General features: G+C 40.7%; 50 protein-coding genes, 4 tRNA genes and 1 riboswitch (1 of these 55 running past the window's edge). Of the genes, 29 read left to right on the top strand and 25 right to left on the bottom strand.

What is annotated here, in order from left to right:
* The 6 genes from F4W09_RS07835 to rfbC form a co-directional block, all read left to right on the top strand.
* Nucleotides 1-716, top strand: the 3' portion of a protein-coding gene (locus F4W09_RS07835) for a glycosyltransferase (RefSeq protein WP_016168205.1). The gene continues 268 nt to the left of window position 1, outside the view; the window shows 716 of its 984 coding nt (coding positions 269-984); the start codon falls outside the window, past its left edge; it ends in the stop codon at nt 714-716.
* Nucleotides 717-728: 12 nt separating this feature from the next.
* On the top strand, nt 729-1,766 hold the full coding sequence (locus F4W09_RS07830) for an ELM1/GtrOC1 family putative glycosyltransferase (RefSeq protein ID WP_151504506.1): 1,038 nt from the start codon (nt 729-731) through the stop codon (nt 1,764-1,766).
* Between the two features lie 131 nt (nt 1,767-1,897).
* Nucleotides 1,898-2,965, top strand: coding sequence for a dTDP-glucose 4,6-dehydratase (gene rfbB, locus F4W09_RS07825; protein WP_151504505.1), 1,068 nt, complete (start codon nt 1,898-1,900; stop codon nt 2,963-2,965).
* Between the two features lie 2 nt (nt 2,966-2,967).
* Nucleotides 2,968-3,861 carry a dTDP-4-dehydrorhamnose reductase gene (rfbD, locus tag F4W09_RS07820; RefSeq protein ID WP_244948557.1) on the top strand — a complete coding sequence of 298 codons (894 nt, stop codon included), beginning with the start codon at nt 2,968-2,970 and terminating at the stop codon, nt 3,859-3,861.
* Nucleotides 3,858-4,748 carry a glucose-1-phosphate thymidylyltransferase RfbA gene (gene rfbA / locus F4W09_RS07815; RefSeq protein ID WP_151504503.1) on the top strand — a complete coding sequence of 297 codons (891 nt, stop codon included), beginning with the start codon at nt 3,858-3,860 and terminating at the stop codon, nt 4,746-4,748. The genes rfbD and rfbA overlap by 4 nt, the downstream gene beginning before the upstream one ends.
* Nucleotides 4,738-5,286, top strand: a complete 549-nt coding sequence (rfbC, locus tag F4W09_RS07810) for a dTDP-4-dehydrorhamnose 3,5-epimerase (protein WP_044738711.1) — start codon at nt 4,738-4,740, stop codon at nt 5,284-5,286. The genes rfbA and rfbC overlap by 11 nt, the downstream gene beginning before the upstream one ends.
* A gap of 26 nt (nt 5,287-5,312) precedes the next feature.
* Here the strand turns inward: rfbC and F4W09_RS07805 are convergent, their stop codons facing one another.
* The 6 genes from F4W09_RS07805 to F4W09_RS07780 all read right to left on the bottom strand — a co-directional run bounded on the left by F4W09_RS07805 (nt 5,313) and on the right by F4W09_RS07780 (nt 11,594).
* Complete coding sequence (locus F4W09_RS07805; protein ID WP_151504502.1) at nt 5,313-6,332, bottom strand: glycosyltransferase; 1,020 nt, start codon at nt 6,330-6,332, stop codon at nt 5,313-5,315.
* Nucleotides 6,333-6,371: 39 nt separating this feature from the next.
* A complete protein-coding gene (locus F4W09_RS07800) occupies nt 6,372-7,307 on the bottom strand; it encodes a CgeB family protein (protein WP_151504501.1) in 936 nt (311 codons plus the stop codon).
* Nucleotides 7,307-7,525 (bottom strand): hypothetical protein, encoded by a 219-nt coding sequence (locus F4W09_RS07795; protein WP_044738714.1) that lies wholly within the window; start codon nt 7,523-7,525, stop codon nt 7,307-7,309. Before F4W09_RS07795 ends, F4W09_RS07800 begins: the two co-directional genes overlap by 1 nt.
* 153 nt (nt 7,526-7,678) lie before the next feature.
* A complete protein-coding gene (locus tag F4W09_RS07790; protein ID WP_151504500.1) occupies nt 7,679-8,563 on the bottom strand; it encodes a lysophospholipid acyltransferase family protein in 885 nt (294 codons plus the stop codon).
* Nucleotides 8,564-8,880: 317 nt separating this feature from the next.
* Nucleotides 8,881-10,668, bottom strand: coding sequence for an aspartate--tRNA ligase (gene aspS, locus F4W09_RS07785; RefSeq protein ID WP_044738716.1), 1,788 nt, complete (start codon nt 10,666-10,668; stop codon nt 8,881-8,883).
* Between the two features lie 161 nt (nt 10,669-10,829).
* Nucleotides 10,830-11,594: a DUF4184 family protein gene (locus F4W09_RS07780; RefSeq protein WP_151504499.1), complete on the bottom strand. Its 765-nt coding sequence runs from the start codon at nt 11,592-11,594 to the stop codon at nt 10,830-10,832.
* 160 nt (nt 11,595-11,754) lie between these two features.
* On the opposite strand from F4W09_RS07780, the gene znuD reads away from it, so the two are divergent.
* Nucleotides 11,755-13,818: a zinc piracy TonB-dependent receptor ZnuD gene (gene znuD / locus F4W09_RS07775; protein WP_151504498.1), complete on the top strand. Its 2,064-nt coding sequence runs from the start codon at nt 11,755-11,757 to the stop codon at nt 13,816-13,818.
* Between the two features lie 105 nt (nt 13,819-13,923).
* The gene (locus tag F4W09_RS07770) at nt 13,924-15,387 is read left to right on the top strand and encodes a phospholipase D family protein (RefSeq protein ID WP_151504497.1); all 1,464 of its coding nucleotides are present in this window, start codon (nt 13,924-13,926) and stop codon (nt 15,385-15,387) included.
* 82 nt (nt 15,388-15,469) lie between these two features.
* On the opposite strand, the gene F4W09_RS07765 is transcribed toward F4W09_RS07770, so the two are convergent.
* The gene (locus tag F4W09_RS07765; RefSeq protein ID WP_151504496.1) at nt 15,470-15,922 is read right to left on the bottom strand and encodes a hypothetical protein; all 453 of its coding nucleotides are present in this window, start codon (nt 15,920-15,922) and stop codon (nt 15,470-15,472) included.
* A 174-nt stretch (nt 15,923-16,096) separates the two neighbouring features.
* Here F4W09_RS07765 and F4W09_RS07760 point away from each other — a divergent pair, with 174 nt between their 5' ends.
* Nucleotides 16,097-16,525 (top strand): RcnB family protein, encoded by a 429-nt coding sequence (locus F4W09_RS07760; protein WP_151504495.1) that lies wholly within the window; start codon nt 16,097-16,099, stop codon nt 16,523-16,525.
* A gap of 80 nt (nt 16,526-16,605) precedes the next feature.
* Here F4W09_RS07760 and F4W09_RS07755 read toward each other — a convergent pair whose 3' ends face one another.
* From F4W09_RS07755 to F4W09_RS07740, 4 genes are all read right to left on the bottom strand, one after another.
* Nucleotides 16,606-17,103, bottom strand: coding sequence for a phosphate-starvation-inducible protein PsiE (locus F4W09_RS07755; RefSeq protein WP_151504494.1), 498 nt, complete (start codon nt 17,101-17,103; stop codon nt 16,606-16,608).
* A gap of 117 nt (nt 17,104-17,220) precedes the next feature.
* On the bottom strand, nt 17,221-19,002 hold the full coding sequence (locus tag F4W09_RS07750; protein WP_151504493.1) for an acyl-CoA dehydrogenase C-terminal domain-containing protein: 1,782 nt from the start codon (nt 19,000-19,002) through the stop codon (nt 17,221-17,223).
* Nucleotides 19,003-19,170: 168 nt separating this feature from the next.
* Nucleotides 19,171-20,973: an acyl-CoA dehydrogenase C-terminal domain-containing protein gene (locus tag F4W09_RS07745; RefSeq protein ID WP_044738723.1), complete on the bottom strand. Its 1,803-nt coding sequence runs from the start codon at nt 20,971-20,973 to the stop codon at nt 19,171-19,173.
* Between the two features lie 309 nt (nt 20,974-21,282).
* Nucleotides 21,283-21,903 carry a hypothetical protein gene (locus F4W09_RS07740; protein WP_104441111.1) on the bottom strand — a complete coding sequence of 207 codons (621 nt, stop codon included), beginning with the start codon at nt 21,901-21,903 and terminating at the stop codon, nt 21,283-21,285.
* Nucleotides 21,904-22,036: 133 nt separating this feature from the next.
* Here F4W09_RS07740 and baeS point away from each other — a divergent pair, with 133 nt between their 5' ends.
* From baeS to F4W09_RS07725, 3 genes are all read left to right on the top strand, one after another.
* Nucleotides 22,037-23,698, top strand: a complete 1,662-nt coding sequence (gene baeS, locus F4W09_RS07735; protein WP_151504492.1) for a sensor histidine kinase efflux regulator BaeS — start codon at nt 22,037-22,039, stop codon at nt 23,696-23,698.
* Between the two features lie 11 nt (nt 23,699-23,709).
* Complete coding sequence (locus F4W09_RS07730) at nt 23,710-24,396, top strand: response regulator (RefSeq protein WP_016168184.1); 687 nt, start codon at nt 23,710-23,712, stop codon at nt 24,394-24,396.
* A gap of 212 nt (nt 24,397-24,608) precedes the next feature.
* Nucleotides 24,609-25,964: an amino acid permease gene (locus F4W09_RS07725; protein ID WP_151504491.1), complete on the top strand. Its 1,356-nt coding sequence runs from the start codon at nt 24,609-24,611 to the stop codon at nt 25,962-25,964.
* Between the two features lie 889 nt (nt 25,965-26,853).
* On the opposite strand, the gene F4W09_RS07720 is transcribed toward F4W09_RS07725, so the two are convergent.
* From F4W09_RS07720 to F4W09_RS07695, 6 genes are all read right to left on the bottom strand, one after another.
* Nucleotides 26,854-27,225 (bottom strand): MmcQ/YjbR family DNA-binding protein, encoded by a 372-nt coding sequence (locus tag F4W09_RS07720; protein WP_151504490.1) that lies wholly within the window; start codon nt 27,223-27,225, stop codon nt 26,854-26,856.
* 70 nt (nt 27,226-27,295) lie between these two features.
* Nucleotides 27,296-28,741 carry a protein adenylyltransferase SelO gene (locus F4W09_RS07715; protein WP_151504489.1) on the bottom strand — a complete coding sequence of 482 codons (1,446 nt, stop codon included), beginning with the start codon at nt 28,739-28,741 and terminating at the stop codon, nt 27,296-27,298.
* Between the two features lie 109 nt (nt 28,742-28,850).
* The gene (locus tag F4W09_RS07710; RefSeq protein WP_151504488.1) at nt 28,851-30,017 is read right to left on the bottom strand and encodes an acyl-CoA desaturase; all 1,167 of its coding nucleotides are present in this window, start codon (nt 30,015-30,017) and stop codon (nt 28,851-28,853) included.
* Between the two features lie 292 nt (nt 30,018-30,309).
* Nucleotides 30,310-31,029 (bottom strand): glycerophosphodiester phosphodiesterase, encoded by a 720-nt coding sequence (locus tag F4W09_RS07705; RefSeq protein WP_151504487.1) that lies wholly within the window; start codon nt 31,027-31,029, stop codon nt 30,310-30,312.
* Nucleotides 31,030-31,247: 218 nt separating this feature from the next.
* Nucleotides 31,248-31,826 carry a cob(I)yrinic acid a,c-diamide adenosyltransferase gene (locus tag F4W09_RS07700; protein WP_044738732.1) on the bottom strand — a complete coding sequence of 193 codons (579 nt, stop codon included), beginning with the start codon at nt 31,824-31,826 and terminating at the stop codon, nt 31,248-31,250.
* A gap of 98 nt (nt 31,827-31,924) precedes the next feature.
* A complete protein-coding gene (locus F4W09_RS07695; RefSeq protein ID WP_151504486.1) occupies nt 31,925-33,784 on the bottom strand; it encodes a TonB-dependent receptor plug domain-containing protein in 1,860 nt (619 codons plus the stop codon).
* A gap of 35 nt (nt 33,785-33,819) precedes the next feature.
* A riboswitch (cobalamin riboswitch) is annotated at nt 33,820-34,026 on the bottom strand.
* Between the two features lie 142 nt (nt 34,027-34,168).
* On the opposite strand from F4W09_RS07695, the gene F4W09_RS07690 reads away from it, so the two are divergent.
* From F4W09_RS07690 to F4W09_RS07675, 4 genes are all read left to right on the top strand, one after another.
* Nucleotides 34,169-34,810: a phosphoribosylanthranilate isomerase gene (locus tag F4W09_RS07690; protein ID WP_151504485.1), complete on the top strand. Its 642-nt coding sequence runs from the start codon at nt 34,169-34,171 to the stop codon at nt 34,808-34,810.
* The gene (gene trpB / locus F4W09_RS07685; protein ID WP_151504484.1) at nt 34,794-36,023 is read left to right on the top strand and encodes a tryptophan synthase subunit beta; all 1,230 of its coding nucleotides are present in this window, start codon (nt 34,794-34,796) and stop codon (nt 36,021-36,023) included. Before F4W09_RS07690 ends, trpB begins: the two co-directional genes overlap by 17 nt.
* Before the next feature lie 516 nt (nt 36,024-36,539).
* Nucleotides 36,540-37,055 (top strand): DUF1543 domain-containing protein, encoded by a 516-nt coding sequence (locus F4W09_RS07680; protein WP_151504483.1) that lies wholly within the window; start codon nt 36,540-36,542, stop codon nt 37,053-37,055.
* A 169-nt stretch (nt 37,056-37,224) separates the two neighbouring features.
* The gene (locus F4W09_RS07675) at nt 37,225-38,217 is read left to right on the top strand and encodes a DUF2804 domain-containing protein (RefSeq protein WP_044738737.1); all 993 of its coding nucleotides are present in this window, start codon (nt 37,225-37,227) and stop codon (nt 38,215-38,217) included.
* Nucleotides 38,218-38,282: 65 nt separating this feature from the next.
* On the opposite strand, the gene F4W09_RS07670 is transcribed toward F4W09_RS07675, so the two are convergent.
* Nucleotides 38,283-39,167 carry a metal-dependent hydrolase gene (locus F4W09_RS07670; protein ID WP_151504482.1) on the bottom strand — a complete coding sequence of 295 codons (885 nt, stop codon included), beginning with the start codon at nt 39,165-39,167 and terminating at the stop codon, nt 38,283-38,285.
* 135 nt (nt 39,168-39,302) lie between these two features.
* Here F4W09_RS07670 and F4W09_RS07665 point away from each other — a divergent pair, with 135 nt between their 5' ends.
* Nucleotides 39,303-40,337 carry an AraC family transcriptional regulator gene (locus F4W09_RS07665; RefSeq protein WP_016168170.1) on the top strand — a complete coding sequence of 345 codons (1,035 nt, stop codon included), beginning with the start codon at nt 39,303-39,305 and terminating at the stop codon, nt 40,335-40,337.
* A gap of 45 nt (nt 40,338-40,382) precedes the next feature.
* Here the strand turns inward: F4W09_RS07665 and F4W09_RS07660 are convergent, their stop codons facing one another.
* Nucleotides 40,383-41,720, bottom strand: coding sequence for a Na+/H+ antiporter NhaC family protein (locus F4W09_RS07660; RefSeq protein WP_151504481.1), 1,338 nt, complete (start codon nt 41,718-41,720; stop codon nt 40,383-40,385).
* Between the two features lie 361 nt (nt 41,721-42,081).
* Between F4W09_RS07660 and trpA the strand changes: the two genes are divergently transcribed.
* Genes trpA through F4W09_RS07640 form a run of 4 tightly spaced genes read left to right on the top strand, consistent with a single transcriptional unit; the run spans nt 42,082 to nt 46,080 of the window.
* Nucleotides 42,082-42,885 carry a tryptophan synthase subunit alpha gene (gene trpA, locus F4W09_RS07655; RefSeq protein ID WP_016168168.1) on the top strand — a complete coding sequence of 268 codons (804 nt, stop codon included), beginning with the start codon at nt 42,082-42,084 and terminating at the stop codon, nt 42,883-42,885.
* Complete coding sequence (accD, locus tag F4W09_RS07650; protein WP_016168167.1) at nt 42,882-43,778, top strand: acetyl-CoA carboxylase, carboxyltransferase subunit beta; 897 nt, start codon at nt 42,882-42,884, stop codon at nt 43,776-43,778. Before trpA ends, accD begins: the two co-directional genes overlap by 4 nt.
* Nucleotides 43,775-45,061 (top strand): bifunctional tetrahydrofolate synthase/dihydrofolate synthase, encoded by a 1,287-nt coding sequence (folC, locus tag F4W09_RS07645; RefSeq protein ID WP_151504480.1) that lies wholly within the window; start codon nt 43,775-43,777, stop codon nt 45,059-45,061. Before accD ends, folC begins: the two co-directional genes overlap by 4 nt.
* Complete coding sequence (locus F4W09_RS07640) at nt 45,052-46,080, top strand: SPOR domain-containing protein (RefSeq protein WP_171492411.1); 1,029 nt, start codon at nt 45,052-45,054, stop codon at nt 46,078-46,080. Before folC ends, F4W09_RS07640 begins: the two co-directional genes overlap by 10 nt.
* A 17-nt stretch (nt 46,081-46,097) precedes the next feature.
* Here F4W09_RS07640 and F4W09_RS07635 read toward each other — a convergent pair whose 3' ends face one another.
* The 3 genes from F4W09_RS07635 to F4W09_RS07625 all read right to left on the bottom strand — a co-directional run bounded on the left by F4W09_RS07635 (nt 46,098) and on the right by F4W09_RS07625 (nt 48,281).
* Nucleotides 46,098-46,688 carry a dual specificity protein phosphatase family protein gene (locus tag F4W09_RS07635; RefSeq protein ID WP_151504478.1) on the bottom strand — a complete coding sequence of 197 codons (591 nt, stop codon included), beginning with the start codon at nt 46,686-46,688 and terminating at the stop codon, nt 46,098-46,100.
* On the bottom strand, nt 46,685-47,497 hold the full coding sequence (locus tag F4W09_RS07630) for an MBL fold metallo-hydrolase (protein WP_035301906.1): 813 nt from the start codon (nt 47,495-47,497) through the stop codon (nt 46,685-46,687). Before F4W09_RS07630 ends, F4W09_RS07635 begins: the two co-directional genes overlap by 4 nt.
* A gap of 142 nt (nt 47,498-47,639) precedes the next feature.
* Complete coding sequence (locus tag F4W09_RS07625) at nt 47,640-48,281, bottom strand: peroxiredoxin (protein WP_044738744.1); 642 nt, start codon at nt 48,279-48,281, stop codon at nt 47,640-47,642.
* Nucleotides 48,282-48,616: 335 nt separating this feature from the next.
* Here F4W09_RS07625 and secA point away from each other — a divergent pair, with 335 nt between their 5' ends.
* From secA to F4W09_RS07585, 8 genes are all read left to right on the top strand, one after another.
* Nucleotides 48,617-51,346 carry a preprotein translocase subunit SecA gene (secA, locus tag F4W09_RS07620; protein WP_151504477.1) on the top strand — a complete coding sequence of 910 codons (2,730 nt, stop codon included), beginning with the start codon at nt 48,617-48,619 and terminating at the stop codon, nt 51,344-51,346.
* A 175-nt stretch (nt 51,347-51,521) separates the two neighbouring features.
* On the top strand, nt 51,522-51,878 hold the full coding sequence (locus F4W09_RS07615) for a hypothetical protein (protein WP_044738746.1): 357 nt from the start codon (nt 51,522-51,524) through the stop codon (nt 51,876-51,878).
* Nucleotides 51,879-52,094: 216 nt separating this feature from the next.
* Complete coding sequence (gene argJ / locus F4W09_RS07610) at nt 52,095-53,315, top strand: bifunctional glutamate N-acetyltransferase/amino-acid acetyltransferase ArgJ (protein ID WP_151504476.1); 1,221 nt, start codon at nt 52,095-52,097, stop codon at nt 53,313-53,315.
* Nucleotides 53,316-53,463: 148 nt separating this feature from the next.
* The gene (nadA, locus tag F4W09_RS07605) at nt 53,464-54,531 is read left to right on the top strand and encodes a quinolinate synthase NadA (protein WP_016168158.1); all 1,068 of its coding nucleotides are present in this window, start codon (nt 53,464-53,466) and stop codon (nt 54,529-54,531) included.
* Nucleotides 54,532-54,685: 154 nt separating this feature from the next.
* Nucleotides 54,686-54,762, top strand: a tRNA-Pro gene (locus F4W09_RS07600).
* 45 nt (nt 54,763-54,807) lie between these two features.
* Nucleotides 54,808-54,884 (top strand) — tRNA-Arg (locus F4W09_RS07595).
* 33 nt (nt 54,885-54,917) lie between these two features.
* Nucleotides 54,918-54,993, top strand: a tRNA-His gene (locus tag F4W09_RS07590).
* 4 nt (nt 54,994-54,997) lie between these two features.
* A tRNA-Pro gene (locus F4W09_RS07585) sits at nt 54,998-55,074 on the top strand.
* A 244-nt stretch (nt 55,075-55,318) separates the two neighbouring features.
* Here the strand turns inward: F4W09_RS07585 and yfiB are convergent.
* Genes yfiB through yfiR form a run of 3 tightly spaced genes read right to left on the bottom strand, consistent with a single transcriptional unit; the run spans nt 55,319 to nt 57,481 of the window.
* Nucleotides 55,319-55,804 carry an outer membrane lipoprotein YfiB gene (yfiB, locus tag F4W09_RS07580; RefSeq protein WP_044737852.1) on the bottom strand — a complete coding sequence of 162 codons (486 nt, stop codon included), beginning with the start codon at nt 55,802-55,804 and terminating at the stop codon, nt 55,319-55,321.
* Between the two features lie 10 nt (nt 55,805-55,814).
* Complete coding sequence (dgcN, locus tag F4W09_RS07575; RefSeq protein ID WP_151504475.1) at nt 55,815-57,026, bottom strand: diguanylate cyclase DgcN/YfiN; 1,212 nt, start codon at nt 57,024-57,026, stop codon at nt 55,815-55,817.
* A gap of 2 nt (nt 57,027-57,028) precedes the next feature.
* The gene (yfiR, locus tag F4W09_RS07570) at nt 57,029-57,481 is read right to left on the bottom strand and encodes a regulatory sequestration protein YfiR (RefSeq protein ID WP_052662019.1); all 453 of its coding nucleotides are present in this window, start codon (nt 57,479-57,481) and stop codon (nt 57,029-57,031) included.
* Between the last annotated feature and the right edge of the window lie 190 nt (nt 57,482-57,671).

The raw sequence follows: 57,671 nt of genomic DNA, 5'->3' as shown, positions 1-57,671 counted from the left end.
TGTTACAAGGTATGCTCAAACAGTTTAGTTTTCCAAGCGTGGTGACTGTTCACGGCAAAAAGAAAAGTAATCAGGCATATTTTGCATTTGATCACATGATTGCCGTGAGTCGTTCGGTTGCAGAGACTTTAAACCAACCGAATAAAACTACAGTTATTTATAACGGAACTAAAATTACTGTATCGCCAACACCTTTTCAGAAAAACCGAAAGTTTATTGCGATTGGGCGTTTGAATTCGGTGAAAGGTTTTGATCTGTTATTAGAGGCTTGGAAATATATTCCACATTCACTTTCAATTGTTGGAGAAGGTGAGGAACGGAGCAAGCTTGAACAACTGATTCAGCAGTATCAATTGTCTAATCGGGTTTCTTTGCTAGGCTATCGTTCAGATATTCATACGTTGATCAATGAACATGAAGCATTAATTGTTTCTTCATTGCGTGAGGGTGGTCCTTATACTTTGGCAGAAAGCCTATTATTGAATCGACCTGTATTGGGTACTGATGTTGGAATGATGGCAGAATTTGTTCCAGCGGAATTCTTATGTGAGGCAGGGAGCAGTAATGCTTTAAATACCTTGCTTCAGCATTATTTACAAGTCGAAGCCCCTTTTATGGATTTCGCATCAGCGTATGCAATGGCGCAAGAACAGCTTACTTTTCAGAAAATGATTGAACATACCTTACAAATTTATCAATCTTTGCTTGTGTCATAAATGGGATTTAATATGAGCCAACAGCCGATTATTCTTGCACTTACCGATGGCAAAGCAGGTCATGAAACCCAGACACAGGGAATTGTACAGCTTTTAAATCAACAGCAAACTTATCAAGTAGAATGGCTCAAACTTGAATTGCCTAGTAAATGGCACTATCGAATACTGAAATGGTTGATGAAATTCAGTCCGAACACAGCATGGTTGACTGCGTTTTTGTCCCGTGAGCAACTGGTCAATATCAAACAGAAAAAAGTTGCCTATATTGTATCCGCTGGTGGAAATACACTTTTGGCCAATGCATTACTTCAACTGGAACTCTCCAAAACACAAGCTGTAAAAAATATCGTGGCAAGTTCTTTGCGTGGCATTAAAGATCACTATTTTGATGTTGTGTTTACCATACAAGCAGAACAAGAGAATTTAGCACATTATTTATATTACCCGATTGCCCCAAATAAAATGTGTGCTTTGTCTTCGACTCAAATGCAGGCAAGAACAAAATTAGGTATTTCATCATCTGCTCAAGTCATAACAGTGTTGATTGGTGCTGATACCAAGACTGTTAGTATTGGTTCTGTAGAGGAATGGGGGGCTGTTCTTCAAAAAGTCCGTAGTGAATATCCTGAGGCATGTTTTTTGTTGACGACTTCCCGAAGAACATCAGTTGAGTTTGAACAAAGTTTGGCAGAGTTGTGTTATGCACATGATATTTTGCAGGCCACTGATCAGATCACTTGGGTTGCACAAGGTCAACAATGTGATATTAAAGATTATATTTTGGCGGCAGATTGGGTTTTATCGAGTGCAGATTCAACTTCGATGATGGCTGAAGTTGTTATGTCAGGTCAGCCATTAATCGTGTTTTCTGATGCGACTAAAATGCATGATGCTGCGATTCAGCAACAATTACAATTTCTGGAACAGCAAAAATGGATCACTTGTTATGATCTATCGAATTCCTTTCAGTTTAAACAAGCGCTACAGTTCCTTGAACCTAAAAATCATTCCAAGGCGATGGCGAGTGAACTGGAAAAAAGATTGAACTAACTTTTGGGGAAACTGGTTTTCTTTTGTAATATGACTACGATATTGCTGCATATTTGCAAATGAATCAGTAAATTTAAGTTTAAATCAATGATAAAATTTCCCACTAAGAATGTGGAGTCAAAAAATTCATTATGAAATTCTTAGTTACTGGCGGTGCTGGTTTTATTGGGTCGGCAGTTGTTCGTCATATTATTCAAAATACTGAACATGAAGTATTAAATGTAGATAAATTAACTTATGCGGGAAATTTAGAATCTTTAATTTCTGTTGCTGATCATCCACGCTACCATTTTTCTCAAACTGATATTTGTGACCGAGCTGCATTAGACCAACTCTTTTCAGATTTTCAGCCTGATGTTGTAATGCATTTAGCAGCAGAATCGCATGTAGACCGTTCTATTTCTGGTCCTTTTGCTTTTATTGAAACCAATATTATTGGAACCTACCAGTTATTAGAGGCAAGTCGTTCTTATTGGGGTAGCCTAGCGGAAAAAGGTAAAGCGACATTTCGATTCCATCACATTTCGACAGATGAAGTTTATGGGGATTTGGAAGGTACGACAGACTTATTTACGGAAACAACGTCATACTCACCGAGTTCACCTTATTCTGCCAGTAAGGCAAGTTCTGACCATTTAGTGCGCGCATGGAATCGTACTTATGGACTGCCTGTAGTGGTGACGAATTGCTCGAATAATTATGGGCCATATCATTTCCCTGAAAAATTAATTCCATTAATGATTTTGAATGCACTACAAGGTAAAGCATTACCAGTTTATGGTAACGGTCAGCAAATTCGTGACTGGCTTTTTGTGGAAGACCATGCGCGTGCATTGTATGTTGTTGCGACGCAGGGTGTAGTTGGAGAGACTTATAATATTGGCGGACATAATGAAAAAGCCAACCTTGATGTTGTCCACGCCATTTGTCAATTGTTAGAAGAATTGGCACCGAATAAACCTGAAGGTATTCAGTCTTATCAGGACTTGATCACCTATGTAAAAGATCGCCCTGGTCATGATGTGCGTTATGCAATTGATGCTTCAAAAATAAAAGTTGAACTGGGCTGGGTGCCTGAAGAATCTTTTGAAACAGGCCTCAGAAAAACAGTTGAATGGTACTTAAGCAATACTGAATGGGTAAATCACGTGCAAAGTGGTGAATACCAATCATGGTTAAGCACACAGTATCAAGGCTAGTTATGAAAATATTATTACTCGGGAAAAATGGGCAAGTAGGTTGGGAACTGCAACGTGCACTTGCTCCATTGGCAGAGGTGACTGCATTAGACCGTCATGGATTGAATGGTTATTCTGGTGATATGTCACAGCCGCAAGCGATTCGCGAGGCAATCATAGCAATTAAACCTGACGTGGTTGTTAATGCATCTGCTTATACAGCGGTGGATTTAGCAGAGTCGGAACCAGAATTAGCAGATTTAATTAATCATCAAACTGTTCGAGTGATTGCAGAGCTTTGTCAGACTGAGCAGATTTTATTTGTGCATTATTCAACAGATTATGTTTTTTCAGGAGAAGGCAGCCAACCTTTTGATGAAGCAGATTCTGTTGCTCCATTGAATGTTTATGGCAAAACAAAAGCCTTGGGAGAGCAAGCGATTCTTGAAAGTGGTTGTGCCTATCTGATTTTTAGAACCTCTTGGGTTTACGCAACAAAAGGCAAGAATTTTTTGAAAACGATGCTCAATTTGGCTCAGCAAAGAGAAGAACTCTCAATTATTGATGATCAAATTGGTGCGCCGACTTCAGCCGAGTTAATTGCAGACATTACGGCACAAATTATTCCTAAAGTCTGGGTTGATAGGCAAAAGTCAGGAATTTATCACTTGGTTGCAAGCGGTGAAACGACTTGGTTTGGTTATGCCAATTTTATTTTTCAGCAAGCACATACTTTGGGAGAAGTATTGAAGGTGGAAAAAGTGAATCCGATTCCGACATCGGCCTATCCAACACCTGCAATCCGTCCTCATAATTCACGAATGCATAATGCAAAATTACAAAACACGTTTGGGCTTGTCCTACCTCAATGGCAAGAAGGCGTGAAACGAACTTTAGCGGAGCTACTAAGTCAATGAGCTTAAAACGTAAAGGTATTATTTTAGCGGGCGGATCTGGTACCCGTTTACATCCAATTACCAAAGGTGTGTCAAAGCAACTTTTACCGATTTATGATAAACCCATGGTTTATTATCCGCTTTCAGTGTTAATGCTAGCAGGTATCCGTGAAATTTTATTAATTTCTACACCTGAAGATTTGCCGCAATATCAGAAATTATTAGGTGATGGTGCGCAATTTGGTATTGAGCTGAGTTATAAAATCCAGCCATCTCCAGATGGCCTTGCTCAGGCATTTCTGATTGGTGAAGAATTTATTGGCAAAGATAATGTTTGCTTAATCTTGGGTGACAATATTTATTATGGTCAAAGTTTCGGTAAGCAATTAGAAGCTGCAGGCTCAAGAGAACAGGGCGCAACAGTTTTTGGTTATCATGTCACAGACCCAGAAAGATTTGGCGTGGTTGAGTTTGACCCAACGGGTAAAGTGCTAAGTATTGAAGAAAAACCGCTTAAGCCAAAATCTCCTTACGCAGTAACAGGACTTTATTTCTATGATAACCGTGTTATTGAGTTTGCTAAGCAAGTAAAACCTTCTGCCCGTGGTGAGCTTGAAATTACAGATATTAATAATGCTTATCTTAAAGATGGTTCACTGAATGTAGAGTTGTTGGGACGCGGTTTTGCATGGTTAGATACGGGGACGCATGAGTCGCTGCTTGAAGCGGGTCACTTCATTTATACCATCGAAAAGCGTCAGTCTTTGAAGGTTGCTTGTTTAGAGGAAATTGGTTTCCATCAAGGTTGGATCAGTTCTGAACAACTTTTAGAGAGTGCGACAGCATTACAAAAAACCGAATATGGTCAGTATCTGAAAAAGATTTGGGAAGAAGCAAATGCAGGTTGAAACCACGAAAATTGAAGGCTTATTGATTCTTCAGCCCAATGTTTTTGGAGATGATCGTGGTTGGTTTATGGAAAGCTTTAATCAACAACACTTTGCACAAGCCTTAGAACAATTGCAGCAAGCTGTACCGACTTTTGTGCAAGACAATCATTCGCTTTCACAAAAAGGGGTATTACGCGGTTTACACTATCAAAATGCACCCTATGGACAAGGGAAATTAGTCCGTGTAGTGCAAGGGCGAGCTTGGGATGTTGCAGTGGATATTCGTCCAGATTCAGCAACCTATGGACAATGGGTTGGAGTGGAGCTGAGTGCAGAAAATAAAACCATGTTTTGGATTCCTGAAGGCTTTGCACATGGTTTTTTAGCGTTGGAAGATAATACGCAGTTTTTGTACAAAACCACAAACTACTACAATAAAGAAAGTGAAGGCGCGATTATTTGGAATGATCCGACACTTGCAATTGAGTGGCCTTTATATGAAATTGAAAACGTGTTGGTGAGTGATAAAGATAATCAAGCCAACTTATTTAAATAAAGAAGAGGAGCAATAGCTCCTCTTCTTTATTTTGGCTTATTCAATATAGTTTTATAAGGTGCGACTAAGGCAACTGAAAGAATAAACTGCATACACAACTTTAGAATAAAAAAAGGTGCAACATAAAAAGGAAGGGTGCGTAAAGCAATCATGCTGGTTGGAATAATCCGATCATAATAGCGACGTCGAATAGCTAAAGAGGCATTTTTGCGTAGTTCTTTAGATAAGGCCTTTTTATTCTTTAAATAGATTTTATTTGCTCGTGGTTGTTGCTTTCTATGGTGATCAAAAAAGGCATTCATGCTTTCCCGAAATAGAATGACTTGCCGACGTACCTCAAAGTGATCTTTCTTTTTCTTAGCTTGGGCAATAACACTGGTATCGTGATAACGGAAATAATTTAAACATTCTGCCGTATAGAAAATATCACCTTGAGAGATGATTTTAGTCCAGATTTCCCAGTCGCCAATAAATCTTAAGCTTGGGTTGGCACCGCCAACATCAAGATAAGTTTGCTTTTTAAATAATACACCACTGGCATTCGGAACAGTATTTTGTGTATTTAGGAAATGATCAATATATTCAAGCCCAGACATTTCAAAATCATCTGCGAATAAGATTGGATCAACAGCATCCGTAAAGTCTTTCCAAGATCCAGTGACTTTACCTTGTGCATTCATTCGATGCGACTGACTATATGCTAGAACCAAATTGGGATTTTGAATGAAATGTGAAACGAGTTTTTCTAAAAAAGTCGCTTCGGCTACATCATCTGATTCTGCAATCCAAATTAACTCACCTTTGGCAAGGCTCATGCCTTTATTCCATTGGTGAAAGGTAGAACCAGAGTTTTTTTTATTAATAATACAGTGTGATACCTTTGGATGGTTCTTATATTTATTCAGGATTTCTGCACTATTATCAGGTGATAAATCATCTAAAAGAATAACTTCAAACGCTGTATAAGTTTGTTTGAGAATACTTTCGATTCTTTCTTCTAAATATTGTGCATGATTATAACTAGGGACAATAACGCTCACTAACACGGAGAGAAAAACCTTTTAATTTAATTTGGAAATCAATTGCTAGGATAATAATTCAATAATTGTAGCTAACCTATTTTTATAGGTATGGCTTTGTTGAACTTTATTCATCGCATCTAAAGGATTAATAACAGAATTATTCAGTTTATTTTGTAGTTCGGAAGGTTCTGTAAAACAAATGATTTCATTTTGGACATCGAATACAAATTCAAGATCCTTTACATACTCACTGACCAGAATACATCCGCAAGCAGGGGCTTCAAAACAGCGCATATTCATCCCTTGCCGGATGTTGGTTTTATTGATGACATTCAATACATAACGATGCTGTCGATATAAATCGGCAACTTCTAATAAACTAATATTCTGCGGGTGAATTGTACTATCTGCTTTATTTAGCTTATCCCAACCTTTACCATAAATCGTCATAGGTAAGGGAATTTGTTCCAAGAGATGTTGACGATCTGGAGACCACGCACCTACAAATAATAATCGGTCATTTTTTTCAGTTGTCGAATGAAAGAAAATATCAGGATTATAAGCCAAGGGTAAATACGTGGTTTGGGTGAGTCCAAGTTTCGCTGCATCATCTAGGAAACTTGAGTCCGTGAAGCAATATAGATCAATAATATCTTGAGAGCGGAGTAATCGATGATCGAAGAAATCACCAATCCAATGTGCGATTTTTCCTGAATATTCAGAAAAAACCTTTAATAAATAATCATTAAAATAAAATAAATCTGCAATTAGAATCAGGTCTGGCTGAAATTGCTGAATCTTTTTTTTCAATAAATTCGCAGTATAACGGTCTTTATTTGGCAGAACTTTCTTTAAAAATCGTTCCGTACTATTGTTGTGATTAAGTGCAAATCCTTGGATTTGAAAAGGGGAGTCTGGCTTTTGAACGGCTAATAGGTTTTCATACCATTGTAGAATTCCGCCACGTTTTCCAATAACAAGGATTTTATACTCAGACATCATTCGCGATCCGGATTGCCTTTAAGTACCATGTAAATCAAACCGACAAAAATCGCAAAGGCGCCACCTAAACTACTCACGCAGAAATATAAAATACGGTCAGAGGTGTCTAGGTTAAATAAACCATTGGCAAGAATATAGCGCATGAATAACCACTGGACGACTGCAAAAACAATTACCACAAGACCACGACGGCGGACTTCAGGACGCATAGCCATAAGCTTGCTCATCTATTAATATTAAAACTGCGGGCTATTATGCCACTGCTCAGAATTGATCTCAAATGAATAAAAACAATCAGCTCAATGCGATACAAATTCATATAAATTTGAGCTTTTATTTTTATAATCCAAACATATTCTTAAAGCATGTCAGATCGTGGGTTGTTTACAGTAAACATTGATATTGCCATAACAATTCCTGAAGCGTTTGTATGACCAGATATACTGTTCGGGCGCGAGCTGAATCATCTCTTGAATTGCCAGATTTAAGCTGTCTACAGACTGTTGTAAATCTTTTGAAAGAATGGTTTGAGGCAATTCGGTGCAATATACATCAAAACTGGATAATTCAGGATTACGAATACAGCTTAAGCCAATGACGTTGCATTGCGTCTTGGCCGCCATTTTCGAAACCAATGTTGCCGATAGTGTATTTTGCTGGAAAAAATGTGAATAAATTCCGCCAGAAGCTTTAGGTAAATGATCTGGTAAAACGACAGTCAAACCACCTTGCTTTAGATGTTTAAAAATTTGACGTATTCCTGTTTCATCTGTTGGTACCAAGGTGGCGTTAAATTTCTGTCGGGCATTTAAAATATACCGATTCACGCCTTTTATTTTGTCAGGTTTATACATGATCATGGGTTGCGTATAAATATTTAACCAAGCATTTAACAGTTCCCAACAACCAAAGTGAGGAACGACCACAATCACACCTTTTTGATTGGCCAAAGCCTTTTCTAAGAGCGCTGCACCATGAATATTCTTAAGTAAGTTGAAGTTGTATTGAGGTGACATTCCCCAGCATTTTACAAATTCGATATAGGTCATGCATTGGCTTTGAATGCTGAGACGAAGACGCTTTTGTAAGGTTTGTTCATTTAATTCAGGATATGCCAATCGGAGATTAATCGCTGTAATTCGTTTGATGGAGGAGTTTGTATGAAAGAGTAGATAGGCAACCCCAAGAGCGATTCTTTGTAAAAATGACAAAGGTAAAATTGCGATAAATTTAAGCAGGAAATAAATAGCCATATTTTGACTCAAGAATCTTTTTATCAGAAAGGATGAGAGAAAATTTTGCAAAGAGACTTAAAAATCTAAGATAGATAGAATCAAAAAAAGATGAGCATCTTAAGAACAAAATGAATTTTTGAATAGAATAATTAAGGCAAGAACTGTTGCAACAGAATATAGGCTATCGTTGCTTACTCTAAGCGGGATGAAAGAAAAGTTCAAAAGAAAATTTAAAGAATGATGGGTAAAGATGTAATTTTCAAAAATGTCATAGATTGGAACATTTGAGAATAAAAAACCCTGCATGAGTGCAGGGTTTTGGGTGAAGTTAAAGATTATGCTTCTTTCGCTTCAGCTTTTTGTTTTTCACGTAAACGAATACCTAAGTCACGCAATTGGTTTGCTTCAACTGGTGCAGGTGCTTGCGTCAATGGACATTCAGCAGTCTTGGTTTTCGGGAATGCAATCACATCACGAATAGATGATGCACCTGTCATCAACATGATCAAACGGTCAAGACCAAATGCTAAACCACCGTGTGGAGGCGCGCCATAACGTAATGCATTCAATAAGAAACTGAATTTCTCTTCTGCTTCTTCTTCACCAATACCTAATGCTTCAAAAATTGCTTTTTGCATTTCTAAAGTATAAATACGGAGTGAACCACCACCGATTTCAGTACCATTGAGTACCATGTCGTAAGCAACAGAAAGTGCAGCACCTGGATTGTTCTTCACTTCTTCAACACTAGATTTTGGTAGTGTGAATGGGTGATGCACAGAGGTCCATTTGCCATCATCAGTTTCTTCAAACATTGGGAAGTCAACCACCCAAAGTGGCGCCCACTCGCAAGTTGCAAGTTTCATGTCATGACCAATTTTCACACGAAGTGCGCCCATTGCATCATTTACAACTTTTGCTTTGTCTGCACCAAAGAACACGATGTCGCCATTTTCAGCACCAACACGTTTTAACAAATCAAGCACGATTGGCTCGATGAATTTAACGATTGGTGATTGAAGACCTTCGATGCCTTTTTCAAGTTCGTTGACTTTGATGTAAGCCAAACCTTTCGCACCGTAGATGCCAACGAATTTCGTGTATTCATCAATTGCACTACGTGGAAGAGAACCTGCACCTGGAACGCGTAAAGCTACAATACGACCTTTAGGATCTTTAGCAGGACCTGCGAATACTTTGAACTCAACGTCTTGCATTAAGTCTGCAACATCAACTAATTTCAATGGAATACGCATATCTGGTTTGTCAGATGCATAGTCACGCATTGCGTCTGCATAGGTCATACGTTCAAATTTATCGAATTTTACATTCAATAATTCGTTGAACATTTTAACCGTTAAGCCTTCCATTAAATCCATGATGTCATCGTCACTCATGAACGATGTTTCAACGTCGATTTGGGTAAATTCAGGCTGACGATCTGCACGTAAATCTTCGTCACGGAAACATTTCGCGATTTGGTAGTAACGATCAATACCACCTACCATCAACAACTGTTTGAACAATTGTGGGGATTGTGGAAGTGCATAGAAGCTACCATTTGAAACACGGCTTGGGACTAAATAGTCACGTGCACCTTCTGGGGTCGCACGGGTCAAGATTGGTGTTTCAACATCAAGGAAACCATGATCTTCAAAGTAATTACGAATTAAGTTTGTAACTTTAGAACGGAAACGTAAACGCTCTAACATTTCTGGACGACGGATGTCCAAGAAACGATATTTCAAACGAATTTCTTCTGAAATATTGGTATTTTCGTCATTTAATGGGAATGGCGGAGTTTCAGATTGAGCAAGAACTTCAATTTCTTTACCCAAAACTTCGATTTGACCGCTCACCATATTGGCATTTTCTGTGCCTTCATAACGGCGACGTACACGACCTGTAATTTTTAATACGAATTCTGAACGTGCTTTGTCAGCAGTTGCGAATGCTTCAGGAGTATCTGGATCAATAACGACTTGAACTAAACCATCACGGTCACGCATGTCGAGGAAGATAACACCACCGTGGTCACGGCGACGATGTACCCAACCGCAAAGGGTTACTGTTTCATCAATTTGGGCTTCGGTTAAAGAACCGCAGTAATGAGTTCGCATCATAGCGTATAAAATCCAACTATATGGGTTAAGGAAGCGTATACGTAAACAGCGTACCGCTCGTAAAGGAAGGATTATGCCTCGTTGAGGATTTTGTCACAAGGACTAGATCCAAATTCCTCTGTATTTCATGGCTTTTCGGCGCAAAATTTAGGGACAAGTTGTTATTCAAAATACTGTTTTTGATCTAAGAACATAAAAATAAGACAGCCTGTGCTGAAGATGACTAAAGCGGCTTGACTAAATTCATTGATGCTTCGTGCTGTAAAATAGTACAGATTGGCGACCCAGATATCATAGGAAAAATAACGAGCGTAATCCCAAACAGAATAAATGCCACTCAGCAATGTTAAGCCAAGTAAACTCCATGCATAGCGTTTAATCTTGCTTGATACAGGTGAGGGTTGTCGGAACTGTTGAAAATAATGAATACACATCCAAACAAGAATAGGCAATGCCACGATGGATGTGCCAATTTGAAGCACACGATGCACAGGAAAACGCTGTCCGAAGAGGGAAATACTTTGACTCAGGAAATCCCGAAAGGCAAAGGTTCTGAAGTCGACATGGGTCAGCCCGTCCCAAATGAGATGGGTACTTACCCCAACCAAAATGCTAATGACTACGCCTATAACAAAACCCATGCGTGTTTTGAGTTGTGTGAGTTGTAATGGATCTTGTAATCCCAAAAAACGATATAACACAGGTCGATAAATGAAATACCACAACAGACAAAAAATCAGTCCAATTGCCAAATTTGGATAAATTAAAGCATTCCAGAGATGGGTTTTTCCGCCATCTTGTTGGGTAAAAAGCCGAATTAGATCAGGTGTCATACAGCCAATGGCTAGGGCAGCAGTGGGTAAATACCCTTTGCTGAGTTTGGCAAGCGGTGGTGCGAGAACAGCATGAGACAGAGTAAAGGGCATGAAATCTGGTTAATCCCATAATTCGAAATAAGGCGATAAAATGGATATTGCGCTAAAAACAGGATAAAGAACTTAGCAGGTAGATTCTGTTTTTTATTGCAAAAAAACAGTAATGTTATATTATAACAATTAATGACTTTCACCAGACCAAACCTGACTCATGTTATTTCATAAGAATTTACTTTCCGTTGCGATTCTTGCGGTAATCGCGCCTTCCGCATTTGCACAAGATGATGAATCTACGCAAAAACTAGACACCATTCAAGTCACAGCACATCCTTTGGTACAGACTGCTGTAGATTATTCGGCTGCCGATAATGTCATTAAAAGTGATCAGTTGGTACAAGGTGGCACCACCATAGGTGAAGCACTAAGTAATCAGGTCGGGGTCTATTCCAATCAGTTTGGTCCAGGTGCTAGTCGCCCCGTGATTCGAGGGCAAGATGCAGCACGTGTAAAAGTCTTGGCGAATGCCTCTGAAACTATGGATGTATCGACTTTATCGCCAGATCATGCAGTGACCGTAGATCCTACTTTGGCCAAGCAAATTGAAATTGTACGTGGTCCGTCAACCTTATTGTACGGGGCTGGAAATGTAGGTGGTTTGGTCAATGTCACGGACAATAAGATTCCCACCCAGATGCCAGAGAACGGCTATGAAGGAAAACTTGGTGTACGTTACAACACGGGCAACGATGAAAAGTTAGCTACAGCAGGTGTAACAGTTGGTTTGGGTGATCAAGTTGCATTACGTGTTGAAGGCCTGAAACGCGATGCAAATAATTATATTGCCCCAGATTATGTTCATGAAGGTGAAAAAGAACGTCGCGTAGATAACACTTTTGCGGAGTCTCAAAATGTGACTTTAGGACTGTCATGGATTTATGATCGTGGTTTTACGGGAGTTTCTTATACCAATCGTCAAGATCAATATGGATTGCCAGGTCATAATCATGAATATGAAAGCTGTGAAGCACATTTAGCAGGACAACCGCATTTACACTGTGGTGAGCACGATCATGACCATGAAGCAGATACACATGAGGCACATGATCATAGTCATGCGGGACCTTGGGTAGATCTAAAATCCGAGCGTTATGATTTTAGAAGTGAGTTGGCAGACCCATTTGCAGGCTTCCAAAAACTACGTGTGCAAGCGAGTTATACCGATTATCAACATGATGAAATTGAAGAAGGTCAAGCTGCCACAACCTTTAAAAGTGAAGGTTATGACACGCGTTTAGAATTGCTGCATAACCGGATTGGGGCATGGGAAGGGGTAATTGGCACTCAGTTTGGTCGCCAAAAACTCGATATTACTGGAGAAGAAGCGTTATTTGCAGGGCCAAGTACCACAGATAAATGGAGCTTATTTGCTTTAGAGCATCGTCAATGGAACGATGTGCATTTTGAACTGGCAGCACGTTTGGATCAGCAAAGTATTGATATTGATTCGCCACAAAAAGATTATGATGATCATGCATTTTCTTATTCTGGTGCAGCGAACTGGGCATTTGCACCGAATTATAAATTGTCTTTGGTGGCCTCCCATCAAGAACGTTTACCGATGGCGCAGGAGCTGTATTCACAAGGTAAGCATCTGGCAACCAATACCTATGAGTTGGGCAATGAAAATTTAGCTGTTGAGAAATCGAATAACCTTGAATTGGGTTTCCATTACGATACTGATCGACTGAACTATCATGTTCATGTGTTCCATAACTGGTTTGATGATTATATTTATGCCCAAACGCTGGATCGTTATGAAGATTTTCGTTTAATTCAGTATACGCAAGATAAAGCACGTTTTTATGGTGCTGAAGGGGAAATCTCCTATCAACTGTCGCCAATCTATACTGCCACGTTATTTGGTGACTATGTACGTGGAAAAATTGATGCTGAAGGGGATGCACCACGTGTTCCTGGTGGCCGTTTAGGAACACGTTTTGACGCCGATTTTGGTGATGGTTTCTCAGGAACTGCGGAATATTACCGTGCCTTCAAGCAAGACAAAATTGCAGTCTATGAAACAGAAACTGATGGCTACAATATGGTAAATCTGGGTTTAGCTTATGCCGCCCGCCTTTCGGATAAAACAGATTATCGTGTTTATGCCAAAGTCAATAACCTGTTAGATGAAACTGTATATAACCATGCGTCATTCTTATCGACACTTCCACAAATGGGGCGCAACTTCACTGTTGGGTTGGAGTTTGGTTTCTAAGAAGCCATCAGCTTTTTGAATGGATTCAAGGTGATGTCACACAAAGTCACTTGAAAAATGTGTTAAGAAAACCTAGCCTGAACCTATTGGGTTAGGTTTTTTCTTATGCGTATTTTTCGAAAAATTCATCATAAATTAAATTGGACACCGCGGCGTTATGTTGCGGTCATTGTTAGTTTCTTGGCACTGGGCTATTTGGCTTCAGGGATTTATCACACACTAAAGCCGTTACCTGAAGGTCTAAATTACACAGGAAAATTACGGCATGCCCAAGTGAAGTTTTTAGCGGATCAAACGTATTTAACCCGTGATGGTAAACAGCAGCAACAGCATGTCATTTTTAAAGAAATGCTAAAAATGATTGATGAAGCCCAAACCACCATCGTATTGGATATGTTTTTATTCAATAAAGAGGTGGGTGAGTCAAAACTGCAACAGCAAGCTCTAACCCAACAATTAACCGATGCCTTAATTTCGAAACGCCGCCAGTATCCTCATATTGAAATTAAATTGATTACCGATCCCATTAATTCAGTTTATGGTGGCGTAGCACCTGAACATTATCGTCAACTGCGTCAGGCAGGGATTGATGTGATCGAAACTGATTTGCGTCCACTACGGGCATCAAATCCTACTTGGTCAGGTTTCTGGTATTTGTGCTGTCAAAATGCAGGCAATAATCCTGAAAAAGGTTGGTTGCCAAATCCATTTGGTAAAGAACCCATTACCTTACGCAGTTATTTTAATTTGTTTAATTTTAAAGCCAATCATCGTAAAACTTTGGTGGTGGATACTGCACAGGGATGGAAGGCTTTGGTTACTTCGATGAACCCACATGATGGCAGTTCACGACACTCTAATATCGGTTTAGTGGTGACAGGCAATACCGCGATCGATATTTTAAAGACTGAGCAAGCGGTAGGTCGAATGTCTGGTGGTGACATGCCTGTGATTATTCTAGGTGAGTTTGAAGCCGCCAAAACAGAACCCCAAGCGCAAGTCTTGACGGAACAAGCAATTTTAGATGCGACGTTAAACTTAATTACGACTGCAAAAAAACACGATCAGATTGATTTGGCAATGTTCTATTTATCTGAACGACAAATTATTCAAGCCCTCATTGCAGCACAAGAACGTGGTGTGCAACTGCGGGTTTTACTTGACCCGAATAAAGATGCTTTTGGACGTCAAAAAAATGGCATTCCAAACCGTCAGGTAGCGTCTGAGTTACATGCGGCAGGCATACCCGTGCGCTGGTGTAATACCCAAGGTGAACAATGCCACAGTAAAATGATTGTGAAGCGGGGTGCGAATAGCAGTGAGATGATTTTAGGTTCAGCCAATTTTACCGCACGAAATATTAAAAATTATAATTTAGAGACAGACTTACGTGTCTTGGGTTCGACTCAGGCTCCAGTGTTCCAAGATGCGAATCAGTACTTTAATACGGCATGGTCAAACCTCGAGGGGAAACAAATGAGTGTGGACTATACCCAGTATGCGGATGACTCAAAATTGAAATATGCGTTGTATCGTTTTATGGAATGGAGTGGTTTATCAACGTTTTAATTTTTAATCCCAGCTCACCTCCCTTTAATCAATAAAGGGAGGAAATTCCTGATTTAGATCAAGAATTGAGAGAAACTATTGTTTATACCTGAGGATTTGGTGGAATGATTTGATCCAGCTCTTTGTCGGTCATATTGTCTAATTCATGTAGATCAGTTTTGATTTTCCATTGTGTTTCATCTTCGACAGGCTGTGGTAAACGCGCTTCAAGCCAGTCACAAACCACATCGGGTGGAAAATCTGGGTGATTACATTGGATGACCCAAGATAGAAATTTTTTAGCTTCACCATTCATATAAGGCGGAGGTGAAACTGGAAGAAATTGCGTTGGTAAACGCTCATGGGTCGAAATGTAATTCAGTACATGCCCCAGTTCTTGTACGGTTTGCCATGCGAGAGGATGATCGACATTAATTTGGAATTTAAACCACCATGCATGTTGACCGTCTGTTCCATAAGAGTCGATTAATCTTTTTTGCACGCTCGGTACTTTTGAGAAAAATTGATGCAGTCGTTCAAAGTTTAATTCCGCCACAATGTTCCACCTAATCCATGAAAAAAATTATTTTAACATAAAGCATAGCAATCCAAATTCACATTCAGAGTGGGAAGAGCATCGTGTACAAATCTTTGCCCAGCCTGCTATTTTTATACATGCTTGAGCAACAAGATAGGTTAAAATATCAACAAAGATTATTGGGAGCAGCAGATGAAAGAGAAGTTCTATTTTGCATGTGGAATAGCCATCTTGATGCTGAGTTCTAGCTATGCCTCTGCTGATGCCAATGGCTGGTCAAACTATCAGGGCACCAGTACCAAACGCCCGAATTATCGACCATATCCACCGCAACCGCCATATCCGGATAGACCTTACCCGAATCGACCCTATCCGCCACATGATCATCGTCCACCGAATTGGGATCGACCACAAGCCAACGTGAGTATTAATTTACAAGCGCCAACTTACACGCAATATAACCATCAAAGTACCAGTTATGTTTTTGGTGATGCCAATTCAAGGATTGAAAGTTCGAATTATCGGATTATCAATGATTGGCAACGTTTGGGGTTACCTGAACCACCACAAAATATGTACTGGATCTTTGAAAATGGTCGCTATGTGTTAGTCCCAAGATAAAAAAGCTTCCCAACTTTCGATTTGAACGCAGCCACAGAGGTCATGCTCGAAAGTGGGCAAGCTAGATTTACAAGATTCAATTAAGCCAATTCATCATCTTCTGGACGTGGAGTTTTACCTAGCGGTAAGGGTTTATCATGATGTTTATCGCGTATGACGGAAGGGAACGTCCATGATGCATAACGCACAATTAAAATGGCTAGCGCAAGAATCAAAATTGAACCTGTAATAATCACCAAGTCCATATCGGCTTTATGATCGTGTTGAATATCTGAAATCAAAAGACGGGTGAGTGCGGTAATTGCCACATAAATCAGAAAACGGACAGGCATATGATTGGTTTTAAAATAAATCCCAACCATGGCACCCAATTCCAAATAGATAAATAACAACAGAATATCGTCAATGGTGGCGTATTGTTTAACGGTAAGGATTTCAATGACGGTATGCACGGCTGACCATGCCACCATACAGCCAATAATAAATAAGGCAATATAGTGAAAGCTTTCAACCGCTAAATTACCTAATCGGTCGAGGAGGGTTTCAATTTTAATCACTTTAGGATCTCGTTCAGACATCTTTACCTCCTATTATTTGAAATAACAACTTATTCAATCATAAGCAAATTTCATGCACATGAACATTAGGGCATAAAAAAACGCCTGACAGAGCAGGCGTTTTTTTATACTTAACGATTATGCTTGGCTAGTGAAGTAATCTTCGCTGAAGTTCATGATTAAATCAGAACCTGCTTTTACTTTAGCAATACGCATGTCTAATTCTGGAAGAATACGTTGTGCGAAGTATTGAGCAAGCGCCAATTTGTTTTGGAAGAACTCGCCATCTTTGTCTTTTGCTGCATTGGCAATGCGCGCAAACATGTAAGCGAAGCTTAACAAACCAACTGCGTGCAAGTAATCCACCGCTGCCGCATTTGGGAATTCTACATTTTCTGCTGCTTGAGCAAGAACGAATTGAGTCAGGTCTGCAACTTCTGTAGCAGCATCTAAAGTGGCATCTTTAATGAAGTTTAAGTCTGCATCTAAACCGTTGGCGAAATCACGAATTTCTTCGATGTATTCTGCAACGTAGGCGCCGTTACACTTAATAGTTTTACGACCAATCAAGTCTTGAGATTGAACGCCATTTGTTCCTTCGTAAATCTGTGCAATACGTAGGTCACGAACACATTGTTCCATACCCCATTCACGAATATAACCATGACCACCGAAGCACATTTGAGCATCAAGCGTTGCTTGGAATGCAGTATCGGTTAAGTAAGCTTTTGCAATTGGTGTCAAAAGTGCAACGCGGTCGTTGGCTTTTTTCACTGCTTCAGCATCGGTCGAGAATTTGGTGATGTCTAACTGTTGACCCACATACACTGCAAATGCACGCGATGCTTCATTGTTCGCACGTACGTTTAACAACATACGACGTACATCACCATGCACTAAAATGCTGTCTGCTGGTTTGTTTGGAGATTTCACACCAGACGCGCTACGACCTTGTAAACGATCTGTCGCATATTGTGCTGCATTTTGGTAGGCAAATTCAGAAGCACCAAGACCTTGAATACCCATTGATAAACGTTCGTAGTTCATCATCACGAACATCGCTGCAAGCCCTTCGTTTTCTTTACCCACGAGGTAGCCTTTTGCACCGTCAAAGTTCATGACGCAAGTTGCTGAAGCTTTGATTCCCATTTTATGTTCGATTGAACCAGGTCCTGCGGCGTTACGCTCACCTACTGAACCATCTTCGTTCACAAGAAATTTTGGTACGATGAATAATGAAATACCACGTGAACCCGCAGGTGCATCTGGAGTTTTCGCCAACACCAAGTGAATGATGTTTTCAGCTAAGTCGTGGTCACCGCCCGTAATGAAGATTTTAGTCCCTGTGATGTTATAAGTACCATCTTGGTTACGTTCGGCTTTAGTTTTGATAATACCTAAATCTGTACCTGAGTGTGGCTCTGTTAAGCACATGGTGCCTGACCATTCCCCTGAGTAGATTTTAGGTAAATAGGTTTCTTTTTGCTCTTGAGATGCATAGCTGTTTAACGCCATACCTGCACCCACCGAAAGTAATGGGTAAAGCATGAAAGACGGGTTGGTTGCGAACAGCATTTCGTCAGAAAGTACCGTCAGCATTTTTGGCATGCCTTGGCCGCCCCATTCTTCTTCTGCACCTAAACCAATCCAACCACTTTGAGCATATTGTTGGAAGGCATCTTTGAAGCCAGCAGGTGTCGTCACTGCGCCATTGTTATAAGTTGCACCTTCTTCATCACCTGTACGGTTCAGTGGAAGCGTTACATTTTGCGCAAATTTCGCCATCTCTTCTAAAATAGCTTCTGCAGTCGCTGTATCTAAATGCGCTAGATTTTCGTTCGACTGCCAGAATTGTTCTGCGTTAAAAACATCATTTAAGATGAATTTCATATCTGCAAGCGGTGCATTATAAATTGGCATAGTTAGTTCACCTTTGTTGTATACATCATGTGCCGAGTGTGGAATAACACGCGATCACACGTATTATTGATAGAATTAAATTTAGCATTGATTACATAAAAAAAGGACCGTCAAAACCGACCAGTCCTTTTTTTTCAAATTAACATTGCAAGCAACATTAAAGTGTGATTAGAACGCGAAGTGTTCCGCATCTAATGACATTAATGGCTCTACACCACCTGCAATCACGTCAACATGTGAACGAACGCGTGGCAAGATTTTCTTGAAGTAGAAGCGAGCAGTGGTCACTTTAGCGTTGTAGAAATCTACATCAGTTGTACCAGCAGCAAGGGTTTGCTGTGCAACCAACGCCATTTGAGCCCATAGGTAAGCAAGCGTTACATAACCAGAGAAGTACAGGTAATCAACCGCGGCAGCACCAACTTCTTCTGGGTTTTGCATTGCACGCATACCAATTTGCATGGTGAGGTCGCCCCATTCTTTGTTGAGTGCAGCAAGTGGCTCAACAAATTCTTTCATTGCTGCATTGTCTTTGTTCGCTTCGCAGAATTTGTGAATAATCTTGGTGAAGTCTTTCAACATTGCACCTTGAGTACCCAAAACTTTACGACCTAACAAGTCCAAAGCTTGAATTTCTGTCGTACCTTCGTATAGGCATGAAATACGGGTATCACGAACAATTTGTTCCATACCATGTTCAGAAATAAAGCCGTGACCACCAAACACTTGTACGCCGTGTTTTGCAGATTCAGAACCTGTTTCAGTTAAGAAAGCTTTTGCAATCGGAGTAAGTAACGACAAAATGTTGTCAGAGTATTTACGCTCTTCTTCAGTTGCACCTTGCTCTACGATGTCGGCATGGAAAGACAATAAGTAAACCAATGCACGACCTGCTTCAGCAAAAGATTTTTGCGTTAACAGCATGTTACGTACAGCTGGGTGAACAATAATTGGATCAGCTTCTTTTTCAGGTGCTTTAGGACCAGAAAGTGAACGCATTGCTAAACGATCTTTCGCGTAGGCAAGCGCACCTTGGAAAGAACCTTCAGATGCAGCAAGACCTTGAACCGCTGTACCGATACGTGCTGTGTTCATGAAGGTAAACATACAGTTTAGACCACGGTTTTCAGGTCCAATCAAGTAACCTTTTGCGTTGTCAAAGTTGATGACACAAGTTGCGTTACCATGAATACCCATTTTGTGTTCAATTGAACCACAACGAACAGCATTACGTTCACCCAATGTACCATCAGCATTCAAGTTGAATTTTGGTACGATGAATAAAGAAATCCCTTTGGTGCCTTTTGGTGCACCTGGAAGGCGTGCAAGCACGATGTGAATAATGTTCTCTGCCATGTCATGTTCACCAGCAGAGATAAAGATTTTCTCGCCAGTAATTGCATAGCTACCATCAGCATTCGGTTCAGCTTTAGTGCGGATAATACCAAGGTCAGAACCTGCATGAGATTCTGTTAAGCACATGGTTCCTGTCCAAACACCTGATACAAGGTTTGGTAAGTAAGTATCTTTTTGTTCTGGTGAACCGTGGTGTTCTAAAGTACGTACTGCACCGTGAGAAAGGCCAGGATACATACCCCAAGCCCAGTTTGCAGTACCGACCATCTCAGAGATTACGTTAGCCAAAGAAACAGGTAAGCCTTGACCACCGTATTGTTCTTCAGCAGAAAGAGAAGGGAAGCCTAACTCGATATATTTTTGGTACGCTTCTTTAAAACCAGTAGGTGTCGTAACTACACCATCATTCCAAGTACAACCTTCACGGTCGCCGCTTTGGTTGATTGGAGACAATTCATTTTCACAGAAATCAGCCGCAGCTTCTAAATATTGGTCAACCAATTCACGGCTTACGGTTTCTTGGAAAGCAGGAAGTTTTGCATAATGTTGTTCAGCATTTAGTAATTCATGCAAAACGAACTGCATATCACGTAAGGGCGCTTTGTATTGTGGCATGTCGGTTTTCCTCAATACTGGTTTTAACCAGCGTTATAATCCTAATAAACATGGTGACGTGCCTTCAATGACACGTTTTTAAGTACAAGTTAATCGTGCAACATCTTGTTATAAGGTACAAGCACTTGCCCCCCATTTCTTAGTGACTGTAAAGTCAAAAAAAGGTGGCTTGAATTTTCTAAGTACATTGAGTGTAAACGTTTTTATGTTTTTTTTAATGATACAAATAGTCAAAAAACGTAAAAAGTTATGTCCTCCATTTAGGCATAAAAAAAGACGCTTGCGGCGTCTTTTTTGTTGTAAATCTGCTTATGCAGCTGGAGGAGGTGCAATATTTGCTGTTGGTGCTGCATTCGGTTGTGGTTGATTTGGGAAGAAGCGTACTGAACATTTGCCTGAAAGCGTTTGTTCACCCGCTTTAATCTGAACGACTTTGCCATCGGCTTGACCATTACATGCAGTTTCAACCGCTTGTTGGAAGGCTTGTTTTTCTCTCAAGCGTTGATCGAACTGTTGCACCATTTGTTGACGCTGAGCATCTGTCAGTTTTTCACCACGTTGTGGACGCATCATGCCTTCATCACCTTGCATGGGAGGTTGCCCCATATGCATACCATGTCCACGTTTATGGTCGGGCTGGAATACCATATGACATTGACCATCAATGGTTTGTGTGCCCGCTTTAATCTGAACAGTTTGCCCAGCAGCTTTGCCATCACAGGCTTGTCGCATTTGCTTAAACATTGCTTTGTGTTCAGCACGCATTTGATCATGTTCAGCACGCTGTTCGGGCATCAAACGATCTGCATAACGACCATCCATATGATGATGGGAGTGTTCTTGAGGCTCTGGTGTTGATTGGCAAGCTGTTAAGGCCCCGACACTTAAAATACCGCAGGTTGCTAATACAATTTTTTTCGTCAAGTTCATTACAAGTTACCCCAGCACGCTATTTTTCATTTGTGCTTAAAGATTAAATAATAAAGATGAAGAAACAATGGAGGGTTTTTTGAAAAGAGGTTGGTTACAATAGTCCCAACAAAATAACAACTGAGCACCGCTGTTGAATACTCGACGTGTCCCGATTGCGTTACGCCTATTCTTGACTGTATTACTGACCACCTTAGTGATTATCACGCTAAGTCTGGGGGTATTGCATTGGACCATGCAAAAAAACTTTACTAAGTATGTAGCAGATGTCGAAATGCAAAAGCTCGATCATCTGATTTCCAACTTGGCGGGAGTCTATGCAGTTTATCATGATTGGGGTAATGCCATTCAGGCCCAGATTTTACAAATTGAAGGTCAGGCCGACCCTGATGATTATGACCGACTGTCGCATTGGTGGTTACGTCGACAATACGATATTGCCTTACAGCAGCGTTATTTTGAAGAACATACTTTTGTAAATTTACCACCAACACTGGCACGGGCAGATCAGGGGAAACCTTTGCTCGACCAAGAAGAGTTACGTTGGTTAGAGTTAAATTTACCTTCTGAATACCAACCCTTTGAAGGTTTAAAATTTCCTTTAAAATCGAATGAAAATGCATTCCGACCACCTGATCGTAAAGATGGGCAGGCGCAGAATAAGTTAAAAGAGAGCAACCAGAAAAAGCAATTTATTTCGATGCCAGACCGTTTAGGGTTGAGTTCGCGATTATCTTTGTATGATGCCAAACGACAATTTGTCGTGGGTGAACCATCTTCAGATCAGATTTCTTATCGCCCGATTATCGTCGATGATAAAGTGGTTGGCTATTTAGGTTTAAAACCCGTCCTAGATCAAGATGATGCTTTAAGTATCAACTTCTTTAGTAATCAAAAGCGCTATTTATTTTTGGTTTATGGTTTGACCATTTTAGCCAGTCTAATTGCTGCATTATTGCTGGCAACCTATTTTAAGAAACCGATTCAACGCTTGTTGAACGGTACACGTGAATTGACTCAGGGCAACTACCAACATCAAGTCAAAATTAACCGTAATGATGAATTGGGTGATTTATCCAATGAATTGAATCAATTGGCAGAAATTCTGGATCAACATGAAACTTCGCGTCGTCAATGGGTAGCCGATACTTCACATGAATTAAAAACACCATTGGCTGTGTTACAAGCACAAATTGAAGCTATGCAAGATGGCATTCGTAAAGCCACACCAGAACATTTGGATGCCATGATGCGTCAAGTGAGTAGTTTGAAAAAACTGACTCAAGATTTAGCAGATTTAGCTCAAGCCGATGCTCAGCAATTGAAATGTTATTTTACGGCCGTAAATCCGTGGGACATGATTGTTCAAGAGGTAGAGAACTTCAAACCGAAGTTTGAACAAGCCAATTTAAAAGTCAGCGTGCAAGGTGATGCTCCTGTCTTACAATTAGATACAGACCGATTCAAACAAATTGTGGTCAACTTACTCAGTAATAGTATTCGTTATACCGAGTCGGGCGGACAGATTCAGATTCACACCGAGCAAAGTGCAACAGAGTGGAGTCTGTATGTGGATGATAGCCCGTATGGATTGACGGATGAACAATTGCAGCACTTGGGGGAACGATTCTATCGTGTGGATGATTCGAGAACTCGAAGTACAGGTGGAACAGGGCTAGGTTTGGCACTTTCATGTAAGATTGCTCAGGCACTCGGTGGACGCTTGCGTTTTGAGCATTCACCATTAGGTGGTTTGCGTTGCAAACTCACTTTTCCCAAACAAATGAAATCATAAAGGAAATATTCATGAAGCATATTATGCTGGTTGAAGATGAAGTTGAACTGGCTCAATTGGTCCGTGATTATCTAGAAGCAGCAGGTTTTGAAGTTAGTCTGTTTCATGATGGGCAGGAAGCCTATGACAGTTTTATGCAACGCAAACCAAGCTTGATGATTTTAGACTTGATGGTCCCTCGAATGGATGGTCTGACCATTTGTCGTAAGGTTAGAGAGCAATCTGACTTGCCAATTATTATGGTGACGGCACGCACAGAAGAGATTGATCGTGTGTTGGGGCTGAATATGGGTGCCGATGATTACATTTGTAAACCATTTAGTCCGAAAGAGTTGGTGGCACGTGTGCAGGCAGTTTTACGCCGCTTAGACCGTAAAGCTGAGCCTGAAGAAAATGGCTTGTTTCGCGTAGATAAAGCTCAACAACGCATCTGGTATCAACAAAAGACCCTCAACTTAACGCCAACCGAATTCCGCTTACTAGAATTGTTCCTTGAGCACGTTGGACAAGTTTATTCGCGTGTACAATTATTAGATCATATTAATCCAGATAGCTTTGATGTGGCAGACCGTGTAATTGATAGTCATATTAAAAACTTACGTCGAAAAATTTCGGATGCAGCCGAAACAGGCAACCGTCATGAATGGATTCAAGCGGTGTATGGTGTCGGTTATCGTTTTGAGTATCCAGAAGATTAACTTATAATTTTCTGAGCGATAGAAGAAGCGGATAAGCCTTGGGTTATCCGCTTTTTTTATGGGATGAAGGCAAGGTGGCAATCAAAATCAGCCGTGCTTTTAAATCGTCATGTGGCGAAATGAGACAGAGCAATCGGAGATTTTAAAGTACAAGACTGGTTGATCGCTTGTGCAAGCGATACAATTCATTTTTTGTCAGATGAGCATGTGTTTTGAGCAGCGAGATGCCTAAACTTCAGCGCCGTTTAAAGAACCGCCATATCCAATTGATCGCTATGGGTGGTGCAATTGGTACGGGATTGTTCTTAGGTTCAGCACATATTATTGAGTCTGCTGGCCCATCTATTATTTTGGGTTATATGATTGGCGGTTTGATTGCATTCTTAATTATGCGTCAGCTCGGTGAAATGATTGTGCATGAACCCGTGACGGGGTCATTCAGCTACTTTGCTTTTAAATATTGGGGACGGTTTTCAGGCTTTTTAACGGGCTGGAACTACTGGGTGCTGTATATCTTGGTGGTAATGACTGAGCTGACCGCGATTGGTAAGTATGTAAATTATTGGTGGCCACATATTCCTGCTTGGATTTCAGTGTTGGTATTTTTTGTGGTGATCACACTGGCCAATCTCGCCAATGTCAAACTGTACGCGGAGTCTGAGTTTTGGCTGTCGATGATTAAAGTTGTGGCGATAATCGCGATGATCATCTTTGGGGCTTACCTCTTGCTGACGGCTGATGCGGGTTCCACTGCTTCCATCACTAATTTATGGGCACATGGCGGGTTTTTCCCACATGGCTTTGAAGGCTTGTTTTATATGCTGGCCTTTATGATGTTTGCTTTTGGTGGCATTGAGCTAATCAGTATGGCGGCTGCGGAAACCGAAGATCCTGAAAAGAATATTCCAAAAGCAGTCAATCAAACGGTGATTCGGGTTTTCCTATTCTATATTTGCTCGTTGGCGATTCTTTTGTCTTTGGTGCCTTGGAACCAATTGGATTTGGGCGGGTTAGATAAAAGTCCATTCGTACTTATTTTTAAGCAAATGGGCATTGAGTGGGCAGCCCATTTACTGAATTTTATTATTTTGACTGCATCAGTTTCTGTTTGTAATAGTGGCATGTATGCCAATAGTCGCATGCTGTTAGGTCTAGCAGAACAGGGCAATGCCCCACAAATTTTTAAGCAGGTTAACCAGCAAGGGACACCGATTGCGGCTGTATTATTTTCAGCATTACTGATTTTTGGTTGTGTGCTGTTAAATTACTTCTTGCCTGAAAAAGCACTGAGTTATCTGATTTATATTGTGGTCAGTGCTGCGGTGTTGAATTGGATGATGATCAGTTTGATTCATCTTAAATTTAGACAGAGTATGAAAAAACAGGGTATTCAGACCAAGTTCCCAGCGTTGTTTGCACCGTTTAGTAATTATTTTGTTTTAGTATTTATGCTGATGATTTTGTATATCATGTGGAATCAAGGTTTTATGCTTTCCGTGTTGATGCTTCCTGTCTGGATCTTCATGCTCTTTGTTTTATTTAAAACATTAAAGCCGACGAAAAGTTAAAGCGCAGGTGATGATGTGGAAAAGGACTCAATATGAGTCCTTTTTTATTGGGCTTTTACTTAGATAAGTCTGGATTTAAATCTGTGAAGCGTTCCGCTGGCGATGTGCCTATGTCACCTAGGGGAGGATTGTGAAATAGAATCCAAACTTTTCAACAATGGAATCAAATAAGCAACTGATCAGGAGACTGACCAAGATTTTACTGACTCTCAATGGGCCTTTGTCTGAGGTTTGGCATGACCTGTTGATTAACTTGGGTGGAGAGTGAGCGACTCTCACACTGAATCTTTTCGGATTGATATGTATAGGTAATTAAATAGACAAAATTGAGAAAGGAAAGGTTGTATTTCCAACAGATTGAAGCAGAGAGCTATCAAGTTGCTGTTAAAGTACTCAAAAATTAACTTTAATATAGTACGGCTTGGCTGCAACCATCCTGAAAACTATCCACAATTTCTGCGGATAATTTTGGGGGTAAGTCTGATTAAGCTAGTTTTTCTATGTACGTTTTGGCTTACACTATCTCAAGCGGATTGCGTCTAGGTCAGCCCTAAAATTTTTTATAAGATGCGGTTATGGAGAACAGGATGTTCCAATACATAAAACAAAAATGATAAGTTCAACACTAGGATGTGAGGTACGACAGGAGTTATACCTAACAAATCAATACGAAAAAGCCCGACAGGATGTCGGGCTTTTTTATGATCTTTCAATTGCTCACTTCGCTTTTAGTTTCGAATTTTTTGTTCCAAGTGGGCAATACTGGAAAATGTTGAAAAGCTGTACAGTAGCGACCAGATTTATCCAAACTTATGATCAGTTTGATGACGTGATAAGGCTCAGCTTTAAAAAAGCAAAAGAAATAATTAAAATCTTCTTCATTCAATATTTAACTGATGGCTTTAAGTGCAGCGATCCGCTGTCTTTGTTGTTTATTCAGCTTGGATACCACGAGTTCATAAGAACTTTGCACCAGATCAATGACTAAATCAGGCTCTAGGTTTTCATTCTCATAGATTGAAATCCAATGTTTTTTATTCATATGCCAACCAGCATGAATATACGGATAAATGTCACGTAGCATCGCGCCGTGGTCAGGTGTAACTTTTAAGTTACTTAAAACTCTACCGCTTAAAGATGAATTGAGTAAAAACATTTTATCCATGACTTTATACACATCACAGCCCTCGCCAAAGGGTTGACTACAGGTGACTTCTGGCAGGGCAAGTGCAGCTTTTGCGGCAATACGGTGTAAGGACATGGTGATCACTACTCTAGTAGGGGAAGCCCTGTGGATATTGTTTAGTTTATCCACAGTTTAAGCCAACCTGTTAAGATGAACAACTCACCATCACTTCAGGCACATCGTTCGGTAATGGAGCCAAATCTTCAGTTTTCTCTAGTGCCACATTTCGTTCAAACGGTTGGCTGAGTAGGTTAAATAAACGTTCGACTTCTGAAAAATCATTGCGCTCAGCCAGTTCAATCGCTTTTTGTGCCATGTGATTGCGTAGGATATAAACTGGATTGGTTTGTTGCATTGTTGCATCCAGTGCGGCTGTATCTTGATTGGCACGAATTTGTTGGTATTGCACAAGGAAACTTTCAAATTGACGGCGGTCAAGACAATCATCCAAAAGCAGTTGGTAGTCTTGATTTTGTAGACGAATAAAGCTTTGGGTGTAATCCAGTTGTTCAGATTGCAAAATTCTTAAAAAAAGCATGCCACAATCAAAGCTATCTTTATGAAAATCAGGTAAGCCCATTTTTTGACATAAACCTAAGCGATAATGTTCCAAAAAGGTCGGTTCATAATGACTCAAGCAAGCTGCTAGATCTTCTTTCCATTGTTCTTTGTCATAGTCTTGAGGACAAAGCGGAATGAGGTTATTCAACCATGTCCATAAATTCCAGTGTCCAATGCTCGGTTGTTGCTGATAGGTATAGCGGCCTTGGTAATCGGAGTGATTGTTAATCCAATTGGGACGGAAACGTTCCATAAAACCGTAGGGACCAAAATCTAAGGTTGAACCTGTGATATTCAAATTATCGGTATTCATAACGCCATGTGCAAAACCAACCAATTGCCATTTGGCAATCATGACGGCAGTTCGTTGTATCACTTGGGTGGCGAAAGCCAAGATTGGTTGTTCAGCGAGCAGGCATTCAGGATAGTGCCATTCAATACATTTTTGCGTAAAGTCAGCCAATAAGTTCGATTGATATTGATTAATCCATTCAAAATGTCCCAAACGAATATGACAATCAGAGGTTCTGAGCAGCATCGCACCCAGCTCTAATTTTTCACGTTGTACACCTTGAGTAGACGAAGTAAAACCGACTGCATTACTAGAGGGAATACCCAGTGCATTGAGTGCATGACCTGCCAGATATTCACGAATGACTGAGCGTAAAACCGCACGGCCATCGCCCATCCGCGAATAAGGTGTTTGCCCAGCACCTTTTAAGTGTAAATCAATGGTTTGTTGTTTTTGATCAAGAATTTGGGCAATTAGTAAACCACGACCATCACCAAGTTGCCCCGCCCATTGTCCAAATTGATGCCCTGCATAAACCATCGCAAGAGGGGGGAATTCTGCAAAGGTTTTTTGTCCGCTACAAATCTCAACCCAATTTGCTTGTTCTTCGGCAGTCCATTGCAGTTCTTCAGCCAAGGCTTGGTTAAAATGACCTGCTTTTGCTCCGACCAAAGGTAAGGGCATTTGCTGATGGTACAGTTTTGGATTCAAGGTTAAATAGCGGGAATTAAAAAGCATAAGATTGGATCAGACAGATGAACTCTCCCCACTATAACAAAACCATCACTTAAAAATGAATAAAGCTTCCATTGAGGAAGCTTTATTCAAAATTCAGAGGATTTCAGTATTATTCAGAAACCGTATTTTTTTTGATATTACGCATTAAAACTTTAAGCGTTTGACGATGATGACCTAAGCGTTGCTCGACCAATTGGAAATCCATTTTTAATTTATGGTCCATTTGGTTGATCTTCTCTGCCACAGATGCTTTCTTGGCTTGAATTTCCTGTTCTTTCAGTTTCGCCCAGTCGTTCAGTGTATGGGTAAATGCTTCGTATTCTTGAGCAATACGAGTTTTTACATTCGCCATATCTTCATTGACATTGTGACCGTAAACCGCCAAATCCTGTTCAGCGTATTTAAACTTCATCGCAAGTTCGGCTTTCTTAATATTAAAGCTTGGAATACGACGCAAGTTTTTCGCTAGACCGAGTTTTGAACACGACCAGATTAACCATTTGGTCGGATCATACTGCCACCATTTCACACCATTACGATAGTCATATTGGAAAATGTGGTGATAGTTATGATAACCCTCGCCCCAAGTGGCGATGGCAAGCAAGAAGTTATCACGCGCAGTATTTTCGTCTGTATATGGGCGCTTCCCCCACATATGGCAAAGTGAATTAATGAAGAAAGTCACATGATGGCTCAGGATTAAACGGACTAATCCACCCAAAAGTAACACGCCCCACATATCGCCTACAGCCCAACCAATAGGTAATAAAATACCTGTATGTACTAAAATGACTAAAGGTACATAGTATTTATGTTGGAACATCACCAATTTGTCATTTAGCAGGTCAGGTGCATTTTTAAAATTAGGCTCTGCTGCAGGATAATCACGTAACATCCACCCGATATGGGCAAACCAAAAGCCTTTATTGATTGAGTACGGATCTTTTTCTACATCATCTACATGGCGGTGATGGGTGCGGTGACCAGAAGACCAAAATAAAATACTGTTCTGAACGGCAAAAGTACCCATAATCATGAGAATGATTTTTAAAGGTAGTGTCGCCTCATAAGCACGATGTGCCCATAAGCGATGATAGCCCGCAGTAATACCCAAACTACTCATACCCAATAACACAATCATGCTGACCCACGCGCTTGCGCTAAAATCATGATTAATGGCATAGAGTGGAATAGCGATAACAGCAACAATAGGTAAAAAAACTAGTGCAAAAATTGCAATCCAGTTAATTGGGGCTTGAGGTAGGGGAGGATTCATCTCCAACAGCACTCCTAGAAACCTGATACAGGTTAAAATTGAGGACTTAAATCACTACAAGTTGTAAGGATTAAGATTCTGGCATATTAGCATGAGCAACAATCGTACTCTAGCATTATTGTACAGTTGTATTGTACTAAACAGTAACAGAATAAGACCATGCTAAGATTGAATTTATCGTAACCAGTCGGCTATTTTTATTGGTTGCTTAATTTATTTCTATTGTACTTTAGGTCAACTGCTGTACTCATCTTAACTCGAGCTGAATTCTGCCGACTAACGAACCAATTTTTTACTCCAAATTAAGCTGTTGCTGCATTAATTTAGGGAAATCAGTAATCAGGCCATCAATACCACATATTTGCAAATGTTTGGCACGCTGCACATCATTGACTGTCCAAACACTGACTTTTAATCCCGCGGCTTGAGTAGCTTGAATTAATGCATCGCTTGCCAATTGATTCATCCAGCCAATACGGCTACAACCTAATTCCAGTGCTTGTTCAATGGCACGTTCTTGGATGTCCTCTTCAATCAGAAGTCCTCTTTTAAATCGCGACTTAGACTGTTGTAAAGCTTGGTGAATTTTCAAGTCAAAACTGGTGATGACTGCATTATGCTCAAACCCTGTCAAAGCGCACTCTAAACTTTGAATCAGTTTTTCTGCGGCTGCAAAATCATTCACGGCTTTCACTTCTACTTCTAGATGAGAAAATTCACGTAGAACGTTAAGGCTTTGTTCTAAAGTAGGCGTCATCTGGGGGTGCCAGTCCATCCAGATTGCAGCCTGATTGTAGTGAGCTAAGTCATTCACTGTACAGGTGTAAAGATTTTGATCAATTGAGGTCGTGCGTAAAAAGTTATCATCATGCATGACCACCAATGTGTCATCTTTGAGTTGGCGCACATCAAATTCGACGGCACGAATGCCTAAGTCATTTAAATATTGAAATCCACCTAAGGTGTTTTCAGGTGCTTCACCCCGTGCGCCACGATGTCCGATAATTTGCATGTCTACATCCGCTTAGTGATTACTCTACTTTGATTATTACGGAGTTATGTGAAATTTCACAGTCCATGGGCTTATATTTGACTTATTTTTTAGAAATTTAAACGCTAAAGAATGGTTTGAATAATCATAAAAATAAAGTTTGATAAAGAGAATTTGAACAGTGCAAAAGTTATGATTGAGACTGAAGATTGATGACCTAGCCTCAATCAGGTTGCTTTTTAAATCGTGTCGTTAATATTTTTTTGCCAAAGAACTTCACTTCCTCCTTCTGCGCGTTGCAAGGTACGGGAAGCGACAAATAACCAGTCAGAAAGTCGATTTAATAATTGTAATGAACTAGATTGAATATTTTGATCACGATGCTGTACTGCCATGAGGCTGCGCTCAGCACGACGGCAAACGGCACGGGCTTGATGGGCAAAGCTACAAGCCAATGTACCTGACGGTAGAATAAAATCTTTGAGCATGGGTAAAGATTCATTCATGTGATCAATGTCTTGTTCGAGGTATTCTATCGAGATTGGCTGCACCAAGTGATAGTTGGGAATACAGACCTCACCACCCAAGTCGAACAACCAGTGTTGAATTAGACTTAAGCTTTTATCCCATGCTGTTTGTTCTGCAATATTACTTTGGCTGATTTGTGCACGTAGAATGCCAATACATGCATTCAGCTCATCGACATCACCGAGTGCAATAATGCGTAAATCATCTTTGGCTACACGAGAACCATCGCCAAGTCCTGTGGTTCCTGTGTCACCTGTACGGGTATAAATTTTACTTAAACGGTGGCCCATAATATTTCCTAGGTTTAAATGAAAAAAAGGATAATGCCGGTCAAAACATTATCCATAAACTGCGCTGTTTTTAAATTTTTTTGAGTCTTTAAGTTAAATTAATAACGGAAAGTGACTCCTGCGGAAGCTAGGCGACCACCATTCACATAATAGTATCCGCTACCATAAGATGTCGTTTTGTATTCAACATCACCAATATTCTGAATATTCGTGAATAATTTAACGTTAGGATTTACATTCCAGAATGCATTTACATCAACAGTGGCATATCCTGAAATAGTGCTATTTTTAGGTCTAGATTTAGCTGAAAGTGATGCACTAATGCCATACACTTCATTTTGTAGTCCTGATGTCAAAGTTAGACTTTGGCGTGAACGACGAGGCAGGTCTTGATCAGTTTTCTTGTCTTTTGGTTGTACATAAGCATATGAAAGATTTGTAAATAACTCATCTTTTGCCCAATCAAGGTTAAATTCGCCACCAGTGAAAGTTGCTTCCTTTACATTGAAATTTTTACCATTCTGCCAAGTAATTAAGTTATCAACCTCATTTCGGTATGCAGATAATCCCATTGTTAAGTGATTTGTAAGTTGTTGGTCGAGCCCAATTTCATAGGAAACACTTTCTTCTGGTTTTAATTCAGGGTTTCCACCCCAGCTTAATGCATATAAGTCATTATTCGTTGGAGCACGGAAAGCAGTACCAATATTGGTGTAAATACTAGTAGCTGGTAAAATTTGATAACGTGCAGCAGCTTGCCCTACGGTATGAGTACCAAATGTCTCATGATCTTCTACACGGACACCTAATTGGGTGTGTAGTTTTTCAGATTGGTATTGGTGTTGAACAAAATAGCCTGTGCTATCAACTTCTTTGTCATAGTCCACGCCATAATAACCACTACCTGAAAGAACGTCAGACTCGACATTTTTCGTTGCAACCCCGGCCAAGATATTCTGAGTAGGGCTAAATTGCCATTTACTATAAAGTTCAGCTTCTTTTGTTGTATTGTAGATTGCATCATGAGAATCATTTTGCTCAAGATCATCTTTGAATTGAGATAAGCGAGCATGAAGTGCAAAGTTATCGCTTAGGTTTACACGACCTTTAACATTAATGATTTCATTTTTAAAATCTTGAGAGACATTTTTTAGACCAATCAAATTCCAATTCGCATCATTGATACCATCAACATAGGTAGAAGTACCCTGATTCTCTGAGTAATCAACTGATGCAGCATATTGTTCTTTCTCTATGCCGAATTTTGCACTAAAGCCTTTTTGATCATAGGCTCCTGCATTGACTTGAGCATCCTTGAAGTCTGTAACTTGTGTCCCGTCAGATTCTAAGCGTTGACCCCGAATTTGCGCATAAATTCCATTCTCAGCCAAATCTGCGCCAATGACAGACTTATAGGTACTGTGCTCACCGATTTCACCAGTTACAAAAGCCCCAGTTTTTTCTGGTGTTTTAGAAACTAACTGGACTACGCCACCAATTGCATCTGTACCATATAGAACGGATGCAGGACCTTTAAGTACTTCGATTTGCTTAATATCAGTTGTATCAATAAATGCTAGTGAAGCAGAACCAGCAGAACCTGTGTTAAGGCGAACACCATCACGTAGTACAAGAGTATGAGTTGAATTTGTTCCACGAGTAAAAATTGATGCTGCTTGACCATAACCACCGTATTGCATCATATCGATAGAGGCATCACTCATGAGCAAATGTGGTAATTCTGCAATAGGAGATTGTTCAACAATTTGTGGTTCAATGATTGAAATACGTGCAGGAACGTCTTTAATCTTTTCTTCAGAACGGGTTGCAGTTACCACCAAAGTGTCTAGAGATGCATTCACAACATTCGTGTTGTCTTGTGCAGATGCAGACGTAGAGAAACCCATCGCAATAGCGATTGCGCCCACTAAAGCAGTAGGCTGAAATAAATTTGGCATGCTGGCTCCATACATTCACCCCCCGTGAATGATTGAGTTAAACGGCGCGATAAGCAGGTCTCCGGACTTAAATATAAATATTGCGAACAATATTGGTATACCCATCTTCCCACACGAGTGCAGTGATGTAAGTGCAAGCACTTATAAAGATATACGTTTCGTTTTACCGTTGCGGGGGCAGTGTTGGATTTACACCAACTTCCCTAAAGCATAATGCTCAGACTTATTGCATTTGGGCGCAGTATACGGTTTGTATGCGAATTAAACAATCGATGTAAAGATTTTTCAGGATGAACTTTACGCAAGGCGAAAAAATTGCATTACAATGATTCGCCCAGATATTTATAGATCAGCTATAAATAGGGCTGAGCTAGAGTTATAAATATGCGAACCCGTGCCAAAATTTGTGGAATTACCCGTAGTCAAGATATTGATGCTGTGGTCAATGCAGGGGCAGATGCAATTGGTTTTGTATTTTTCCCGCCTAGTCCACGTCATGTGAGTGCAGATCAAGCTAAAGAACTCGTTCAGCATGTGCCTGCTTATGTTCAAACAGTTGGCTTGTTTGTAAATGCAACTGCGGATGAGATTGCAGATGTGCTAAAAAAAGTTGCACTGGATATCATTCAGTTTCATGGTGATGAAACACCAGTAGACTGTCAGATGATTGCGACACAAGTCGGGCGTCGTTGGTATAAAGCCATTCAGGTGAAACCTGAACTGGATGTGGTCGCAGAAGTGAAACGCTACCAACAGGCAGGGGCAAGTGCAGTACTTTTAGATGCGTGGCATCCAGAATTAAAAGGGGGAACAGGACACAGTTTTGACTGGTCTCAATTCCCTAAGCTTGATATTCCTTTAATTTTAGCTGGTGGTTTAACTCCCGCTAATGTTGAAGACGCTATAAAGACGACTGGGGCTTATGCTGTAGATGTCAGCGGAGGCGTAGAATCTGCTAAAGGTATAAAAAGCCAACAACTTATAGAAAACTTCATGCAAGGAGTCCATCGTGGATCAGCAAACTAATGTGATTGACTATACCCAATTCCCTGATGCAAAAGGGCATTTTGGTATCCATGGCGGACGTTTTGTGTCAGAAACTCTAATGGCAGCATTAGAGGATTTAGAAAAGCTCTATTTTCGTATGAAAAATGATGAGCAGTTTCTGGCAGAATTCGACCGTGACCTCGCCTACTATGTAGGTCGTCCTAGTCCTTTATATTATGCTGAGCGATGGTCGAAAGAGTTGGGTGGTGCGCAAATTTACTTAAAACGTGAAGACCTGAATCATACAGGCTCGCATAAAGTGAATAACACGATTGGTCAGGCTCTACTGGCTAAACTTTCGGGTAAAAAACGAATTATTGCTGAAACGGGTGCAGGCCAGCATGGTGTTGCTACAGCGACTATTGCTGCCCGTTTGGGTCTTGAGTGTGTAGTTTTCATGGGTGCAGAAGACGTGAAACGTCAAGCCATGAATGTGTATCGTATGCGTTTGTTAGGTGCAACAGTTGTGCCTGTAGAAAGCGGTTCAAAGACATTGAAAGATGCTATGAACGAGGCGATGCGTGATTGGGTCACCAATGTGGATTCAACTTATTATGTGATTGGTACAGTGGCAGGTCCGCACCCGTACCCACAATTAGTCCGTGATTTCCAATCGATTATTGGTCGTGAAGCACGCCGTCAAATTCAAGAACAAGCAGGGCGCTTACCTGATGCTTTAGTGGCATGTGTTGGTGGTGGTTCAAATGCTATGGGCTTGTTCTATCCATTCTTAAATGATGCTGAAGTTAAAATGTATGGTGTTGAAGCCGCAGGGTACGGTATTGAAACAGGTAAACACTCTGCACCGTTAAATGCTGGTCATGTTGGTGTTTTACATGGTAACCGCACTTACTTGATGTCGGATGAACAAGGTCAGATTATTGAAACTCATTCGATTTCAGCGGGTTTGGATTATCCAGGTGTAGGTCCTGAACACAGCTTCTTAAAAGACATGCATCGTGTTGAATATGTGCCAATCAATGACCAAGAAGCTCTACAAGGTTTCCGTGATTTGACGAAAATTGAAGGAATTATTCCTGCGCTTGAAAGTGCACATGCCATGGCTTATGTCACTAAACTTGCACCGACGATGTCTAAGGATCAAATTATTATTGCGACGGTTTCAGGCCGTGGTGATAAGGACTTAATGACCGTGGCGCGTATTGATGGCGTAGAAATGGTTGAGATGTGATTTTCCTCTGATGTGAAGCTTCTCTCTTTGGAGAAGGTTGTCAAATATTAAAAACGTGCTGAAGCAATTCAGCACGTTTTTTGTTGAAATAAAAGTTTATCCAAAACATGAATAAGAGAAGGCGACATGGATCTTGCCCATTGAGCAGCCTTACAGGGATGTAATGTCTGCTCAACAAGATACTTTTGTTACTTTTGCCAAAACAAAAGTAAGATATTTCCTGCCAATGAAAACTTTGGTCAAATCTATCTTATTTGTATTGGTCGTAACGTTATTTAAATTTTGACGGAGTCTTACTGCTTACACCTCAAATGTAAGGAGTTCATAATGTTACTTTGGATAAGACCAAAGTAACCAAAGGCATCGTCATTCGCAAAACTCGTCTTATACTTTCATGTGATTAATGGAGTCGCAAAAACATCTCTCTAGAAGTGTGGTTTACCTCGAACAATTGCGAATGATGCTTCCGTGAAGCGCCTGTTAGCTATAAAAAATATCTCAAAAAAAGGAAAGAAAATGCCTAGTCTATTTATGGTTATGCTTGGTGGTCGTCATGTACGTGCCAATACCGAAGTCCATGATGTTGTATTTGCTGTGGGTGACAGCCTAGAAGACACGTATACACAATTAAAAAATGCATGGTTTGGTGAACAAAAAGGCTTACACATTGATGCTTGGGCGCAAGTGAATGGTGTCGAAAGTGTAGGGAAAAAATACCAGATTCAGTTTAGTGATGCCCAACCTCAAGTCGCAGATCAAAAGCTATGGCTAATTAATTTAGGCGGCTATGACGCACGTGAGTTTGGTGAGTTACACCGTTATGTGTTGGTCGTTGCTCCGCATGCCGCGGAGGCAAAGCAAAGAGGGAAGCAATATTTCGATGAAAAATGGCAAAAGCAACATACAGATCGTGTTTTAGAGGTAGATGACTGCATTGCCATTGATTGTATTCATGGTCGTTATGTACGTCTGGTTGAAGCTGACTTTGATGCAAACACGTGGGAAAATACTTATCTTATGTTAAATGTTTAATTTTAAACATTTTAAGTGCGTTGTGCTGATATGGTATTTTTTATGCTAACATTGGGTGAGTAAGAAATGATCGATACTTGCTGCATAAAAAAGAACGAAGAAAATTCTTAATGTGACATGCTGTATAGGTCAAAGCAGATCTAGCGATATGTGAAATGGAATTGGATAAATGGATTTAATTCAGTCGAATGGGCAGCCACATTATGGTCGCTTTAATGCATTACCTCAAAATATTGACGTTCAAAAATACCAATATAAAACTCCTTATGGAGAGGTGTTAGAGGGTTGGCGTAAACGTTTAAAATATAAAAAATTTAAATTCTGCTCAATTCAACACGAGTATTACACTATTGGAATAGCCATTGCCGATATTGCATGGGCAGGGCATGGTTTTTTTTACGTTTATAACCATCTTACGCAGGATGTTATGGAATGGAATGCCATTAATTTCTTGGCCCGTAACACACTTTTAGATGAGCAACCTTTATATAACCAAAGTTTTTTTCATAAATCGCCGTTTCAAATTGAAATGCAGCATGCCAATGGGGTGCGTTATATTCGCGTGACTAAATATGGTGAAATTAAACTAAATGCCCGTATTTTCTGTGCTGGAACACAACCCTTAAGCATGTGTAGTCCAACAGGAATTAATGGCTGGACCTATACGCAAAAACTCACCACACTGGGTTGTGAAGGCTATTTTGTCAATAAGCAAAATGAAATGGTGCAATTTCACGATAAAACTTTTGCTTCTTTAGATGATACATGCGGATTTCTTCGACCTGAAACGGCTTGGTTTTGGTTGTCTTGTAATTTCTGGGATACCAACAATCAACGAATTGGACTGAATTTAGCCTCAGGAGTCAATGAAAGTTTTGGTAATGAGAATTGCTTGTGGGTAAACGGTCAGTTGTTTCAATTGACGGATATTTTATTTGAGCATCTTGAAGAAGGGCATTGGAATATCCGCTCTTTAGATCAACGCCTCAACCTAATTGTTACGACCAGTTGGCGTCGTTATGAAAATTTGAACTTAAGATTGGTTGGTAGCCAATTTAGCCAGTGGCAAGCACGTATCAGTGGTAGTATTCTATTGGATAATCAAGAAATTGTACTGGTAGATGAGTACGGCCTGTTGGAACAACATTATGCGAAATGGTAGAGAATTCTTCATGCTGCCTCTACATTAGGACTGTTGATTTAGAGGCAGCTTGATTGAAGCATAGCTTATTTTTTACTTTGTGCTGCTTGCCAAAAGGCTTCGCCTGCTTGAATAGGATCGTTAGTTGCAGCAAGGGTATCGACCCATACATTGTATTGACGAATAATCGGTTGTTGGCTAGGGTGAAATCCTTTCTTAAACCAATCAAAATATTGTTTGCGAATACTGGTTAAAGTGCCTTTACGACCAAAGAACCATGGTAATCCTTTCATAATCATACTAAAGCGTTGCCAGCGACTAAAGCCATCATGTCTTAACATGACATTAGCACGATAGAGCGTAAAGCCAATCATCATAAGCGTGGTGAGAATGAGCGCCCATCGACGCATTGACTCTGATACTTCTCCCACTTGTTGCATTACATCAAATGCGACATCCCGATGTTCCATTTCTTCAATTGCATGCCAAGCCAAGAGTGCTCGTACATAAGGATGGGCATTGGCTAAGGTTTCTTTTTTACCATAAAAGGTTTCTGCCATTAAGGCAGTCAGATGTTCTGCCGCTGCTGTCATGGCAATATTGTATTGAGGAGAACGCTCTTCAAGTTCAAACTTGAATACTCGGTTAATTCGTTGAATAAATTGATCTACAGGCATGCCTTGTCCACGCATGACTTGGTTCATTTTTTCATGCGCGATACCGTGTTGGGCTTCTTGGCGAATGAAAGCACCGACACGTTGTTCTAACTCTGGATCCGTAATTTTATCGCGAAACAAGCGTACCGATTGAATAAAGTAACGCTCACCATCAGGAAAAGTGAGGCTTAACGCGTCAAATACACGGGTTAAAAATGGGTCATTGTTCATCCAGAAGCGGGGTACCTGATCTAATTTAAAATCGAATTCGGTACGAACAACAGGATGAACTTGATTTCGGACTATTGTATTCATCGTTTTTTACTAATAGAACCTTCGATAAGAGCAGTATGTCGATGTTTATCGGAGAAGTTTTGACAGTACTTGCCATTTTTTATACATTTTATGCCATATCGAAAATAAAAAAATGTCAAACTGACAGGTAGAGCCATGTATACATTACAAATTCCGAATGGCTTTTTTCATTTATGGCACAGCTATCTTAAATCACGTCATATTGATGGTTTTGCATTTCCTTTCTCGACGGTGCAAAAACAACAGTTGCATTACATTTTATCACAACCAATTGATGCGCAATCATCGTATGCTTTATTTATTGATTTAATACAACAAACAGAAAAGCAACTCAACTGCCCTCATCTTATTTTCGATATTGTGCAGCATATACAACCTGAACATTTTGGTGTATTGGGCTACATTGCATCGAAAAGTACCAGTGTCGCAGAAGCTTTACAGTTTATCTTGCGTTTTAACCGTTTAGTGATTGATGGGCAGGAAACGCTGCCTATGCATATGTCACAAGTAGATCAGAGCATTCATATCCATTGGGGATTTTCTCACAGCGAGCATGTACTGATTAATGAAATGACCGTTGCTGCAATGGTGCAATTGGCTCGACAGATTTTTTCTTTTGATCAATTCGCATTGAAAAATTTATATTTTGCGCATGCGCCACGTTGTGCGGTTTATCATTATCAGCGTTTTTATGGCTGTGATGTATTTTTTCATCAAGTGCGTTATGCCTTAGAGTTGAATCGTGAAAGTTTATTACTGAAGTCTCAGCAACCCGACCCATCGCTTAATCATTTGCTACTTAAACATGCCGAAGAGGTGATTGCAGCAAAATCTGCGCATATCACGCTCATGACCCATTTACATACACTTGTGGCAGAGTATTTAGTATTTCATCAAGATGTGCCAAAGCTGGAATGGGTAGCGCAAGAGCTGCACTTATCGGTACGCACTTTACAGCGGCAACTCAGTGAATTTGACAGTTCATTTAAAAAAATTATTGAAACGGAACGAATGAAACGTTGCGATATTTTGCTACAGCAAAAAATGAGTTTGAGCGAAGTGGCTTTAGCACTGGGGTATTCAGACCAGTCAGCTTTGGCACGTGCTTATAAGACGGCAACAGGACAGACGCTTTTAGTTCGTCGACAACAACTCAAGCTGCGTGAATGAGATAAAAAAGCGGTTCATTGAACCGCTAGAATTGAGCAAGTTTGATTAGATCGTCTTTTGATTCAATTTCGGGTAGCGTAGTACGATGGCTAAAATGGCAAAAATCGCCAAGACCCAACAATAGTAAATATGACCAATCAGCTCGACTGGGGAGAGTTTGGCAATGGAACATGCCAAAAGCAGTTGAGCACCATAGGGGATCAAACCTTGTATCACGCAAGAGAAAATGTCCATGAGGGCAGCGACACGTTTCGGATCTAACCCATACTCTTGCGCTACTTCACGGGCCATATCACCCGATAAAATAATTGCGACCGTATTATTGGCAACAAACAAGTTCGAGAAGATGACCAAAAAACTGACACCCAGCTCGCCAGCACGTTGTTGTCCAACTTTTAACAGACGAGTCAGGCTATAAATTCGCTGAATCAGCCATTCTAAGCCACCTTCACGTTGCATGATGCTTGATAGGCCACCCAATAGCATTGAGAGCAATGCCACTTCAAACATGCCCACAAAGCCATCATAAATTGAGGTATTCAATTTTAGTAAAGTAAAGCCGCTCTGTTGTATTAAACCAATTACACCAGAAATCATAATGCCAATGGTTAGAACCGCTAAAACGTGTAAGCGACTAAAAGCCAAGAAAAACACGGCAACATAAGGAAGAATCAGCCATAAATCATAGTCTTGATATTGAATGGCTTGAGAATCCTTACTCATCAAAATAAATACTAGAATGGTAATGATAGACGCTGGCCCTGCAATCCAAATATTGACCCGGAACTTATCGCGGAGTTGCACTTTTTGACTGCTGGTTGCTGCAATCGTGGTGTCTGAAATCATAGATAGATTGTCACCAAACATCGCACCACTCACCACAGCACCAATCGCCATCACGGTTTCAATATTAGTCACTTGGGCAAAGCCAAAAGCAATTGGTGCACAGGCCGCAATGGTGCCCATAGAAGTCCCCATAGCCGTTGCAATAAAGGCAGAGATGACAAACAGCATGGGGAGAACAAAAGCAGGAGGAATAAGAGATAGTCCAAGTTGGACGGTCGCATCTACACTGCCAATTGCACTGCTGGTGCTAGCGAAGGCACCTGCCAGCATAAACACCATAAACATTAAGATTAAATTAGGGTGGCTTGCCCCTTTTAGGAAGGTTTCAATGGCTTGGTTCAGGTGACCCTTAAAAATTAGTACTGCAAGGATAACCGCAGGTAGAGCAGCCACAGGCGCTTTAATTTGATAAAAGGCAAATTCGGTGCCAATCAGGGAGTGATAAATTCCGCTACCTAAAAAGATAGCCAAAAAAACAATAAGGGGGAGTAGCGCAAGCGCTCGGGCTTGCACTTTGCCCTGTGGGTCGGAGGTCATAAATGTTAGGAAACAGCGAATAAGTGCGCACAGTATAATGGAGCTTTAATCATTTCTTAAAATTAAAATGTAAAACTCGAGTAGGGCAGTTTGTAGACTTTACTCAAGAAAATTGCCATTTTCTTGAATTGGTTCGATCTGTATAAAAGCGAAAATTAGGCATCTTTGATCATTGAGAAAACTCGCCAAATATTAGTAAATGTAGCTTTCGGGTTGTTCTGAATCATGTGATGTCGTATGAAATTCAAGGGAAGTGCATGAACTCTATTCAAGGTGCAAAAAATAGCGTTACAATGCATCGTCTTGTATTTCTACAAAACCAACTCCTCAGTTTTAAATAATTCAAGGAAAGTACAACCCTATGTCACGTTTAGCCACTCGTTTTGGACAACTTAAATCTCAACAGCGTAAAGCGCTAGTTTCCTATGTGATGGCTGGAGATCCTCATCCACAAGTAACGGTACCTCTGTTACATCAAATGGTTGAGGCGGGCGTAGATGTTATTGAACTTGGGCTCCCATTTTCAGATCCTATGGCGGATGGTCCTGTCATTGCTTTAGCCGCTGAGCGTGCTTTGGCTGGTGGAACCAATACCTTAGATGCGCTGAATATGGTGAAAGAGTTCCGTCAAAAAGATCAAGAAACACCTGTTGTTTTAATGGGATATTTAAATCCTGTTGAAGTCATTGGTTATGAAAAATTTGTAGCCTATGCCAATGAATGTGGTGTGGATGGCATCTTACTGGTCGATTTACCGCCAGAAGAAGCTAAAGCTCTGGATGATGTCCTGAAAAAGTACGAAATGGATCAAATTTTCTTACTTGCACCAACTTCTACAGATGAACGTATTCGTCATGTAGTAAAGCAAGCCAGCGGATTTATCTATTATGTATCTTTGAAAGGAGTAACAGGTGCAGCAACTTTAGATGTCTCTGAAGCTGCAGCACGTATCCAAAAAATTAAAGCAGAGACGGATATCCCTGTGGGTGTCGGTTTTGGTATTAGCGATGCTGCTTCTGCGAAAGCAATGGGTGGTGTAGCCGATGCTGTGATTGTCGGCAGTGCATTTGTAAAACAATTTGCGAGCTTGACACCAGAACAAGCCGTTGTTGAAACGGTTAATAAAGTCAAGGAGCTTCGAGCAGCGCTCGATGAGTTAGTATGAATCAAGAAGTGAAATCAGGGAAAATTCTTAGCCCATCGACACCGTGGACTGAACGTGGCGTTCCAGGTATTGAAGTTCCCGATGAGCAACAAGCACTCAAAGCAACATTTACCGAACCAACGGTTGAATGTCCTGAATGTCATGCATTGGTGACACGCACCGCAATGACATTTAATGCTTATGTTTGCCCACAGTGTGACGAACATTTACGCATGAAAGCGCGTGATCGTTTAACATGGTTCTTTGACCAAGTTAAAACGGAACTAGGTCAAGAATTTGTTGCGAAAGATCCACTTAAATTTGTCGATAGCAAGCCTTACCCAGAACGTATGGTTGAAGCGCAAAAGAAAACAGGTGAATCTGAAGCTTTAATCGTGATGCAAGGTACATTGAAAGATGTCGCAATGACCGCATGTGCTTTTGAATTCGACTTTATGGGCGGTTCAATGGGTACAGTCGTTGGTGATCGTTTTGTACAAGCAGCTGAACGCGCAATTGCACTTAAACAACCATTCATCTGTTTTGCAGCATCTGGTGGTGCACGTATGCAAGAAGGTATGTTGTCTTTAATGCAAATGGCACGTACTTCAGCAGCGATTCAACGTGTAAAAGAGGCAGGCTTACCGTATATCGTGGTATTAACCCATCCTGTATATGGTGGTGTAACCGCTTCATTGGCAATGTTAGGTGATGTGCATATTGCAGAGCCAAAAGCGATGATTGGTTTTGCTGGTAAACGTGTAATTGAGCAAACAGTACGTGAGAAATTGGAAGAACCGTTCCAACGTGCTGAATACCTGCTTGATCATGGTGTAATCGATCAAATCGTTCATCGTCATGCATTACGTGATACTGTATATCGTATTGTGACCAAATTGATGAATTTACCTTGAACAACACTGCACCACTTGCACAAGATAATTTAGACACATGGCTCTCGTATTGGGGCCATGTTCACGTTACGGGGATTGATTTAGGTCTGGAACGCGTCGTTCCCGTCGCTGAAATGTTGGGTGTAACGCAACCAGAAGCGAAAGTGATTACGGTTGCTGGCACCAACGGTAAAGGTTCAACCACTACGACCTTGGCTGCTATTTTAAATGCCCAAGGCTACAAGGTTGGACTTTATCAGTCACCGCATATTTATCGTTTTAATGAACGGGTTAAACTGGCAGGTCAAGAAGTCGATGACCAAAGTCTGATAGATGCTTTTGTTCAGGTCGATCAGGCACGTCGTGCATGCAATTTGAGTTTATCTTTCTTTGAAGCAACCACTTTGGCTGCTTTTTTGATTTTTAAACAGCAAGCATGTGATGTCTGGGTGCTTGAGGTGGGGCTAGGAGGCCGTCTGGATGTGGTCAATGTGATTGATCCAGATGTTGCAGTCATTACCAATATTGGTTTAGACCATACAGATTGGTTAGGCGATACCATCGAGAAAATTGCCTATGAAAAGGCTGGCATTATTCGCCCTAATATTCCTGTTATTTTTGGTGGATTACAAAGTTTACCAGAAGCGATTGCCAAAAAAGCACAAGAGTGTCATGCACTGTTATTTGCTGCTGAACGCGATTATTTTTATCAATTGAGTGAAGATGGACAGCATTGGTTATTTGCGTCTTCTGGAACCACCTTAAAATTACCACTTGGTCGTTTGGCATTAGAAAATATTTCTACCGCTGTTGCTGCTGTTTTGTTGAGTGGGTTGGAGATTCGACAGGAAGCAATTGCGCAGGGTATTCAACGGGCACAACTGTCAGGACGTTTTGAAATTCGTCAAATTGCAGATAAAACCGTGATTTTTGATGCGGGACATAATCCACATGGCGTTGATTTTTTGTTAAAGCAATTGCGAAATTTCCTAAAATACAATAAACAATACACAGAAGTGGTTGCTGTTTTTTCAATGTTGGCTGATAAAGATATTAAATCTGTAGTTGAGTCATTAAAAAATAGTATTTTAATGTGGAAAATTGCCCCATTAACGGTACCGCGAGCTGCGGAAATTGCCCAACTTGATGATGCATTACAACAGCAGACAGTACAGCATTTCACTAATGTTCAATTAGCTTTCCAATCAGCCCTCGATGAATCTAAAAATAATCAGCTGATTTTAGTATGTGGTTCATTTCATACTTTGGAAGCAGTCTGGGAGTATTTGGAAGAATGTCAATGAATAACAAACAACGCTGGATGGGTGGTGTTGTTTTATTAGGTGGTGGTGTTTTATTGGCAGCCTTGCTTCTGAAAGGTAAAGAAGAAATACATCAAAATAATATCAAACACCCTGAATTGGTCGAGCAAGTTCAGCAAAAAAATGCAAAACCAGACAGTGGGATGGTGCAATTGCAAGGTCTTACTGTTGATGTTGAAACGGAAAAACGATTGCTTGAAGAGCAACGCCGTGCTCGTGAGAAGGCAGTTGCAGAGCAAGAAGCCCGCGCAGCCGAATTTTTAGCCATGCAACAGCAAGCTGAAGCGGATGCTGCACGTAAAGCAGCTGAAGAATATGCAGCATTAAATGCAGCCCGAACGGGTGCACAACAAAGTTCAGATAATATTCCACCTGAATTGGTTGAAGATGAAAAAGCTAAGCAAAAGCGCCTGGCGGAGGAAAAACTTACTGCGCAAAAGAAGCTAGATCAGCAGAAGGCGCAACAACAGTCTGAAGCTGATAAAAAATTGAGTGCAGAAAACCTTAAGGCAGAGGCACTGCGTAAGGCTGATCAGGAACGTAAAGCACGTGAAAAAGCTGCTGAAGAAAAAAAATTACGTGAAGTTGAAGCTCAACGTAAATTAGAGGCACAACGTAAGGCAGATCAAGAGCGTCAAGCAACAGCCAAAGCCGCTGAAGAAAAGAAACTACGTGAAGCGGAAGCGAAACGTAAAGAAGACGCGAAAAAGAAAGCTGAAGCCGACAAGGCACGAGATTTACTCGAAAATGGTGATAAGCAGTGGATGGTTCAGGTGGCTCTTGCTGCCAATGCTGCCAATGCAGATAGCGTCATTTCCAAGTTAAAGGCAAAAGGCTATAAAGTGGTACAAAGTCCAACATCGAAAGGTATTCGAATTATGGTTGGACCTGCCAAAAGTCGTGATGTCGCAGATGTGACCCGTAAAAAGATTACTACCGATGCGAGCTTGAATATGAAGTCCGCATGGGTCATTGATTGGGTACCCTTAGACCGTCGTTAGTTCATTACAGTCATGCTTTAAGATGGATTCGAGAGTTGCTCTTGAATCCATTTTACATTTTCGGGGGTAAATAAATTTTCGATGTTTTGCCAAATAGGGTGGAAACCATAGCCCCCATATTTCATTTCTTGTAAAGCGTCATCAATACTCCATTGTTCAAAAACAATTCGATACATGGCGATGCTGGCACCTGTACGATCTGAGCCGTGGTAACAATGAATCAGTACTTTTTGTTGTTGTGCTTTGGCCAATTGAATTTGGCGCATCACAGCCAATAAATCTTCCCGATTAATAGCCCAAGTATGAATGGGAATATGTACTAACTCAAAGTTTTGCGCATCTAAGTTTTGTGGGTCTTGATGGCGCGATCTTAAATTGATTACAACACCAATATCATGAGCTTTGAGTGAGGATGCCATCTCTGTATTGGGTTGTTCACTACGAAAAATATCGGTACTGATTTGATAAAAATTATCAGCTTGATTGATTAAGGTTCCCCATTGCGTTGGTCGAGCTTCAGGCGGTAGTGCTGGCGTAGTCATACAGCCAGAAAGATTTAGCGTACTGAAACAGAGGCAGCTATAGAGAATACTGATTTGAATTTTCATTGGTATCGGGCTAATTCTACAGGGTCATGCGCACAGATGAGTTGAACTTCTGGATGTTTTTGTGACAGCGTTTGCAGGCGTTTTAAATTTTCTACACGTGCTAGATTATCTTCGGCAAAGAATTGTTCGACCTGATTTAAGGTTCTAAGTTTGTGCTGACCATCCAGTTGTAAATGTGAGTAGTAGGCATCTCCACAGAAAAGCAACCATTGATCTTGGTCGCGAACAGCAATACCACTGTGTCCTGCGGTATGCCCCAAGAGTGGAATCATCAACAGGTCATTTTCAAATAAATCAAAATTACGAATCTGTTTGAGGTTGAACCAGTCATCGTTAGCAATCGGTTCAATAAAGTTCCAGTAACGATGTTGTTGAAACTGTTTTACTTTATAACGCGCTTTGCGTTTGTAATGGTTCAAATTTTGTGTAGCATTATATTCGGAAGACAGCACATGCACCGTCGCTTGAGGGAAATCTGAAATACCCCCAGCATGGTCAAAGTCTAAGTGCGAAACAAAAATATGCTGAACATCTTTGGGGTTAAAGCCAAGTTTTTGTATTTGTGCGATGGCGGTCAGTTCTAAATTGTTTTCAATTTTTCCAAACCGCGCAATCATCTTGCCAAGACGTGCTTTGGTATGAAGAAGATCCTGCATACCTAAACCTGTATCAATCAAGACCAATCCACGGTCCGTTTCTAACAATAAACAATGACAGATCACATGAGCATGGAATCCTTTTTGCCCAAATAAGGGGCCGCAAACAGGGCACATGGTGCCACAATGTAAATGATGAATGTTATGAATCACAGTCTTTATTCTTAAAATGATTTGCTGTATTTATAACTGACTGTTATCAAAATACCAAGTGGAACTTAGCAGTGGGTGATGAATTTACCCAAATAGCCTGTCTGTAGACAGGCTAAAAATGTTTGCTGAAAATACCTTCGTTTTATTCTAGATTGGGTTGTGGCGTTAAGCGTAAATAAGGTTTTACTGCGGTATAACCTTTTGGGAAGCGTTGTTTCAATTCAGCTTCATCTTGTAAAGAAGGTACAATCACCACATCATCGCCATGCGTCCAGTTAGCAGGGGTTGCAACTTTATGATGATCAGTCAGTTGTAAAGAGTCAATCACGCGCAAAATTTCATGGAAGTTACGTCCTGTTGACGCAGGATAAGTAATAATTAACCGCACTTTTTTATTCGGGTCAATAATCACCAAAGAACGTACTGTCAAGGTTTCACTCGCATTCGGATGAATAAAGTCATAAAGGGTGGAGACCTTACGATCTTTATCGGCAATGATTGGGAAATTGACCGTAGTATTCTGGGTTTCATTAATATCCTGAATCCAGCCATGATGTGATTCGACATCATCGACAGACAATGCAATTGCTTTGACTCCGCGCTGCGCAAATTCATCTTTTAGTTTCGCAGTGTAGCCCAGTTCGGTCGTACATACAGGCGTATAGTCTGCGGGATGAGAAAACAGAATGCCCCAACTATCACCTAAATAATCATAAAAATTAATCAGACCTTCACTCGAATCCTGTTCAAAATTGGGTGCGATATCGCCTAAACGTAGTGACATTTTTATTTACCTCAATTGTTTTGTGTATTTGATTTAAGTCAGACTATCGCGCAATTCTTTTACTATGAAAAATAGCTTTTTTGCATTTGTTTATGCAAGAAATGAATAAGCAAGATGGATATCGCTGTGAAAATATCTATTGATTCAAGATGAACGCTCTATATCGTCTGATCGAAATTTGCTACATTATTTCGCCTTAGGTCAGGGGCTAGAACCAGTGATCAGAATTTTTTTATTGGTTTTGTGCAAAACCCTTGTACTTCAAATTTCTAGCACCATAATAACGTCTGAGAAAAAATTTATTCATTGACAAGCAAGATTTAGAGAGTCTATTCATGTTGGCAAGTCTGATCGGAGGAATCTTCGGTACCAAAAATGAGCGCGAACTCAAACGCATGCGTAAAATCGTAGACAAGATTAATGCGCTCGAGCCGACGATATCTGCCTTAAACGACGCAGACTTATCTGCAAAAACCGAAGAATTCAAACAACGTTATAACAAAGGTGAAAGCCTCGATAAATTATTGCCAGAAGCGTTTGCAGTTTGTCGTGAAGCAGCAAAGCGTGTCATGGGTATGCGTCATTACGATGTGCAGTTGATTGGTGGTATTACCTTGCATGAAGGTAAAATTGCTGAGATGCGTACGGGTGAGGGTAAAACGCTCATGGGTACACTGGCGTGTTATTTGAATGCGATCAGTGGTCAGGGCGTGCATGTCATCACGGTGAATGACTACTTAGCTCAGCGTGATGCCGAGTTAAACCGTCCCCTCTTTGAATTCTTGGGTTTAAGCATTGGTATTATTTATTCCATGCAAAATCCAATGGAAAAAGCAGATGCCTACCGTGCAGATATCACTTACGGTACTAACAATGAATTTGGTTTTGACTACTTGCGCGACAATATGGTGTTTGCGCTTGCTGAGAAAAAACAACGTGGTTTGATTTATGCCATTATTGACGAAGTGGACTCAATTCTCATTGATGAAGCACGTACGCCGTTAATTATCTCGGGTCAAAGTGACGACTCTTCTCAGCTTTATTCAGCGATCAATACCATTCCACCAAAACTGCATGCGCAAAAAGAAGAAAAAGTTGCAGATGGCGGTCATTTCTGGATTGATGAAAAACAACGTTCGGTAGAAATGACCGAAATTGGTTTTGAAACTGTTGAAAATGAATTGATTGAGATGGGATTGCTGGCTGAAGGTGAGAGCTTATATTCAGCATCTAACCTCAACTTAGTGCATCACGTGACGGCTGCGATTCGTGCGCATTTCTTGTATCAACGTAACGTACATTACATTATCCACGAAGGTGAAGTCATCATTGTGGACGAGAACACTGGTCGTACTATGCCAGGTCGTCGTTGGTCTGAAGGTCTACATCAAGCAGTAGAAGCCAAAGAAGGCTTGGAAATTCAGCCAGAAAACCAGACTTTGGCAACCACGACTTTCCAGAACTATTTCCGCTTATACAAAAAATTGTCAGGCATGACGGGTACCGCAGATACTGAAGCGGCGGAAATGAAAGAAATTTATGGTTTGGATGTAGTGATTATTCCAACACACCGACCAATGATTCGTCAGGATCAAAACGATTTAATCTATTTGAATCGTAATGGCAAATACAATGCAATCATCCAAGAAATTCAGCGTGTACATGAAGCAGGTGTAGCTCCAATTTTGATTGGTACTGCGACCATTGAAGCTTCTGAAATCTTATCGGAAAAGCTGAAAGAAGCAGGTATTCAGCATGAAGTACTGAATGCTAAGCAGCATGAGCGTGAAGCTGATATTATTGCTCAAGCAGGTTCACCACGCGCCGTAACTATTGCTACCAACATGGCAGGCCGTGGTACCGATATTATCTTGGGTGGTAACTGGAAAGCTAAACTGGCCAAAATTGAAAATCATACACCTGAAGATGAAGCTCGCTTAAAAGAAGAGTGGGAACAAAACCACGAAATGGTCTTGGCTTCAGGTGGTTTACATATTATTGGTTCTGAACGCCATGAATCACGTCGTATTGATAACCAGTTGCGTGGTCGTGCGGGACGTCAAGGTGACCCAGGCGTGTCACGCTTCTATTTGTCACTTGAAGATGACTTGATGCGTATCTTTGCAGGTGACCGTGTGGTTGCCATGATGCGTGCCATGGGCTTGCAAGAAGACGAAGCGATTGAACACAAAATGGTGTCGCGCTCGATTGAAAATGCACAGCGTAAAGTGGAAGCACGTAACTTTGATATTCGTAAGAATCTATTGAAGTACGATGATGTGAATAACGAACAGCGTAAGATTATTTATTCACAACGTGATGATGTTCTCGCAGAAAATACGTTGCAAGAATATGTCGAAGAAATGCATCATGAAGTGATGAAAGCGGTGATTGCCAATTACATTCCACCAGAGTCGATTCACGATCAGTGGGATATTGAAGGTCTTGAGCGTGCATTACGTGAAGAATTTGCAGTCGATTTACCGATTAATCACTGGTTGGAAAATGAGCGTCGCTTAGATGAAGAGGCGCTGGTTGATCGTATTACCGACGAGATTGTCGCGCGCTATCGTTCGCGTCGCGAACAAATGGGGCCTGAATCGGCAGCGATGCTTGAGCGCCATTTTGTCTTGAGTTCATTGGATCGCCATTGGAAAGACCATTTGGCAGCCATGGATTACTTGCGCCAAGGGATTCATTTACGTGGTTATGCGCAAAAAAATCCTGAGCAAGAATATAAGAAAGAAGCATTCAACTTATTCGTCAATATGTTGGCTGTGATTAAAACTGATGTGGTGACCGATTTGTCTCGTGTACATGTGCCGACTCCAGAAGAGCTAGCAGCAATGGAAGCGCAAAAACAAGCGCAAGCCGAAGCAATGCAATTAAACCTTTCACACGATGAAGTAGACGGCTTAACAGGTGAAGTGACTTCGCAGATTAGTTCTGAACAACATTTAGGTTTCAACCCTACAGATCAAGATGTCGTTGCTCCAGCTAGTCGTAACTCTCCTTGCCCATGTGGTTCAGGTCTAAAATATAAACAATGTCATGGTAAAATTTAATTTTATCAATTGACTAAAGTAAACCCTTGTATCGTTTCTATCTTTTGAAGCACTACAAGGGTTTTTTGTTCTTATGTGAACTGTAGTTAAATATTTTCAAGATGTGAATAAGGTTTGCAGTGTTCATTATTAAGTGTTATTAAGTTGCTGATTGGAACCTGAAAAGCGAAAGATAATGAAAAAATTATTACGCCCCTTAGTTGTTGCTGTTTTGGCAATCCCGACTTTGGCTATGGCGAATACGCCTGAAACAACAACAGTTGCCAAAGTAGAAGCTGCTCAAGGTGCAACAACCGCAGCAGCTACGGTACAAGATACTAATGTTACGGTGATGAGTCCGCGTACTGGGATTAAATATACTTTCCCAAATGCGCAGCAACGTCCAATTATCTTAAAAACAGCAGCAGTGAGTGCTGCAACCACAACAACGGCAAGTCGTATTGTTGCGACTAACCCAGCACTTTCTGCGGAAAGCCAAGAGCAAGCGAAACAAACGCTTGTAGGAAGTCCAACGCAGTTGGCGGCAAACTAAGTCGATATATCAAAAGGCAGCTTACGAGCTGCTTTTTTTTGTATAGGTATTGGTTCGAGTCGATTAATTATGCGAAATACCCTTTTAAATTGAGGTGAATATAAGTTTTAGCTGTGTAAAAGGAATACGCAGGAAATTGCCTGAAACACCTCGATTTTTAGTTGCATTTCTACTAAGCTGTGACACTTACTTGAACAACAAAGTGGACATTTAAAAATGGCAGTGGGTGACGTTACTATGCCACAGATGCATGTGGTCAAAGGGGTAAAAATCGGTTCGGCTGAAGCATATATTCGCTATCAGAACCGACGTGATCTGGTCATTTTTGAATTTGCCGAAGGTTCAAATGTTGCGGGTGTTTTCACACAGAATGCATTCTGTGCAGCACCAGTACATGTATCAAAAGCCCATTTGGCTGTGGGAAATCCACGTTATTTAATTATTAATACAGGCAATGCCAATGCTGGAACAGGTACTTTGGGAATGCAAAATGCCCAAGAAACTTGTATGCAATTGGCAAAATTGGCAGGTGTTAATCCAGAACAGGTTCTCCCTTTTTCTACAGGTGTGATTGGTGAACAGTTACCATTACCACGTCTAGTTGCAGGTCTACAGCCAGCATTGGATAGTTTGCAGGAAGATGCATGGACAGATGCCGCATTTGGCATTATGACCACGGATACAACACCTAAAGGTGCATCTGAGCAGTTTGAGCTAGATGGTGTATTGTACACCATGACAGGTATTTCCAAAGGTGCGGGCATGATTCGTCCAAATATGGCGACCATGTTGGGCTATGTTGCGACTGATGCTCCGATTTCCCGTGCTTTAGTGCAACAATTGTTACAAATTGCGGTGAATCAATCTTTTAACCGTATTACCATCGATGGCGATACTTCTACCAACGACTCTTGTATTTTTGTTGCCACGGGTCAAGCAGGTGGTGTTGAAATTACATCAATAGAGGATGCTCGTTATACAACTGTGCTTGAAGTTCTTGTTCGTGTCATGAAACGCCTAGCACAACTGATTGTGCGTGATGGTGAGGGTGCAACCAAGTTCATGACAGTCGTAGTTGAAGGTGGTGCAGATACACAAGAATGTTGTGATATTGCTTACAGTATTGCGCATTCTCCGTTGGTTAAAACTGCATTTTTTGCTTCTGATCCAAACTGGGGCCGTATTTTGGCAGCCATTGGTTATGCTGGGGTAAAAAATTTAGAGGTTGAAAAAATTCAGGTTTGGTTAGATGATGTACAAATCTGTAAGGATGGTGGCGCCGCAGCGGATTATACGGAAGCAGAAGGCGCACGCGTAATGGCACAAACAGAGATTACCATTCGGGTGGACTTGGGTCGCGGTCAAGCGAAGGATACGGTCTATACCTGTGATTTATCTTATGACTATGTCAAAATTAATGCGGATTACCGTTCTTAATGGCATTTGAGTGAAGAAAAGCCTCCGTTGTGAGGCTTTTTTACCAATTAAAGTTTTGAATGACTGGTCAATTCAGCACAGTGCCAAATTGACCGTGTTATGGATGCACCGCTTGTGAACAAGCAGTTGGGATAGAGAAGACGTTTTTATGAATGATGCGACCAATTTAATTGCCAATGACGCAAAATCGATTGTGCAGGCGCATTTAGACCGTTTAGGCGAGCCAAAAGACAATCATTTGACTGAGCAAGCCAAACAGGAAAAATTTGAACAAATCAAAGCGGAATTGAAAAAACGTGATGCTGTTCTTGTCGCGCATTATTACTGCGACCCTGAAGTTCAGGAATTGGCAGAGTTGACGGGCGGTTGTGTATCAGACTCTTTGGAAATGGCACGCTTTGGTCGCGATCACGCAGCCTCGACGTTGGTAGTAGCAGGTGTGAAATTTATGGGAGAAACTGCAAAAATTCTCTCCCCAGAAAAAACTGTGTTGATGCCGACCTTAGAAGCAACTTGTTCACTCGATTTAGGCTGCCCTGTAGATGAATTTACAGCGTTCTGTGATCAGCATCCTGATCATACTGTCGTGGTTTATGCCAATACCTCTGCTGCTGTAAAAGCACGCGCAGATTGGGTGGTGACTTCTAGTTGTGCCGTCGAGATTATTGAGCATTTGGATAGCTTGGGTGAGAAGATCATTTGGGCGCCAGATCAGCACTTGGGACGTTATATTCAAAAGAAAACGGGTGCAGATATGCTGCTTTGGGATGGCGCATGTATCGTACATGAAGAATTCCGTGCCCGCGGCATTGCCAACATGAAAGCACTCTATCCAGATGCTGCGGTTTTGGTTCATCCTGAATCGCCAGAATCTGTGGTTGATATTGCAGATGCCGTTGGAAGTACCTCGCAATTGATTAAAGCGGCACAGACCTTACCGCATGAACGTTTAATCGTGGCGACAGACCGAGGCATCTTCTACAAGATGCAACAAGCAGTACCCAACAAAATTTTAGTCGAAGCACCGACAGCAGGTGAGGGAGCGACGTGTCGTTCTTGTGCACATTGTCCTTGGATGGCGATGAATGAATTGGATGGAATTTTGCAGGTATTACAGCAAGGTGATCAGGAAATTCATGTTGATCCAGCTTTGGCAGAACGTGCCAAATTACCTCTAGATCGCATGCTTAACTTCAGTGCGAGTTTAAAACGTTAAAAATTGTTTAAAAAATATCAGAAATGCTTGATATTTATACGTTTGACGCATTTTTTTAACTTTTTTTAAATATAGGTGTTGACGTTCTTGGGCGTCGCGCCTAGAATGCACACCGTACCGCACGATGTGCGATACGGTAAAAGCTGAGATGAATCGGAGCATAGCACAGCCTGGTAGTGCACCTGGTTTGGGACCAGGGGGTCGTAGGTTCGAATCCTACTGCTCCGACCAATTCTTCAAGGCAAAGTATCATATGATATTAGTATCATCGGTCATGCGCCTGTAGCTCAGTTGGATAGAGCATCCGCCTTCTAAGCGGATGGTCACAGGTTCGAATCCTGTCAGGCGCGCCATTTGGTAGCTTGATATTGTAGGACTATATAGTGGTGGATGTAGCTCAGTTGGTAGAGCCCTGGATTGTGATTCCAGTTGTCGCGGGTTCGAATCCCGTCATTCACCCCAATTTCGGAGCATAGCACAGCCTGGTAGTGCACCTGGTTTGGGACCAGGGGGTCGTAGGTTCGAATCCTACTGCTCCGACCATTTTAATAAATGGTCGAGATAAAGATGCCGCGTTAAGCGGTTTTTTTATGTCTAAAATTTAATAAAACCCTATTATATCTTGCTAAATTTTCATAATCACAATTGGCAATTAAACTCTCCTTCTTTTTGTCTTTGGTTTTTTAAATCAAAAAAAGGTTGTCTAGGCAAGCTGCTAGACAACCTGAAATATGTTGAGGGGTATCGGTTGTTCTATGGTTTTGAATGTAGCTTGGTCGTTTAAGCCTTAAGGGATAATAATAATATTCACACGACGGTTGATCGCTCGATTTTCATCAGAGCTATTTTCTACAAGGGGTTGTGAAGAACCTCGTCCAATGGTGTGAAGATTATTAGGTTGAAAGCCTGTTTGAAGAAAAATTGTAGATACACTGGTCGCACGTTTTTCTGACAAAATTTGATTATAAGTACTGTCACCAATATCATCGGTATGACCAACAATCTTAATTTTATTGAGCTTGTATTTTTGCAACTGTGTTGAAAGGCGCGTAAGTTCGTCAGTTTGCTCAGCTTTAATTTCATAGCTGTCAAAACCAAATAATAAGCGCTCGGGTAAGCGTAAACTCCAGCCTTCATCAGTTAATACGAAGCCCTCTTTTTTGAGCATACGAGCTTGCTTATAGTTTAAATGTCCCCAACTGGCACACGCGCTCAAAACGCTACTGAGCAATAGAATGAGTGCGAGTTTAATAGGATGTGAAAGGGTTATCATTGTAAAGTTCCTAACGTAGAGAGAAGTACCAGCCTTGTTGCAATGTTTTTGCTTTATACATTGCGCTATCGGCGGCAGTGATGAGATCCTCAGGACTATGTGCTTGCTCGGTTGAAGCAATCCCGATAGAGAAGCTGAAATAAATCTGATGTTGATCAAAATGAAGCGGTTGTTCGCAGCATTTCAATAAATTTTCACTAATTTTAGTGAGGTGTTCGGTCTTGGTGACGTTGCGAATGAGGATGGCAAACTCATCTCCACCCAGACGTGCAATAAAATCATCTTGTCTTAAGCTGTTTTGCAACCTTTTAGCCATTTCCTGTAATACTGCATCACCCGCTAAATGACCATATTGGTCGTTGATTTCTTTAAAGTTGTTATTATCAATAAAAAATAATGCAGAGGTGGTCTTGGGGGATTGTTCAAAGCTGGCCAGAAGTGTTTGATAAAAATAATGACGGTTAGGTAATTGTGTAAGCTGATCATGTAATGCTTGATGAGCCAATACATCATTTTCCGCACGTAGTTTTTGGGTTGATGCTTGAATCTTATCTAACAATTCATTAAATACCTCATTCAGTTGTTGTAGTTCTTTGATATTGGAATGTGGCAAGCGCAGTTGATAGGCTTTAAATTCACTAATTTCGCGTGCAGTAGAAACCAGCGGGTGAATAGAACGCATTAAATATTGGTATGTAGAACGGACAGACCAAAGAAGTGCAAATAAAATTAAAATAATAGCCAGACATAAACCAATTAAAATTTTAAAGAAAAAATCTAACAGACTTTGTGAACTACCATAGACGACAATCGAACCGTAATACTGCTGATTATGTTGAATAGAGATTTGAATCGGTTGCTGAAAAAACAAATGATCTAAAATACTTTGAGTATTCTGGAAGGATTTAGCAACTTGTCGACTGTTTGCAATCTCATGCTTTGAAGGATCAAGGACTAGAATGGAACGAATAGAATATTGCGTGGTGTAATTATTTAAGATTTGTTGAATCGTTATGCGGTCATTAAATACCATAGCAGGCTGTATGCGCTCACTCAATGCCTCAGCAAGAATATTTAAGCTCTGTTTTGCGTAAGTATTCATGGTGTAGGTTGAAACGACAATAAAAATAATCGTGCAAATTGAAAAAGTTAAAGCAAACATTGCGAGCTGCGAACGTTTGAATAAGGATTGTAATGAGGTCATGCGAGAATGTTTAACCATTTTTATTGCTCCGTCGCTTTCGCAAGCAATAACACGCGTGGATCAACACGTACTTTGGATTGACTCAAACTATCTAAGTTCACTTTAAATGAGGTGCTGTTATTACGTGTATAAAGACAGAAGGCACTTCCAATTTCACAGGCTTGGTTGGTCGAGCTAAAAGAGAGGGGGGGATCCTGTCTTTGACTGTGAATAATTTTTTGCTCTTCCTGAGGGGAAAAAGTAGATAAAAAAATGGCATTACACGAAGATTTATCTAATTCATTTAAACGAATCGATGAAATTTTGTAATGATAACCTTGCAAGCGTAAGGCTTGATTAAATTGCACTGCATAGTTTGGATTATCAATCACACACAAAGCTGGAGTGGGGGTATTCCATTTCGCATAACTTAAGATAGATAACGTGATAATAAACATATTATGTGTAGAAACGGCATATACAGGCTTTGACATCAATACAGTGATGAAAATAAATACATAAACCTTTATTTTAGTGTTAACCATTTCAAGTAATTTGTTTAATAAGTGAAATAAGTTAATGATTGTAGCTAAAAGTAGCCAATAAAAATAGTTCTCATATTTTGGGAGAGTAATGCTGGAAATAGCATTTTATGATTAAAAAAAGAACGCTTGATAATTTAAT

It is taken from the genome of Acinetobacter tandoii (assembly GCF_008867985.1).
In the GTDB taxonomy this organism is placed as follows: domain Bacteria; phylum Pseudomonadota; class Gammaproteobacteria; order Pseudomonadales; family Moraxellaceae; genus Acinetobacter; species Acinetobacter tandoii.
Note: the sequence above shows the minus strand (reverse complement) of the source record. Positions and strands in the feature narration are given on the sequence as shown.

What these genes read in the sequence shown, in the direction of transcription:
- F4W09_RS07830 (WP_151504506.1), top strand. Translation starts at nt 729, where the DNA reads ATGAGCCAACAGCCGATTATTCTTGCACTTACCGATGGCAAAGCAGGT.
- rfbB (WP_151504505.1), top strand. Translation starts at nt 1,898, where the DNA reads ATGAAATTCTTAGTTACTGGCGGTGCTGGTTTTATTGGGTCGGCAGTT.
- rfbD (WP_244948557.1), top strand. Translation starts at nt 2,968, where the DNA reads ATGAAAATATTATTACTCGGGAAAAATGGGCAAGTAGGTTGGGAACTG.
- rfbA (WP_151504503.1), top strand. Translation starts at nt 3,858, where the DNA reads ATGAGCTTAAAACGTAAAGGTATTATTTTAGCGGGCGGATCTGGTACC.
- rfbC (WP_044738711.1), top strand. Translation starts at nt 4,738, where the DNA reads ATGCAGGTTGAAACCACGAAAATTGAAGGCTTATTGATTCTTCAGCCC.
- F4W09_RS07800 (WP_151504501.1), bottom strand. Translation starts at nt 7,307, where the DNA reads ATGTCTGAGTATAAAATCCTTGTTATTGGAAAACGTGGCGGAATTCTA.
- F4W09_RS07795 (WP_044738714.1), bottom strand. Translation starts at nt 7,525, where the DNA reads ATGGCTATGCGTCCTGAAGTCCGCCGTCGTGGTCTTGTGGTAATTGTT.
- F4W09_RS07790 (WP_151504500.1), bottom strand. Translation starts at nt 8,563, where the DNA reads ATGGCTATTTATTTCCTGCTTAAATTTATCGCAATTTTACCTTTGTCA.
- aspS (WP_044738716.1), bottom strand. Translation starts at nt 10,668, where the DNA reads ATGATGCGAACTCATTACTGCGGTTCTTTAACCGAAGCCCAAATTGAT.
- F4W09_RS07780 (WP_151504499.1), bottom strand. Translation starts at nt 11,594, where the DNA reads ATGCCCTTTACTCTGTCTCATGCTGTTCTCGCACCACCGCTTGCCAAA.
- znuD (WP_151504498.1), top strand. Translation starts at nt 11,755, where the DNA reads ATGTTATTTCATAAGAATTTACTTTCCGTTGCGATTCTTGCGGTAATC.
- F4W09_RS07770 (WP_151504497.1), top strand. Translation starts at nt 13,924, where the DNA reads ATGCGTATTTTTCGAAAAATTCATCATAAATTAAATTGGACACCGCGG.
- F4W09_RS07760 (WP_151504495.1), top strand. Translation starts at nt 16,097, where the DNA reads ATGAAAGAGAAGTTCTATTTTGCATGTGGAATAGCCATCTTGATGCTG.
- F4W09_RS07755 (WP_151504494.1), bottom strand. Translation starts at nt 17,103, where the DNA reads ATGTCTGAACGAGATCCTAAAGTGATTAAAATTGAAACCCTCCTCGAC.
- F4W09_RS07750 (WP_151504493.1), bottom strand. Translation starts at nt 19,002, where the DNA reads ATGCCAATTTATAATGCACCGCTTGCAGATATGAAATTCATCTTAAAT.
- F4W09_RS07745 (WP_044738723.1), bottom strand. Translation starts at nt 20,973, where the DNA reads ATGCCACAATACAAAGCGCCCTTACGTGATATGCAGTTCGTTTTGCAT.
- F4W09_RS07740 (WP_104441111.1), bottom strand. Translation starts at nt 21,903, where the DNA reads ATGAACTTGACGAAAAAAATTGTATTAGCAACCTGCGGTATTTTAAGT.
- F4W09_RS07730 (WP_016168184.1), top strand. Translation starts at nt 23,710, where the DNA reads ATGAAGCATATTATGCTGGTTGAAGATGAAGTTGAACTGGCTCAATTG.
- F4W09_RS07720 (WP_151504490.1), bottom strand. Translation starts at nt 27,225, where the DNA reads ATGTCCTTACACCGTATTGCCGCAAAAGCTGCACTTGCCCTGCCAGAA.
- F4W09_RS07715 (WP_151504489.1), bottom strand. Translation starts at nt 28,741, where the DNA reads ATGCTTTTTAATTCCCGCTATTTAACCTTGAATCCAAAACTGTACCAT.
- F4W09_RS07710 (WP_151504488.1), bottom strand. Translation starts at nt 30,017, where the DNA reads ATGAATCCTCCCCTACCTCAAGCCCCAATTAACTGGATTGCAATTTTT.
- F4W09_RS07705 (WP_151504487.1), bottom strand. Translation starts at nt 31,029, where the DNA reads ATGCAAATTATCGGACATCGTGGCGCACGGGGTGAAGCACCTGAAAAC.
- F4W09_RS07700 (WP_044738732.1), bottom strand. Translation starts at nt 31,826, where the DNA reads ATGGGCCACCGTTTAAGTAAAATTTATACCCGTACAGGTGACACAGGA.
- F4W09_RS07695 (WP_151504486.1), bottom strand. Translation starts at nt 33,784, where the DNA reads ATGCCAAATTTATTTCAGCCTACTGCTTTAGTGGGCGCAATCGCTATT.
- F4W09_RS07690 (WP_151504485.1), top strand. Translation starts at nt 34,169, where the DNA reads ATGCGAACCCGTGCCAAAATTTGTGGAATTACCCGTAGTCAAGATATT.
- F4W09_RS07680 (WP_151504483.1), top strand. Translation starts at nt 36,540, where the DNA reads ATGCCTAGTCTATTTATGGTTATGCTTGGTGGTCGTCATGTACGTGCC.
- F4W09_RS07675 (WP_044738737.1), top strand. Translation starts at nt 37,225, where the DNA reads ATGGATTTAATTCAGTCGAATGGGCAGCCACATTATGGTCGCTTTAAT.
- F4W09_RS07670 (WP_151504482.1), bottom strand. Translation starts at nt 39,167, where the DNA reads ATGAATACAATAGTCCGAAATCAAGTTCATCCTGTTGTTCGTACCGAA.
- F4W09_RS07665 (WP_016168170.1), top strand. Translation starts at nt 39,303, where the DNA reads ATGTATACATTACAAATTCCGAATGGCTTTTTTCATTTATGGCACAGC.
- F4W09_RS07660 (WP_151504481.1), bottom strand. Translation starts at nt 41,720, where the DNA reads ATGACCTCCGACCCACAGGGCAAAGTGCAAGCCCGAGCGCTTGCGCTA.
- trpA (WP_016168168.1), top strand. Translation starts at nt 42,082, where the DNA reads ATGTCACGTTTAGCCACTCGTTTTGGACAACTTAAATCTCAACAGCGT.
- accD (WP_016168167.1), top strand. Translation starts at nt 42,882, where the DNA reads ATGAATCAAGAAGTGAAATCAGGGAAAATTCTTAGCCCATCGACACCG.
- F4W09_RS07640 (WP_171492411.1), top strand. Translation starts at nt 45,052, where the DNA reads ATGTCAATGAATAACAAACAACGCTGGATGGGTGGTGTTGTTTTATTA.
- F4W09_RS07635 (WP_151504478.1), bottom strand. Translation starts at nt 46,688, where the DNA reads ATGAAAATTCAAATCAGTATTCTCTATAGCTGCCTCTGTTTCAGTACG.
- F4W09_RS07625 (WP_044738744.1), bottom strand. Translation starts at nt 48,281, where the DNA reads ATGTCACTACGTTTAGGCGATATCGCACCCAATTTTGAACAGGATTCG.
- secA (WP_151504477.1), top strand. Translation starts at nt 48,617, where the DNA reads ATGTTGGCAAGTCTGATCGGAGGAATCTTCGGTACCAAAAATGAGCGC.
- F4W09_RS07615 (WP_044738746.1), top strand. Translation starts at nt 51,522, where the DNA reads ATGAAAAAATTATTACGCCCCTTAGTTGTTGCTGTTTTGGCAATCCCG.
- argJ (WP_151504476.1), top strand. Translation starts at nt 52,095, where the DNA reads ATGGCAGTGGGTGACGTTACTATGCCACAGATGCATGTGGTCAAAGGG.
- nadA (WP_016168158.1), top strand. Translation starts at nt 53,464, where the DNA reads ATGAATGATGCGACCAATTTAATTGCCAATGACGCAAAATCGATTGTG.
- yfiB (WP_044737852.1), bottom strand. Translation starts at nt 55,804, where the DNA reads ATGATAACCCTTTCACATCCTATTAAACTCGCACTCATTCTATTGCTC.
- dgcN (WP_151504475.1), bottom strand. Translation starts at nt 57,026, where the DNA reads ATGGTTAAACATTCTCGCATGACCTCATTACAATCCTTATTCAAACGT.
- yfiR (WP_052662019.1), bottom strand. Translation starts at nt 57,481, where the DNA reads ATGTCAAAGCCTGTATATGCCGTTTCTACACATAATATGTTTATTATC.